54 protein-coding genes, 2 tRNA genes and 1 other RNA gene (2 of these 57 only partly in view) are annotated in these 56,590 nt (G+C 67.4%); 37 read left to right on the top strand and 20 right to left on the bottom strand.

What is annotated here, in order from left to right:
* Window positions 1-466, top strand: the 3' portion of a protein-coding gene (locus PTQ19_RS08550) for an ABC transporter ATP-binding protein (RefSeq protein ID WP_274367027.1). The gene continues 320 nt to the left of window position 1, outside the view; 466 of the gene's 786 nt are visible here — the last part of the coding sequence; its start codon lies beyond the left edge, outside the window; its stop codon occupies window positions 464-466.
* A gap of 111 nt (window positions 467-577) precedes the next feature.
* Window positions 578-832: a type B 50S ribosomal protein L31 gene (locus PTQ19_RS08545; RefSeq protein ID WP_179410678.1), complete on the top strand. Its 255-nt coding sequence runs from the start codon at window positions 578-580 to the stop codon at window positions 830-832.
* 52 nt (window positions 833-884) lie between these two features.
* Here the strand turns inward: PTQ19_RS08545 and PTQ19_RS08540 are convergent, their stop codons facing one another.
* Complete coding sequence (locus PTQ19_RS08540) at window positions 885-1,595, bottom strand: exonuclease domain-containing protein (protein WP_274367026.1); 711 nt, start codon at window positions 1,593-1,595, stop codon at window positions 885-887.
* A 74-nt stretch (window positions 1,596-1,669) separates the two neighbouring features.
* Between PTQ19_RS08540 and PTQ19_RS08535 the strand changes: the two genes are divergently transcribed.
* From PTQ19_RS08535 to PTQ19_RS08510, 6 genes are all read left to right on the top strand, one after another.
* Window positions 1,670-2,293, top strand: a complete 624-nt coding sequence (locus tag PTQ19_RS08535; protein WP_274367025.1) for a LysE family translocator — start codon at window positions 1,670-1,672, stop codon at window positions 2,291-2,293.
* A gap of 51 nt (window positions 2,294-2,344) precedes the next feature.
* Entirely contained in the window at window positions 2,345-2,866 is a 522-nt protein-coding gene (gene msrA / locus PTQ19_RS08530; protein WP_274367024.1) for a peptide-methionine (S)-S-oxide reductase MsrA, read from the top strand.
* A 152-nt stretch (window positions 2,867-3,018) separates the two neighbouring features.
* Window positions 3,019-3,573 (top strand): single-stranded DNA-binding protein, encoded by a 555-nt coding sequence (locus tag PTQ19_RS08525; RefSeq protein ID WP_274367023.1) that lies wholly within the window; start codon window positions 3,019-3,021, stop codon window positions 3,571-3,573.
* Window positions 3,574-3,665: 92 nt separating this feature from the next.
* Window positions 3,666-4,196: a DUF6993 domain-containing protein gene (locus tag PTQ19_RS08520; RefSeq protein ID WP_274367022.1), complete on the top strand. Its 531-nt coding sequence runs from the start codon at window positions 3,666-3,668 to the stop codon at window positions 4,194-4,196.
* Between the two features lie 108 nt (window positions 4,197-4,304).
* Window positions 4,305-5,984, top strand: a complete 1,680-nt coding sequence (gene ettA, locus PTQ19_RS08515) for an energy-dependent translational throttle protein EttA (RefSeq protein ID WP_179410684.1) — start codon at window positions 4,305-4,307, stop codon at window positions 5,982-5,984.
* A 93-nt stretch (window positions 5,985-6,077) separates the two neighbouring features.
* Window positions 6,078-6,545 (top strand): acyl-CoA thioesterase, encoded by a 468-nt coding sequence (locus PTQ19_RS08510; RefSeq protein ID WP_206549699.1) that lies wholly within the window; start codon window positions 6,078-6,080, stop codon window positions 6,543-6,545.
* A gap of 35 nt (window positions 6,546-6,580) precedes the next feature.
* On the opposite strand, the gene PTQ19_RS08505 is transcribed toward PTQ19_RS08510, so the two are convergent.
* The gene (locus tag PTQ19_RS08505) at window positions 6,581-7,453 is read right to left on the bottom strand and encodes an acyl-CoA thioesterase (protein WP_274367021.1); all 873 of its coding nucleotides are present in this window, start codon (window positions 7,451-7,453) and stop codon (window positions 6,581-6,583) included.
* A gap of 18 nt (window positions 7,454-7,471) precedes the next feature.
* Here PTQ19_RS08505 and PTQ19_RS08500 point away from each other — a divergent pair, with 18 nt between their 5' ends.
* The gene (locus tag PTQ19_RS08500) at window positions 7,472-8,173 is read left to right on the top strand and encodes a hypothetical protein (RefSeq protein ID WP_274367020.1); all 702 of its coding nucleotides are present in this window, start codon (window positions 7,472-7,474) and stop codon (window positions 8,171-8,173) included.
* Here the strand turns inward: PTQ19_RS08500 and PTQ19_RS08495 are convergent.
* From PTQ19_RS08495 to pepN, 4 genes are all read right to left on the bottom strand, one after another.
* The gene (locus PTQ19_RS08495) at window positions 8,170-9,831 is read right to left on the bottom strand and encodes an FAD-binding dehydrogenase (RefSeq protein ID WP_274367019.1); all 1,662 of its coding nucleotides are present in this window, start codon (window positions 9,829-9,831) and stop codon (window positions 8,170-8,172) included. The genes PTQ19_RS08500 and PTQ19_RS08495 overlap by 4 nt on opposite strands.
* A 2-nt stretch (window positions 9,832-9,833) precedes the next feature.
* Window positions 9,834-10,280, bottom strand: a complete 447-nt coding sequence (locus PTQ19_RS08490) for a globin (protein WP_274367018.1) — start codon at window positions 10,278-10,280, stop codon at window positions 9,834-9,836.
* Window positions 10,277-11,359 carry a mechanosensitive ion channel family protein gene (locus PTQ19_RS08485; protein ID WP_274367017.1) on the bottom strand — a complete coding sequence of 361 codons (1,083 nt, stop codon included), beginning with the start codon at window positions 11,357-11,359 and terminating at the stop codon, window positions 10,277-10,279. The genes PTQ19_RS08490 and PTQ19_RS08485 overlap by 4 nt, the downstream gene beginning before the upstream one ends.
* A gap of 66 nt (window positions 11,360-11,425) precedes the next feature.
* The gene (pepN, locus tag PTQ19_RS08480; RefSeq protein WP_274367016.1) at window positions 11,426-13,978 is read right to left on the bottom strand and encodes an aminopeptidase N; all 2,553 of its coding nucleotides are present in this window, start codon (window positions 13,976-13,978) and stop codon (window positions 11,426-11,428) included.
* 156 nt (window positions 13,979-14,134) lie between these two features.
* On the opposite strand from pepN, the gene PTQ19_RS08475 reads away from it, so the two are divergent.
* From PTQ19_RS08475 to PTQ19_RS08450, 6 genes are all read left to right on the top strand, one after another.
* Window positions 14,135-15,328 (top strand): ferrochelatase, encoded by a 1,194-nt coding sequence (locus PTQ19_RS08475; RefSeq protein ID WP_274367015.1) that lies wholly within the window; start codon window positions 14,135-14,137, stop codon window positions 15,326-15,328.
* A 36-nt stretch (window positions 15,329-15,364) separates the two neighbouring features.
* Complete coding sequence (locus PTQ19_RS08470) at window positions 15,365-15,883, top strand: ribose-5-phosphate isomerase (protein WP_224817909.1); 519 nt, start codon at window positions 15,365-15,367, stop codon at window positions 15,881-15,883.
* A gap of 1 nt (window position 15,884) precedes the next feature.
* Complete coding sequence (locus tag PTQ19_RS08465; RefSeq protein ID WP_274367014.1) at window positions 15,885-16,898, top strand: Fpg/Nei family DNA glycosylase; 1,014 nt, start codon at window positions 15,885-15,887, stop codon at window positions 16,896-16,898.
* Between the two features lie 91 nt (window positions 16,899-16,989).
* Window positions 16,990-18,468: an alanine/glycine:cation symporter family protein gene (locus PTQ19_RS08460; protein ID WP_274367013.1), complete on the top strand. Its 1,479-nt coding sequence runs from the start codon at window positions 16,990-16,992 to the stop codon at window positions 18,466-18,468.
* A gap of 39 nt (window positions 18,469-18,507) precedes the next feature.
* Complete coding sequence (locus PTQ19_RS08455; protein ID WP_274367012.1) at window positions 18,508-19,149, top strand: FMN-binding negative transcriptional regulator; 642 nt, start codon at window positions 18,508-18,510, stop codon at window positions 19,147-19,149.
* Window positions 19,146-20,633: an amidohydrolase gene (locus tag PTQ19_RS08450; protein WP_274367011.1), complete on the top strand. Its 1,488-nt coding sequence runs from the start codon at window positions 19,146-19,148 to the stop codon at window positions 20,631-20,633. Before PTQ19_RS08455 ends, PTQ19_RS08450 begins: the two co-directional genes overlap by 4 nt.
* A gap of 68 nt (window positions 20,634-20,701) precedes the next feature.
* Here the strand turns inward: PTQ19_RS08450 and PTQ19_RS08445 are convergent, their stop codons facing one another.
* Window positions 20,702-21,187: a Dps family protein gene (locus PTQ19_RS08445; protein ID WP_274367010.1), complete on the bottom strand. Its 486-nt coding sequence runs from the start codon at window positions 21,185-21,187 to the stop codon at window positions 20,702-20,704.
* A gap of 140 nt (window positions 21,188-21,327) precedes the next feature.
* Between PTQ19_RS08445 and PTQ19_RS08440 the strand changes: the two genes are divergently transcribed.
* Window positions 21,328-21,867, top strand: a complete 540-nt coding sequence (locus PTQ19_RS08440; protein WP_206549710.1) for a gamma carbonic anhydrase family protein — start codon at window positions 21,328-21,330, stop codon at window positions 21,865-21,867.
* Between the two features lie 29 nt (window positions 21,868-21,896).
* Window positions 21,897-21,970, top strand: a tRNA-Ile gene (locus PTQ19_RS08435).
* Window positions 21,971-22,079: 109 nt separating this feature from the next.
* Here the strand turns inward: PTQ19_RS08435 and glpK are convergent.
* Complete coding sequence (gene glpK / locus PTQ19_RS08430) at window positions 22,080-23,594, bottom strand: glycerol kinase GlpK (RefSeq protein ID WP_179410699.1); 1,515 nt, start codon at window positions 23,592-23,594, stop codon at window positions 22,080-22,082.
* 152 nt (window positions 23,595-23,746) lie between these two features.
* Window positions 23,747-24,505 carry an MIP/aquaporin family protein gene (locus PTQ19_RS08425; RefSeq protein WP_274367009.1) on the bottom strand — a complete coding sequence of 253 codons (759 nt, stop codon included), beginning with the start codon at window positions 24,503-24,505 and terminating at the stop codon, window positions 23,747-23,749.
* 498 nt (window positions 24,506-25,003) lie between these two features.
* Between PTQ19_RS08425 and PTQ19_RS08420 the strand changes: the two genes are divergently transcribed.
* The gene (locus tag PTQ19_RS08420) at window positions 25,004-26,017 is read left to right on the top strand and encodes a YihY/virulence factor BrkB family protein (protein ID WP_274367008.1); all 1,014 of its coding nucleotides are present in this window, start codon (window positions 25,004-25,006) and stop codon (window positions 26,015-26,017) included.
* A 13-nt stretch (window positions 26,018-26,030) separates the two neighbouring features.
* On the opposite strand, the gene PTQ19_RS08415 is transcribed toward PTQ19_RS08420, so the two are convergent.
* A complete protein-coding gene (locus PTQ19_RS08415) occupies window positions 26,031-27,287 on the bottom strand; it encodes an alpha/beta fold hydrolase (protein ID WP_274367007.1) in 1,257 nt (418 codons plus the stop codon).
* Window positions 27,287-29,284, bottom strand: coding sequence for a DUF262 domain-containing protein (locus tag PTQ19_RS08410; protein WP_274367006.1), 1,998 nt, complete (start codon window positions 29,282-29,284; stop codon window positions 27,287-27,289). The genes PTQ19_RS08415 and PTQ19_RS08410 overlap by 1 nt, the downstream gene beginning before the upstream one ends.
* A 173-nt stretch (window positions 29,285-29,457) precedes the next feature.
* Between PTQ19_RS08410 and PTQ19_RS08405 the strand changes: the two genes are divergently transcribed.
* The gene (locus PTQ19_RS08405; protein WP_179411835.1) at window positions 29,458-30,231 is read left to right on the top strand and encodes a hypothetical protein; all 774 of its coding nucleotides are present in this window, start codon (window positions 29,458-29,460) and stop codon (window positions 30,229-30,231) included.
* Between the two features lie 143 nt (window positions 30,232-30,374).
* Window positions 30,375-30,878 (top strand): DUF3145 domain-containing protein, encoded by a 504-nt coding sequence (locus PTQ19_RS08400; RefSeq protein WP_179410705.1) that lies wholly within the window; start codon window positions 30,375-30,377, stop codon window positions 30,876-30,878.
* 159 nt (window positions 30,879-31,037) lie between these two features.
* On the opposite strand, the gene PTQ19_RS08395 is transcribed toward PTQ19_RS08400, so the two are convergent.
* The 6 genes from PTQ19_RS08395 to aceE form a co-directional block, all read right to left on the bottom strand.
* The gene (locus PTQ19_RS08395) at window positions 31,038-32,276 is read right to left on the bottom strand and encodes a beta-ketoacyl-[acyl-carrier-protein] synthase family protein (protein ID WP_179410706.1); all 1,239 of its coding nucleotides are present in this window, start codon (window positions 32,274-32,276) and stop codon (window positions 31,038-31,040) included.
* Window positions 32,277-32,358: 82 nt separating this feature from the next.
* Entirely contained in the window at window positions 32,359-32,607 is a 249-nt protein-coding gene (locus PTQ19_RS08390) for an acyl carrier protein (protein ID WP_087130211.1), read from the bottom strand.
* Between the two features lie 65 nt (window positions 32,608-32,672).
* Entirely contained in the window at window positions 32,673-33,674 is a 1,002-nt protein-coding gene (locus PTQ19_RS08385; RefSeq protein WP_274367005.1) for a beta-ketoacyl-ACP synthase III, read from the bottom strand.
* Complete coding sequence (locus PTQ19_RS08380) at window positions 33,671-34,591, bottom strand: ACP S-malonyltransferase (protein ID WP_274367004.1); 921 nt, start codon at window positions 34,589-34,591, stop codon at window positions 33,671-33,673. The genes PTQ19_RS08385 and PTQ19_RS08380 overlap by 4 nt, the downstream gene beginning before the upstream one ends.
* A gap of 115 nt (window positions 34,592-34,706) precedes the next feature.
* Window positions 34,707-35,897 carry a PucR family transcriptional regulator gene (locus PTQ19_RS08375; protein WP_274369062.1) on the bottom strand — a complete coding sequence of 397 codons (1,191 nt, stop codon included), beginning with the start codon at window positions 35,895-35,897 and terminating at the stop codon, window positions 34,707-34,709.
* Window positions 35,898-35,924: 27 nt separating this feature from the next.
* Window positions 35,925-38,651, bottom strand: coding sequence for a pyruvate dehydrogenase (acetyl-transferring), homodimeric type (gene aceE, locus PTQ19_RS08370; RefSeq protein ID WP_274367003.1), 2,727 nt, complete (start codon window positions 38,649-38,651; stop codon window positions 35,925-35,927).
* A 154-nt stretch (window positions 38,652-38,805) separates the two neighbouring features.
* Between aceE and PTQ19_RS08365 the strand changes: the two genes are divergently transcribed.
* Window positions 38,806-38,878, top strand: a tRNA-Val gene (locus PTQ19_RS08365).
* Here the strand turns inward: PTQ19_RS08365 and PTQ19_RS08360 are convergent.
* On the bottom strand, window positions 38,838-39,968 hold the full coding sequence (locus PTQ19_RS08360; protein WP_274369061.1) for an AI-2E family transporter: 1,131 nt from the start codon (window positions 39,966-39,968) through the stop codon (window positions 38,838-38,840). The two genes, PTQ19_RS08365 and PTQ19_RS08360, sit on opposite strands and share 41 nt — an antisense overlap.
* A 123-nt stretch (window positions 39,969-40,091) precedes the next feature.
* Here PTQ19_RS08360 and PTQ19_RS08355 point away from each other — a divergent pair, with 123 nt between their 5' ends.
* Window positions 40,092-41,201 (top strand): DUF998 domain-containing protein, encoded by a 1,110-nt coding sequence (locus PTQ19_RS08355; protein WP_274367002.1) that lies wholly within the window; start codon window positions 40,092-40,094, stop codon window positions 41,199-41,201.
* Window positions 41,202-41,257: 56 nt separating this feature from the next.
* On the top strand, window positions 41,258-43,807 hold the full coding sequence (locus PTQ19_RS08350) for a LuxR C-terminal-related transcriptional regulator (protein WP_274367001.1): 2,550 nt from the start codon (window positions 41,258-41,260) through the stop codon (window positions 43,805-43,807).
* Window positions 43,808-43,835: 28 nt separating this feature from the next.
* On the opposite strand, the gene PTQ19_RS08345 is transcribed toward PTQ19_RS08350, so the two are convergent.
* Window positions 43,836-44,309 carry a DUF6325 family protein gene (locus PTQ19_RS08345; RefSeq protein WP_274367000.1) on the bottom strand — a complete coding sequence of 158 codons (474 nt, stop codon included), beginning with the start codon at window positions 44,307-44,309 and terminating at the stop codon, window positions 43,836-43,838.
* A gap of 145 nt (window positions 44,310-44,454) precedes the next feature.
* Here PTQ19_RS08345 and PTQ19_RS08340 point away from each other — a divergent pair, with 145 nt between their 5' ends.
* The 7 genes from PTQ19_RS08340 (at window position 44,455) to PTQ19_RS08310 (ending at window position 50,360) form a co-directional block, all read left to right on the top strand.
* Window positions 44,455-45,576, top strand: coding sequence for an AI-2E family transporter (locus PTQ19_RS08340; protein WP_274366999.1), 1,122 nt, complete (start codon window positions 44,455-44,457; stop codon window positions 45,574-45,576).
* A gap of 160 nt (window positions 45,577-45,736) precedes the next feature.
* A complete protein-coding gene (locus PTQ19_RS08335) occupies window positions 45,737-46,075 on the top strand; it encodes a SulP family inorganic anion transporter (protein WP_274369060.1) in 339 nt (112 codons plus the stop codon).
* On the top strand, window positions 45,976-47,367 hold the full coding sequence (locus PTQ19_RS08330; protein ID WP_274366998.1) for a SulP family inorganic anion transporter: 1,392 nt from the start codon (window positions 45,976-45,978) through the stop codon (window positions 47,365-47,367). Before PTQ19_RS08335 ends, PTQ19_RS08330 begins: the two co-directional genes overlap by 100 nt.
* Window positions 47,368-47,381: 14 nt before the next feature.
* On the top strand, window positions 47,382-47,813 hold the full coding sequence (locus PTQ19_RS08325) for a DUF6325 family protein (protein ID WP_274366997.1): 432 nt from the start codon (window positions 47,382-47,384) through the stop codon (window positions 47,811-47,813).
* 1 nt (window position 47,814) lies between these two features.
* A complete protein-coding gene (locus PTQ19_RS08320; RefSeq protein ID WP_206820443.1) occupies window positions 47,815-48,162 on the top strand; it encodes an SHOCT domain-containing protein in 348 nt (115 codons plus the stop codon).
* Window positions 48,163-48,250: 88 nt separating this feature from the next.
* Window positions 48,251-49,630: a hypothetical protein gene (locus tag PTQ19_RS08315; protein ID WP_206820444.1), complete on the top strand. Its 1,380-nt coding sequence runs from the start codon at window positions 48,251-48,253 to the stop codon at window positions 49,628-49,630.
* A gap of 16 nt (window positions 49,631-49,646) precedes the next feature.
* Window positions 49,647-50,360 (top strand): GAP family protein, encoded by a 714-nt coding sequence (locus tag PTQ19_RS08310; protein WP_274366996.1) that lies wholly within the window; start codon window positions 49,647-49,649, stop codon window positions 50,358-50,360.
* 13 nt (window positions 50,361-50,373) lie between these two features.
* Here the strand turns inward: PTQ19_RS08310 and PTQ19_RS08305 are convergent, their stop codons facing one another.
* Window positions 50,374-51,213 carry an aldo/keto reductase gene (locus PTQ19_RS08305; protein ID WP_274366995.1) on the bottom strand — a complete coding sequence of 280 codons (840 nt, stop codon included), beginning with the start codon at window positions 51,211-51,213 and terminating at the stop codon, window positions 50,374-50,376.
* Between the two features lie 69 nt (window positions 51,214-51,282).
* Here PTQ19_RS08305 and PTQ19_RS08300 point away from each other — a divergent pair, with 69 nt between their 5' ends.
* The 7 genes from PTQ19_RS08300 to PTQ19_RS08270 all read left to right on the top strand — a co-directional run.
* Entirely contained in the window at window positions 51,283-51,690 is a 408-nt protein-coding gene (locus tag PTQ19_RS08300; protein ID WP_274366994.1) for a YchJ family protein, read from the top strand.
* A gap of 10 nt (window positions 51,691-51,700) precedes the next feature.
* Entirely contained in the window at window positions 51,701-52,432 is a 732-nt protein-coding gene (locus PTQ19_RS08295) for a zinc ribbon domain-containing protein (protein WP_179410720.1), read from the top strand.
* A 39-nt stretch (window positions 52,433-52,471) separates the two neighbouring features.
* Complete coding sequence (locus PTQ19_RS08290) at window positions 52,472-54,205, top strand: bifunctional 3'-5' exonuclease/DNA polymerase (RefSeq protein WP_274369059.1); 1,734 nt, start codon at window positions 52,472-52,474, stop codon at window positions 54,203-54,205.
* 27 nt (window positions 54,206-54,232) lie between these two features.
* An RNA gene (gene rnpB, locus PTQ19_RS08285) (RNase P RNA component class A) lies at window positions 54,233-54,602 on the top strand.
* A 433-nt stretch (window positions 54,603-55,035) separates the two neighbouring features.
* Window positions 55,036-55,356 carry a PadR family transcriptional regulator gene (locus PTQ19_RS08280; protein ID WP_274366993.1) on the top strand — a complete coding sequence of 107 codons (321 nt, stop codon included), beginning with the start codon at window positions 55,036-55,038 and terminating at the stop codon, window positions 55,354-55,356.
* A complete protein-coding gene (locus tag PTQ19_RS08275) occupies window positions 55,353-56,036 on the top strand; it encodes a hypothetical protein (protein WP_274366992.1) in 684 nt (227 codons plus the stop codon). The genes PTQ19_RS08280 and PTQ19_RS08275 overlap by 4 nt, the downstream gene beginning before the upstream one ends.
* Before the next feature lie 499 nt (window positions 56,037-56,535).
* Window positions 56,536-56,590, top strand: partial view of an RES family NAD+ phosphorylase gene (locus PTQ19_RS08270; protein ID WP_274366991.1) — the beginning only. It continues 455 nt past the right edge of the window; only the first 55 of its 510 coding nucleotides appear in the window; its start codon is at window positions 56,536-56,538; the stop codon falls past the right edge of the window.

Here is a 56,590-nt window from a genome sequence, read left to right as displayed (position 1 = left end):
GGTCATGGGCCGCTGGAACGAGGCCTACGAGGGGATCGATGAGCGTCGGGCACGTCGCGTGCTCGCCGAGTGGCACCTCGAGCACCTCGCTGAGCGTCTCTTCGGTACGCTCAGCGACGGCGAGCAGAAGCGTGTGCAGATCGCCCGTGCGGTGATGACCGATCCTGAGCTGCTGCTGCTCGATGAGCCGACCGCGAGTCTCGATCTCGGGGCCCGTGAAGAGCTGTTGCACCTGCTCAGCGGGTACGCGGCATCGCCCATAACGCCGGCCATGGTCATGGTCACCCACCACGTCGAGGAGATCCCGGTCGGGTTCACCCACGTGCTGTTGCTGCGCGATGGCGCGGTCGTCGCGCAGGGGCCGATCGCCGAGACGCTCACGGCCGAGGCGCTGACCGAGGCGTTCGGCATGCCGATCGTGTTGACGGCAGATGGCGGACGCTACTCGGCTCGCGCGGCATCCTGAGTCGATGGTTCATCACCGGGGCCAAGGACTGCTAAAATAGCTCCTTGGTGCAATCGCGCCACAGACTTCCCTCGTTCCTGGCAGAATCCAGGACACCAAGTAAGGAATCCCATGAAGACTGACATCCACCCCGAATACAAGGCCGTCGTGTTCCGCGATCTCGGCTCGGGCGACACCTTCCTCACTCGTTCGACCGTCACCAGTGACAAGACGATCGAGCTGGACGGCGTGGAGTACCCCGTCATCGACGTCGAGATCTCCTCGGCCTCGCACCCGTTCTACACGGGCAAGCAGCGCATCATGGACTCGGCCGGTCGTGTCGAGAAGTTCAACCAGCGCTTCAAGGGCTTCGGCGGCTCCAAGTAAGCCGTACCCTCGAAAGCCCCGCTTCGGCGGGGCTTTCGTCGTTTTCGACGGGTCAGCTTTCTCGCAGGGGCCAGCTGCCGTCCAGCTCTTCACTCGGGTCCAGGCGGCCGACCTTGATGAAGTACTCGGTCAGGCTCGCAGCCTGGTCGCGCGCCCAACCGATCTGCTGGGCGTGCAGCTCTGCCGCGGTTCCGGGCAGCGTGAACTCCCTGGCCAGCGCCAACGCGACGCGGCCCGCAGCCACAGCATCCGCCGCTGCCTCGTGGGCGTCGTCCAGCGGTACCGCATAGTGCTCGGCGACCACCGACGGTGTGCGCTTGCCGCGCCGGTAGCGGTCGTGGGCCTTGTCGATGACGAGCGGATCGATGACCGGCTGCGGTGCGGTCAGTTCGGGTAGACCGTGACGCCGGGCTTCATGCGCCAGCAGCGAGAAATCGTACGACGCGTTGTATGCCACGATCGGCATACCCTGCGCGAACAGCATCGCCAGCGCTTCGGTGACCTCGGCGACGACCTCGCGCGCGGGACGCCCGTGCGCCCGCGCGTGCTCGGTCGTCACCCCGTGCACGGCGGCGGCGCCGTCGGGGATCGGGATGCCAGGATCGGCCAACCAGTCGCGTGCGGCGATCGGCGTGCCGTGGCGGTCGAGCACGCCGACGTGCGCCGTGACGATCCGATCGTGGGTGACATCGACGCCGGTCGTCTCGAGGTCGAACACGCCCACGCGGGTGAGCCAGGTCGGCAGAGGCGTCGTGGTGGTCATTCCTTCACGGTAGGGGAGGGCGCCGACAGTCCCGCGATTCCACGCCGAGCGCCCGCGATCCCTACACTGTGCTGGTGACGTGGACCGTTTGGCTGTCGCTGCTGGCGGCGTGCGTGGTGATCAGCTTCACTCCGGGTGCCGGGGCGATCAACACGATGAGTAATGCGCTCAATCAGGGATGGCGCCGTTCGATGTGGGGCGTGCTGGGTCAGCAGGCGGCGCTGGTCGTGCACGTCGCGATCGTCGCGGCGGGTGTCGGTCTTCTTGTCTCGCGTTCTCCGCTCCTGTTCGAGGCGATCCGCTACGCCGGTGTCGCGTACCTGGTCTATCTCGGCATCCGACTCATGATCGCGCGACCCGAGCCCGCGCCGGACCCCGACCGTCCGATCCCGAGGGAGCACGCCTGGTCGATCTTCCGCCGCGGGTTCTGGGTGAACCTGCTCAACCCGAAGGCGATCGTGTTCTTTCTCGCGTTCGTGCCGCAGTTCATCGATCTCGATCGCGATCCGCTGCTGCAGTACGTGATCCTGATCGGCACGGTCATCGTCGTCGACATCCTGGTGATGTGGTTCTTCTTCGCCGCGGCGGCCCGTCCGTTTCGGCGCTATACCCGTCAGCCGCGCGGACAGCGGGTGCTGAATGTGGTGTTCGGGGTGCTCTTCATCGTGGTCGCGGGTCTGCTGCTGATGGTGCACTGACGAGTCGGTCCGCTCGGTGCCGGGGGAGCGTGAGGGGCGTAGCTTAGAAGCATGGAAACTTACGTGCTTGCCGGCGGATGCTTCTGGTGCCTCGACGCCGCCTATCGTCCGCTCCGCGGCGTCCGTTCGGTCGTCTCGGGATACGTCGGCGGTGTCACGCCCTCTCCCTCCTACGAGCAGGTCTGCACCGGCACCACCGGCCACGCTGAGGCCGTCAAGGTGACGTTCGACCCGGAGGAGATTCCGGGCGAAGTCATCCTCGACGCGTTCTTCACGATGCATGACCCACGTCAGCTCAACCGCCAGGGAAACGACATCGGAACGCAGTACCGCAGCGCGATGTTCCCCGCCGATGACGCGCAGCGCGCATTGTTCGAGGCGGCCCGAGAGCGCGCGGCGACGATGTGGGACGCCGACCCGGTCACGACGATCGAGCCGCTCGGCGACTTCTACGACGCCGAGGAGTACCACCAGGACTTCTTCGCGAAGAATCCGACCCAGGGGTATTGCGTGGCCGTCGCCGTCCCGAAGGTGAACAAGGTGCGTGCGCGGTTCGCGCAGTACCTGCGCTGAACCAGCAGAACGGCGTTGTTCGCTTGTCCTCCACAGGCGTCTGACCCACGCGAGTTCTCCACGGCCCGTGGGAATCCCACGTGGAGCGTCGGATGCCACCGTGCACGCTGTCATCAGCCGGGCCACGTCCCGGGAAGACAGAGGAGCAGGACATGGCGATGAGAAACGACGTCGTGACGATCACCGGGAACATCGGTAGCGAGCCGACGTACAACACCACGCGCAACGGTGACGCGGTGGTGAACTTCCGTGTGGGATCGAGCACGGGGTACTGGAACCGCGCGACAGGAGCGTGGGTGGACGAGGGGACGAGTTGGTACGCCGTGTCGGCGTTCCGCAGTCTCGCCGAGCACGCCCGGGCGTCGCTGCATCGGGGCGATCCGGTCGTCGTGACGGGTGCGCTGAAGATCCGCGAGTGGGAGAACGACACGCGCAAGGGCATCAGCGCCGACATCGTCGCCGAGGCGATCGGACACGACCTCAACCAGGGCACCAGTGCGTTCGCCCGTCGGGCGCGGCCTGCCGCGAACACCGATCGACCGCAGCGCGAGGAGGAGGAGGCTTCGCAGGAGGTCGATTCTCACGCCGATGTGGTGTCCGACGAGCACCTGGCGGCATGGGGCGAGCATGGTCTGCATGCGCCGGATGCCGGCGGCGTAGACGCTGACGCCGCCCGCTCCGATCACTCGGAACCGGCGATGGCCTGAATGCGGCGACGCGGGTGCGCCGGCCCGTGTGCAGTGCGAGTCGGCGCATCGCGGAAGCGGTCGGTCACGTGAACGCGCCTAGACTTCAGAGCGTGCTCCGAGGGTCAACTGCTTCCGCCGCCCGTCCGCGACGTTCGGTCGTGTCGTTCGTGGTGAGCATCGTCGCGCTCAGCGGTCTTCTCGTCGGGTGCGGCGCTCTGCCCTGGCTGACCGCTTCCGAACCGGCACCGGTGGCGACTTCCGAGCCGAGCCCGCCCGTTGAGGGCGACGAGTCGGACGCTCAGGCGTCGCAGCCGATTCCGGACGGGACCGCCGCCGATAACCTGCCGCTGTTCGCGCAGGTCACGGCCCAGGTGTGGGCCAGCGACCAGCGTTCGTCGGGGCGAGCGTACATCGACGCACTGGTGGCAGTCGGGTTCCTGCGCGAGCACATGCAGGTGACCGCTGACATGAGCACGGTCGGCAACCCCGCGGAGAGCCTGCAGTTCTCAGTCGCGTGGGGTGAGAGCGAGTGCCTCATCGGCCAGGTCGGGCCGTCCACAGGTGAACCGGTGACCGCGGTCATGCCGCAACTCGCCGAGGGGCGCTGCCTCATCGGGCAGACGCGGCCGATCGACTGGTGATCGCGTACCTCGTCTCTGCCTCGAGCGTCCGCGAAGACCGGTAGGCTGGAGAGTCGATCCTCCCGGGGGTCTTTTCCGCGTGCCTGCTGACAGAAGGAGAGCTGCTTCGTGGCCGAGTACATCTATTCCATGGTGCGAGCCCGCAAGGCTGTGGGCGACAAGCTCATCCTGGACGACGTGACCATGGCGTTCCTGCCCGGAGCGAAGATCGGCATGGTGGGCCCGAACGGTGCCGGTAAGTCGACGATCCTCAAGATCATGGCGGGCCTCGACACGCCCTCCAACGGTGAGGCCAAGCTCACCCCCGGCTTCAGCGTCGGTATCCTGATGCAGGAGCCCGAGCTCGACGAGACCAAGACCGTGATCGAGAACATTCAGGACGGCGTGGCCATCAAGGCCAAGGTCGACCGGTTCAACGAGATCTCGGCGCTGATGGCCGACCCCGACGCCGACTTCGACTCGCTGCTGGCCGAGATGGGTGTGCTGCAGGAAGAGATCGACGCCGCCGACGGCTGGGACCTCGACTCGCAGCTCGAGCAGGCGATGGATGCCCTGCGCACCCCGCCGGCGGACGCGCCGATCGGTCCGCTCTCGGGCGGCGAGAAGCGCCGCGTGGCGCTGGCGAAGCTGCTGTTGCAGAAGCCCGACCTGCTGCTGCTCGATGAGCCCACCAACCACCTCGACGCCGAGAGCGTGCTGTGGCTCGAGCAGCACCTCAAGGACTACAAGGGTGCCGTGATCGCGATCACCCACGACCGGTACTTCCTCGACAACGTGGCCGAATGGATCGCCGAGGTCGACCGCGGCCGCCTGATCGGCTACGAGGGTAACTACTCGACGTACCTGGAGAAGAAGGCCGAGCGCCTCGACATCCAGGGCAAGAAGGACGCCAAGCTCGCCAAGCGCCTCAAGGACGAGCTGGAGTGGGTCCGCTCCAGCGCGAAGGGCCGTCAGACGAAGTCGAAGGCACGTCTGGCCCGCTACGAAGAGATGGCGGCCGAGGCCGAGCGCACCCGCAAGCTTGATTTCGAAGAGATCCAGATCCCGGCAGGGCCGCGACTGGGCAACGTCGTCATCGAGGCGAAGAACCTGCAGAAGGGCTTCGGCGACCGCAAGCTGATCGACGGTTTGGGCTTCAGCCTGCCCCCGAACGGCATCGTCGGCGTCATCGGTCCCAACGGTGTCGGAAAGACGACCCTGTTCAAGACCATCGTCGGACTGGAGCCGCTCGACGGCGGCGACCTGAAGATCGGTGAGACGGTCAAGATCAGCTACGTCGACCAGTCGCGCGGCAACATCGACCCCAACAAGACGCTGTGGGAGGTCGTCTCGGACGGACTCGACTTCATCACCGTCGGCAAGACTGAGATCCCCTCGCGCGCCTACGTGTCGAAGTTCGGCTTCAAGGGACCGGACCAGCAGAAGAAGGCCGGCGTGCTCTCGGGTGGAGAGCGCAACCGACTGAACCTCGCGCTGACCCTCAAGGAGGGTGGCAACCTGCTGCTGCTCGACGAGCCGACCAACGACCTCGACGTCGAGACCCTCAGCTCGCTGGAGAACGCGTTGCTGGAGTTCCCCGGTTGCGCCGTGGTGATCACCCACGACCGGTGGTTCCTCGACCGCATTGCCACGCACATCCTCGCCTACGAGGGCACCGACGAGAACCCTGCTCAGTGGCACTGGTTCGAGGGCAACTTCGAGGCCTACGAGGCGAACAAGATCGAGCGCATGGGCCCCGAGGCTGCGCGCCCGCACCGCACGACCCACCGCAAGCTCACGCGCGACTGATCCCTCGCCCCACTCCGGGCATCGCTTCGCGCTCCCCGGAGCCTCGGGGGCGTGGGGCCCGCCGCCGACTGACGTTCTGAGAAAGCGAACCCCATGCGCCTGCACATTCCCATCCACCTGCGGTGGGGAGATCTCGACGCGTTCAACCACGTCAACAACACCTCCATGCTCAAGCTGCTCGAAGAGGCGCGCGTGCGCGCCTTCTGGCAGCCCGAGCCGGGGGAGCAGGCCCCCGACACGGCCGTACTCTCCACCGGGGTCGATCAGGGTGTGCTCACCCTGATCGCCCGGCAGGAGATCGAGTATCTCGCGCCGGTGCCGTACCAGCGGCGTCCGTTGGATGTCGAGATGTGGTTCGGCAAGCTCGGCGGGTCGAGCCTGCAGGTCTGCTATGACGTGTTCAGTCACGCCGAGAGCGACGAGCGCGTGCTGTACGCCCGGTCGACTGCGGTGATCGTGCTCGTGGATGCCATCACCGGCCGTCCGGTGCGGCTGAGTCCCGAGATGCGCGCCGCGTGGGAGCCGTACGTCGGCGAGCCCATCGCGTACCAGCACCGCTGACACCGCCTGCACGGACATGTGCTGGCGGCGGCGACTCAGTCGCCCTGCGGCACCCGCACCATGATCTCTTGCGCGACCGTCGCCACCAGTACGCCGTCACGGCTGTAGATGCGTCCCTGGGCGAGTCCGCGTCCGCCGCGCGCGTTGGGGGATGACTGCACGTAGAGCAGCCAATCGTCGGCTCGGCCGGGGCGGTGCCACCACATTGCGTGGTCGAGGCTCGCGACCTTCAGCCCCTTCAGATTCCAGCTGACGCCATGACGCCGCAGGATCGACTCCTGGATCGTCAAGTCGCTGAGGTAGGCGAGCGCTGCCCGGTGCACACGTGGGTCATCGGGCAGCGGCGCGCGCATACGCACCCAGACCGCCTGCTGCGCCACGTGCGCCTGCGCCGCCTGCTGGTAGATGGGGCCCTCGACATGCCGGATGTCGACGGGGCGCACTCCGAGCAGTGCGCCGGCGTCGAGGATGGCATCGCTCGACTCGACGTACTCGGGTGCCGGGATGCCGGTGGGCATGGGCTCGGCGTGCTCGATGCCGGGACCGGCGTCCTGGAACGAGGCGATCATCGAGAAGATCGGCAGACCGCCCTGGAACGCCTGCGCCCGCCGTGTCGAGAATGAGCGGCCGTCGTGAATGCGATCGACCGAGAACGTGATGCCCTGGGTGGCGTCGCCGGGGCGCAGGAAGTAGCCGTGCATCGAGTGGACCGCGCGCTCCTCGGGGAGCGTCCGTTCAGTCGCGATGAGTGATTGTGCCAGCACCTGACCGCCATACACGCGACCGGTCGGCATCGGCTGCGAGCTGCCGGTGAAGATGTCTTCCGTGGTGCGGGCACCGGACGAGGTCAGGTCGAGCACCGACAACAGCGCGTCGACGGATCTGCGGGCGGGCTCGTCGGCGGTCATCCGACTAGTTTAGAAGGAGTGACCAGACCTCTCGTTCTCTCCGATGCCGACACGGCACGTGATGTGCTGACCTTCGCCGGGCGCGCCGCCACGGCATCCGCGGAAGGAGTGCGCCTTCAGGCCGCCGACGGCATCCTCGTGGTGACGGCCGCCGCGCTGGCACCGCAGGGATTCCTCGATCAGACGCCGACGGTTCTGGCGATGCGCATTGTGCGCGCCGACCCCGAGCTGCGCTGCGACATCGTCGTCGACGAACTCTCACCGGGAGCGTCGCCCGCCGAGCTCGCATTGCCCGAGACCGGCAGGGCGCCGGCTTGGGCGGGCGTCTCACCCCCGCGCGACGGCTGGGAGCTGATCGGAGAGCTGTCCGACCGCATCATCGGCGACCGTGCGCAGTGGGGCATTTCGGCCGTCGCTCGCGGCACCACACCGGGCGCCGGGGAGGACGCCGTGCGCGCGCTGCGTTCGCGGGTATGGGGAGAGCCCGATGAGGACCTCCTGGGCCTGCCGCGTGGGGTGGCCTTCGCCGCCCACGCGTTCGGGTTCATCGCCTCCGACCGCACGGGCACGGCAGTCACACCGGTCGGTGAGCAGGTGCGCATCACGCGCTCGGGCCGCTGGACACGCCTCGCCTTCGCGCGCGGGCACATTCTCAGCCGCGGGCCGGCCGTGACGGGCCTGACCGCTGTCCGGGGGACCGGTACTGCGGTGGGCGCCTAACGCGAGGCCGCACGCCCCGCCTGCCGACCCGAGAACAAGCATCCGCCCAGGAACGTTCCTTCCAGCGCGCGATAGCCGTGCACGCCTCCGCCACCGAAACCGGCGGCCTCGCCCGCCGCGTACAGGCCGGGGACCGGCACGCCATCGGCGCCGAGGGCGCGTCCCTCCAGGTCGGTCTCGATCCCGCCGAGCGATTTACGGGTCAGCACATGCAGGCGCACGGCGACCATCGGCCCGGCCGCGGGATCTTGCAGACGGTGCGGTGCCGCGGTGCGGATCAGCCGGTCGCCGCGATATCCGCGCATGGAGCGCAGCATGGCGATCTGCGCGTCTTTGGTGAAGTCGTTGTCGATCTCGCGGTCACGTGCCGTGACCTCGTCGCGCGCACGATCCACATCGAGGACGTCGCCACCGGGCGCTGATCGCATGCGAGCGAGCAACGCCTCGAGGTCGTCCTCGACGATGAAATCGGCGCCCTCGTCGAGGAACGCCCGCACCGGGCCGGTGGGCCCCTTCGCCAGCCGGGACTTCACCAGCAGCTTCAGATCCCGGCCGGTGAGGTCGGGGTTCTGTTCACTGCCCGAGAGCGCGAACTCCTTCTCGATCACCTTCAACGACGTGACGAACCAGGAGTGGTCGTGCCCGGTCGTGCGCAGGTGCGCGAGCGTGCCCAGCGTGTCGAAGCCCGGGTACAGCGGGACGGGCAGTCTGCGGCCGGTGGCATCGAGCCACAGCGAGGACGGACCGGGCAGGATGCGGATGCCATGGTCCGGCCACACCGGATCCCAGTTCTCGATCCCCTCGACGTAGTGCCACATCCGGTCACCATTGATCAGCCGTGCGCCCGCCGCGGACGATACCGCGTGCATCGAGCCGTCGACGTACGCCGGCACCCCGGTGAGCATGTGGGCGGGCGGCGTGCCCAGACGCGCGGGCCACGCGGCGCGCACCAGATCGTGATCGCCGCCGATACCACCGGATGCCACGATGGTGGCATCCGCTCGGATCACGAACTCACCCACCGGCTCGCGCGACGATGCGACCCCGCGCGGGGTGTCGCTCGGCGCGAGCACTGCCCCGCGTGCGCCGACGATCGCGCCGTCGTCGACGAGCAACTCGGTGACGCGGTGGCGGGGGAGAACCGTCACCCTTCCAGCAGCCTCGCCCGCTTCGACAGCCGCCGCGAAGGGCGCGACGATGCCGGGGCCGGTTCCCCACGTGATGTGGAACCGCGGCACGGAGTTGCCGGGACCGATCGCTCCGCTCCCGCCGCGTTCGGCCCAGCCGACCACGGGGAAGAACCCCACTCCGCGCTCGCGCAACCAGCTGCGTTTCTCGCCCGCGGCGAACTGCAGATAGGCCTCTGCCCAGCGCCGCGGCCATGCGTCCTCGGGGCGGTCGAACCCGGCGTTGCCGAACCAGTCCTGCCGTGCCAGATCCAGGGAATCCTTGATGCCCATGCGACGCTGCTCGGGTGAGTCGACCAGGAACAGCCCACCGAACGACCACCAGGCCTGCCCACCCAGGTCGCCGCGCGCCTCCTGATCGATGATCGTCACGCGTCTGCCCGCGGCGATCGCCTCGCTGGCCGCGGTGAGGCCTGCCAGCCCCCATCCGATCACGAGTACATCGGTGGCTGGGGAACTGGCTGCAGTCATCTTCAGGTCTCCGTCGACTCCGTGGGGATGCGGTGCTCAAGCGTGGTCCGGCCCGCCGGGCCGCGTCCGATGCCGGACGGCTCGAACGTGTTCACCATGGCATACGCCGCCCGCTCCAGGTAGTCCCACAGCGTCGCTTCGTGTAGAGGCGACAACTTCACCTCGTCCAGAGCCGTGCGCATATGTGCGAGCCATCGATCACGGGCATTCGGGTCGACGTGGAACGCAGCGTGCCGCATCCGCAACCGAGGATGCCCGCGTCGCTCGCCGTACGTCGTCGGCCCACCCCAGTACTGCTCCAGGAACATCGTGAGTCGTTCGGCGGCGGGGCCGAGGTCCTCTTCGGGGTACATCGGTTTGACTACCGGATCGAGAGCGATCTCGCGGTAGAACACATCGACGATGCGTCGGAACGTGTCGTGGCCGCCGACTTCGTCGTAGAACGTCATTGCGTTTCGCCTTCCTGCGGAGTGGACTTCTTGCGACGCCAGATGCCGCGTTCGGCGACCGGCGGTACGCCGGTGATGGCGTTGGGGCGTGTCATCGGCGGGTTCGCTCCCCGCACGCGGCGGGCACTGTCGGGCCCCGTGACGGTGACCGCGGCCATGCTCGGTACAGCGACCTCCTGCGCCAGTAGCGCGGTGCGCAACCGTCGGCGGAGTTCCTGCGAGACGTCGTCGCGGGCGTTGGCCCTGGTTTTCAGCACGACGCGCACCACCAGTGCGTCCCCGTCGATCGACTCCAGCCCCCAGACCTCGGGCGCCTCGATCACGCGGGTGCGCCACTTCGGGTCCTTCGCGAGCTCTTCGGCGGTGTGCAGCAGTGTCTGCTCGACCTGATCGAGATCGGCATCGGCGGAGACACCCAGGTCGACGATCGCGCGTGCCCAGCCCTGCGACATGTTGCCGATGCGGGTGACCTCGCCGTTGCGCACGTACCAGAGCGTGCCATTGACGTCGCGCACCTGGGTGATGCGCACGCTGACGTACTCGACGACGCCCGAGGCCAGGCCGAGATCGACGACGTCGCCGATGCCGATCTGATCCTCGGCGACGATGAACATGCCGTTGAGGACATCCTTGACGATGTTCTGGGCGCCGAAGCCGAGACCGGCACCGATAGCGGCCGTGATCAGCGTCAGCGAACCGAGGATGTCCTGATCGATGGCCCTGACGATCAGGATCAGGGCGACGATCACCAGAATCACGTTGACCATGTTCTGCAGGATCGTGCCGAGGGTGCGGGTGCGCTGCACCAGACGCATATCTGCCAGCGGTGAGCGTTCCAGCGCCACGGTGTCGGCGACGTCGGCTTTTGACTTGGCGTTGCTGACGATCCGATGAACGATGCGTCTGATCACCAGGCGCAGCACGAACGACAACGCGACGCAGATGGCGATGATGATCGCGATCTGCGCGAGCTTTCCGCCGATCGTGCTCAGCGCGGCAACGGACGACTCCCACAGATCGTTCCAGAAGCCCAGGTCGACGGGCGCCTCGGGGTCCGTCGTGAAGGGGAAGGGCAGCATGTCCCTGAGTCTAGTGAGGGGCTCTTTCCGCGCGCTGGACGCGGAAAGAGCCCCTCAGAGTCGATGTCAGCTGTCGGCGTCGCGCTTCTGCGCGGCGAGAGCACGCTCGACGTCGGCGAGGTTCTCGTGCACCAGTCGACGCAGCGCGGGCGCGGCGTCCTGGTTGTCGGACAACCAAGCGCGCGTGGCGTCACGCAGCTCGACACTGGCGAGCGAGCGCGGGTACAGACCCACGACCAGGTAATCGGCGATCTGGTAGGTGCGGCCCTCCCAGATCGGCAGCAGCATGTCGAAGTACGGCTGGATGAAATCGCCGAGCACGTCGACACCCGAGGGGTGCACGAAGCCGAATGCCGTGGAGCGCACGATCGTGTTGGGCTGGTCGGCGTTGTCGATCAGCGACGCCCAGGCGGCCTTCTTGTCTGCCGTCGTCGGCAGGGTCGCGCGAGCCTGTGCGGCGAGTTCGGCGCCCTTGGACGTGTTGTCGGCGGCGAGGGCCGCATCGATCGTCGTGGCGTCGGTGGCGCCCGCCGCGGCCAGACCGATGAGCAGCTGCCATGAGAGGTCTGCGTCGACGTCGAGCCCCGGCAGGGTGTCCTCACCCGAGCGCAGGCGTCCGATGATGCCAGCGTGCTCGGCAGTGGTGGCGGAGTTCGCGAAGGCCATCACCAGCTGCAGCTGGCTGTCGCTGCCGGACTCTGCCTGCTGAGCAAGCGCCCACAGTCCGTCGGCCACCTTCTCACGGGCCGCCGAACGCGTGGCCGGGTCGACGTACGATCCAGCGGCGAGCTGCAACTGGGCGAGCGTGGTGCGCACCGTGGTCGACTCGCTCTCGCGGCCGATGTTGCCCAGCACGAGGTCGATGTAGTCGCGTGCCGCGGTCTCGGCGTCGCGGGTCTGATCCCAGGCGGCGCCCCACACGAGCGAGCGCGCGAGCGGGTCGCTGATGTCGGCGAGGTGCTCGATCGCCGTGGCCAGCGACTGCTCGTCGAGGCGGATCTTCGCGTAGGCGAGGTCCTTGTCGTTCAGCAGCACCATCGCCGGGCGCTTGAGTCCCTGCAGCTCGGGGATCTCGGTGCGGTCACCGTCGATGTCGACCTCGACGTAGTGGCTGCGCACGAGCGCGCCGCCGTCGAGGTCGTAGAAGCCGATGCCGAGGCGGTGCGGTCGGATCGTCGGGTAGTCGGCCGGTGCCGTCTGGGTGACGGCGAAGCGCGTGATCGTGCCCGAGGCGTCCTCGGCGATGACCGGGCTGAGCGTGTTCACACCGGCGGTCTCGAGCCACTTCTCGGCCCAGCCGGTCAGCTCGCGGCCGCTGGTCTGCTCGAGTTCGACGAGCAGGTCGCTGAGCTCGGTGTTGCCCCAGGAGTGCTTCTGGAAGTACTGCGACACACCGGCGAAGAACGCCTCGATGCCCACCCAGGCGGTGAGCTGCTTGAGTACGGAGCCGCCTTTGGCGTAGGTGATGCCGTCGAAGTTGACCTGCACGTCCTGCAGATCATTGATCTCGGCGACGATCGGGTGCGTGGAGGGCAGCTGGTCCTGACGGTAGGCCCAGGTCTTCTCCATGGCGTTGAAGGTGGTCCACGCCTCAGTCCACTCGGTGGCCTCGGCCGTGGCGATGGTCGACGCCCACTCGGCGAACGACTCGTTCAGCCAGAGGTCGTTCCACCACTTCATCGTGACCAGGTCACCGAACCACATGTGTGCCAGTTCGTGCAGGATCGTCACGACGCGACGCTCCTTGACGGCGTCGGTCACCTTGCTGCGGAAGACGTAGGTCTCGGTGAAGGTGACGGCGCCGGCGTTCTCCATCGCACCGGCGTTGAACTCCGGTACGAACAGCTGGTCGTACTTCTCGAACGGGTAGGCGACGCCGAACTTCTCTTCGAAGTAGGCGAAGCCCTGGCGGGTCTTTTCGAAGATGTAGTCGGCGTCGAGGTGCTCCCACAGGCTCTTGCGGCCGTATACGCCGAGCGGGATGACCTTGCCCGACGAGCTGGTCAGCTCGGAGAACGTGGACTCGTAGGGGCCCGCGACCAGCGCGGTGATGTACGACGAGATGCGCGGCGTCGGCTCGAAGCCCCACGTCGCGGTCGCCGGGTCGTCATGCACGATCGGCTCGGGGGTGGGCGAGTTCGACACGACCTTCCACGCCGACGGCGCGGTGACGGTGAACTGGAACGTCGCCTTGAGGTCGGGCTGCTCGAACACGGCGAAGACGCGGCGTGAGTCGGGCACCTCGAACTGCGAGTACAGGTAGACCTCGCCGTCGACCGGGTCGACGAAGCGGTGCAGACCCTCACCGGTGTTGGTGTAGAGGCAGTCGGCGTCGACGATCAGCACGTTCTCGGCCTGCAGGTCGCCGAGGGCGATGCGCGAGTCGGCGAAGGCCTGGCCGGGGTCGATCTGCTCGCCGTTGAGCGTGATCTCGCGCACGTCCTTCGCGATCAGGTCGATGAAGGTGTAGCTTCCGGGGGTCGCGGTGAAGCGCACGACGCTGCGGGAGCCGAACACCTCGGCGCCCTTCGTGAGGTCGAGCGAGACCTCGTAAGACTGCGTGTCGATGACGGAACGGCGCTCCTGCGCCTCGCTACGAGTGAGGTTTTCTCCAGGCACTGCTGTTATCTCCCATGGGTGGAGGGGTGTCGGCGTGCGTCGGCACTGCTGGCGCCGACGGCAACCATGACAGCCTACGCCAGCGGCGTGGTTGCGCCAGTAGGGACGCTCGCGCGTGCCGGTGTTCCGCGCTGTTTCATAGGAGCGAGTGCCATCATGGCGCCCGTGAACTCCCCAGAATTGGATGCCGTTTCCCATGCGTCCCCGGCTGCGGCCGCGGGCGCTCCGCACATCGAGACCCCTGTCGCCTACGACGCGATCCTGCTCGCGGGCTTCGGCGGGCCGGAGGGTCAAGAGGATGTCATTCCCTTCCTGCGCAATGTGACGCGGGGGAGAGGCATTCCCGATGAGCGGTTGGAAGAGGTCGCGCACCACTACCGCGCATTTGGCGGGATCAGCCCGATCAATGCGCAGAACCGATCGCTGAAGGCAGCGTTGGAAGCCGAGCTCGCGGCCCGTGCCATCGACCTTCCGGTGTACTGGGGCAACCGCAACTGGGCACCCTACCTGGAGGACGCTGTCGCCGAGGCTGCAGGCAACGGGCACACCTCACTGATCGCGTTCGCGACGAGTGCCTACAGCTCGTTCTCGAGTTGCCGGCAGTACCGCGAGGACTTCTCGCGTGTGCTCGATGGCACCGAGTACGACGGTGTGGTCACGATCGACAAGATCCGTCCGTTCTTCGATCACCCCGGGTTCGTGCAGGCGTTCGTTGAGGGGGTCGACGATGCCGTCCGCGCGCGTCTGGATGAAGGCATCGCGGCCGACGCGATTCACGTGCTGTTCTCGACGCACAGCATCCCCACCGCGGATGCCCAGCGCTCGGGTCCGCGCGATGTGGACTGGGGTGAGGGCGGCGCTTACGCCGCGCAGCACGAGGCGGTCGCCGCCTGGGTGATGGAGCAGGTGGCTCGGCTCACACCGGCCGCGGCGGATGTGCCGTGGGAGCTCGTCTACCAGTCGCGTTCCGGCCCGCCGACCCAGCCGTGGCTCGAACCGGATGTGTGCGATGTGATCTCCGAGCTCCCGCAGCGCGGTCGCAGTGCGGTCGTGGTCGTGCCGGTCGGGTTCATGAGCGACCACATGGAGGTGCTGTGGGATCTCGACACCGAGGCGAAGGAGGCCGCTGACGAGGCGGGACTGCTGTTCGCCCGTACGCCGACGCCCGGCGTCTCGCCGGCGTTCGTCGCGGGCATCGTCGACCTGGTGCAGGAGCGCCTGGAAGGCCGGCCGGCCGGCGAGCGCGCCCATGTCACGGGTCTTGGACCCTGGTACGACGTGTGTCGCCCTGGATGCTGTGAGAACATTCGGGCGGGCTTCAAGCCGGCTGCCGCCGGGCTCGCCCCGTAGGCGGTGGGAGAGTCCGGCGTACGTAGGATGGACGGTATGCGCATCCATATCGCCACCGACCACGCCGGACTCGACTTCTCGACCCGCCTGCAGCAGCACCTGAGCGCCGCTGGGCACGATGTGATCGACCACGGCCCGGTGGAGTACGACGCGCTCGATGACTATCCCTCATTCTGCATTCGTGCGGCGCAGGCCGTCATCGCCGATCAGTCGGCGGGTGTCGAGGCGCTCGGCGTGGTGTTCGGCGGATCCGGCAACGGTGAGCAGATCGCGGCGAACAAGGTGCAGGGTATCCGCGCCGCCCTGGTGTGGAACGAATCCACGGCGCAGCTGGCACGTGAGCACAATGACGCCAATGTCATCTCGATCGGCGCGCGCCAGCACACGTTCGACGAGGTGACGTCGTTCATCGATCTGTTCATCGCGACCCCGTTCACGGGTGATGAGCGCCATGTGCGACGCATCGGCCAGATCGCCGACTTCGAGAAGGACGGGTCGCTGCTGCCCGATCCTCGTCGAGGAGAGGCCGGCGCCGCCGACGGGCCGCGCGCCTGACATGCCTGAGGGGCATTCCGTCCATCGCATCGCTCGGCAGTTCAGCCGCAACTTCGTGAACCTGCCGGTGGGTGCGTCCAGCCCCCAGGGGCGATTCGCCGAGGGAGCGAGTGTGCTCGACGGTCGCGAGATGCTGCAGGCGATGGCCGTCGGCAAGCAGATGTTTCTCGAGTTCGAGGATGCCGTGTGGTTGCGGGTGCACCTGGGACTGTACGGAGCGTGGGACTTCGCCGGCGAGATCGTTGCGGATGCCACCATTGCATCGGCGAACGGCCGCATGGGTCAGACCAACCAGCGTGGCACCGAACTCGACGCGGAGCCGGCTGAGGACGCGATCTTCGACGACGCCGGTGAGAACTCGTTGCGATCCATCGGGGCTCCGCGCAAGGCCCGTGTGCATGTTCGCATGTCGGAGCAGACGCGTGGGCTCGCCGACGACGGCGACGAGTGGCCGCCGCCCGTGGTGGGACAAGTGCGGTTGCGCTTGCTGACGAAGAGCACCTGTGCCGACCTGCGCGGGCCGACGGCGTGCGTACTGCAGACCCCGGATGAGATGCTGGCGACGGTGGCCAAGCTCGGTCCCGACCCGCTGGTCGGTGACCCGGCCGAGGGAGAAGAGCGTTTCGTGCGCGTGGTGCGACGCAAGCCCACACCGATCGCCCTCCTGCTGATGGATCAGGCGGTGGTGAGCGGGATCGGCAACGTGTACCGCGCCGAGATGCTCTTCCGCGCGCGCCTGAACCCGCACACACCCGGGCGGGACGTGCCCGAGGAGGTCGTGCGTGAACTGTGGTGCGATTGGGTGAGGCTGCTGGCAATCGGCGTCGAGACCGGCCAGATGATGACCATGGATGGCCTGACGGGCGATGACTACCGCGCCGCGATGGCGAGTCGTGACGACCGTCACTGGGTTTATCATCGGGCGGGCCTGCCCTGCCGGGTCTGCGGTACCGAGATCGCGCTGGAAGAGATCGGAGCGCGCAAGCTCTACTGGTGCCCGTCCTGTCAGCGGTGACGGGAACCTGATCGTCGTCTGTGAGTAGGCCTGGGCGTCGGCTGTGAATAGGATGGCGTCATCCACTCGCAACGACGCGTCAGGAGAATACATGGACCTGTCAGAAATCGAGGGTTTCCTCGGATGGCTCAGCGGTGTCATCTGGGGACCCTGGGTGCTCATCCCGCTGCTGCTCGGCACCGGGCTCTACCTCACCATCCGCCTGGGTGGCATTCAATTCCTGCGACTCGGCGCAGCACTGCGGCTGGGGCTCTTCACACGCCGCGACCCCGGAGCCGACGGCGACATCTCGCAGTTCCAGGCTCTGACGACCGCGCTGGCAGCGACGGTCGGCACCGGCAACATTGTCGGCGTGGCGACCGCGATCGGCATCGGTGGCCCCGGTGCGCTGTTCTGGATGTGGATCACTGGGCTCGTCGGTATGGCGTCGAAGTACTCCGAGTCGTTCTTGGGCGTGCGGTTCCGCACCACCGACTCGGCCGGCGAGAAGAACGGTGGTCCGCAGTACTACCTTGAGCGGGGCATCCCGAACGGCTTCGGAAAGTTCCTCGCGATCTTCTTCGCCGTCGCCGCCGTGATCGCAAGTTTCGGTATCGGCAACATGACGCAGGGCAACTCGATCTCGGCGAACCTCGAGAACAGCTTCAGCGTTCCCACCTGGGTGACCGGTCTGGCGTTGACGATCTTCGCGCTGCTGGTGCTGGTCGGCGGCATCAAGTCGATCGGCCGCGTGACCGCCGGACTCGTGCCCGTGATGATCATCTTCTATGTACTCGGCGCCCTGTACATCCTGATCGCCAACATCGGCGGTGTGCCCGCGGCGTTCGCGCAGATCTTCACCGATGCCTTCACCGGCACCAGTGCGGTCGGCGGCTTCGCCGGTTCGGCGATCATCATCGCGGTGCAGTTCGGTGTCGCGCGCGGTATCTTCTCGAACGAGTCGGGCATGGGATCGGCGGCCATCGCGGCTGCTGCGGCGAAGACCAGCCACCCGGTGCGTCAGGGCCTCGTGTCGATGACGCAGACCTTCATCGACACGATCATCGTCGTCACCTTCACCGGCCTGGTCATCATCACCACCGGCGTGTGGAACATGACCGATCCTGAGACAGGTGAGCAGATGAGCCCCGCTCTGATGACGGGTGAGGCGTTCTCGAACGGTCTGCCGGGCGAGTGGGGGCACTACGTCGTGACGGTCGGTCTCGTGCTGTTCGCGAGCTCGACGATCCTCGGATGGTCGTACTACGGCGAGCGCAGCATCGAGCGTCTGCTCGGGCGTCGCGCGGTGATCCCGTTCCGCATCATCTTCTCGCTCGTTGTGTTCATCGGCTGCACCGTGCAGCTCGGCGTCGTGTGGGCGTTCTCGGACGTGATGAACGGCCTGATGGCGCTGCCGAACCTCATCGGCTTGCTGGTGCTGTCTGGGCTGGTGGCACGCGAGACGAAGAAGTATCTCGACAACGACCCGAAGCTGACGGCCACGCCCGAGGAGGTCGCGGCTTTCATGCAGGGCGATCCTTCGTACGAGAACTGGAAGACGCAGGCGATCCGGGTCGTCGGCGGCAAGTAGTCGGATCCCGATCGGTCGGGTCGGTCATAGGCTGGGACGGTGCGCCAGAATCCCAGTTTCGCTATGACCGACCCGACCGAGATCCGTCGGGTGATCCAGCGCCACCCGTGGGCGACGATCGTCAGTGACGGCGATGACGGGCTCGTCGCCTCGCATTACGCGATCCTTCTCGATGAGGACCGCGACGACCTGACGATCGTCGGTCATGTCGGGCGCCCGGACGACCTGATTCATGGGCTGGGTTCCCGCGAGCTGCTGGTGACGTTCCAGGGCCCGCACGGCTACATCTCGCCGGGCTGGTACGGCGATGTTGCGGGCGTGCCTACGTGGAACTTCGTCTCGGTGCATCTGAGTGGGGTCCCCGAGATCCTCTCGGACGAAGAGAACTTGCGGGTGCTGGAGCGCATGACCGCCCTGTTCGAGAGCCGCCTGGCCGATCCGCGCGGTATGTGGACGCCGCCCAACGATGAAGCGTACGTGCAGCGGCTGGCTGCGGGGACGGTGGGCTTCCGGCTCACACCCACGAAGGTTGTCGCCAAGCGAAAGCTCAGTCAGAACCGTCTGCCTGAGACGGTCGAGCGGGTGCTGGAGCAATTGGAGGGCGACGGGCCCTACGCAGACGCCGCGTTGGCAGCTGAGATGCGTCGGGCGCACATCGCGCGCGTGGAGCACCGTTCGTGACGGCGCGTGGCGACCGGATCGACGTCGTGCGTGCTGTGCGGCTGACCGGCCCCGCGGCGCTCGCGTTCGGCGACGAGCCCGTCGACCTGATGATCGAGCGCGGGCGCATCGCCGATATCGCCCCGACCGGTGACCTGGCGGCCCATGGCGTCGTGCTGGACGGCCACGGGAGCCGGGTGCTGCCCGGCTTGTGGGACCACCATGTGCACACGGTGCAGTGGGCGCTCGATGCGGAACGGGTGCAGCTCGGCGAGGTGCGAAGCGCTGCGGAGGCCGCCCGTCTGATGGGCGCGGCCGCGCCGCTGTCGGATGGTCGGGTCGTCGGAGCCGGCATGCGTGATGCGCTGTGGCTCGATGCGCCCTCGTTGGCGGTGATCGACGCGGCATGCGGCGACCGGCCGACGTATCTCATCAACATGGACGTGCACAGCGTCTGGCTCAACTCCGCCGCATTCCGCCGGGAGGGCTTCGCCCCGACACCCGACGGAATGCTGCGTGAAGAGGACGCGTTCGAGATCTCGCGCCGATTGAACACGGCAGATGACGCGATGGCGGATGCCGCCGTGCGCCGCGCCGGAGAGCGCGCCGCGAGCCGCGGAGTCACCGGCATCGTCGACTTCGACATGGCGTGGAACGCCGACGCGTGGCAGCGGCGGGCGGATGCCGGATTCGATGCACACCGGGTGGAGTTCGCCTTCTACGCGGCCAACCTGCAGCGCGCGATCGACGCCGGGCTGCGCACGGGGAACATCCTCGGCGGTACCGATGATCTGGTGCACGTCGGGCCGCTCAAGCTCATCACGGACGGGTCGCTCGGCACCCGCACCGCGGCCTGCTCACATGCGTACGGTGACGACCCGCAGAACTTCGGGGAGTTCACGATCGACCCCGAGCAACTGCGCGACTATCTGACGACGGCGACCGGCGCCGGTATCGAGGTGGCCGTGCACGCCATCGGCGACCGTGCGGTGGCATCCGCCCTCGACGCGTTCACCTACACGCAGGCGCGCGGCACGATCGAGCATGCGCAGCTCGTGCGTCACGCCGATCTGGCGCGCTTCGCGCGACTGGGCGTCGTGGCGAGCGTGCAGCCCACGCACGCGGTCGATGACCGCGACCTCGTCGGCTCGCTGTGGCAGCACCAGAGCGCGATCAGCCATCCGGTCGCCTCGCTGATGAGTGCGGATGTCGCGGTGCGATTCGGGTCGGATGCCCCCGTGGCACCGCTGGACCCGTGGGTCACGATCGCCGCCGCCGTGCACCGCACGGGGGACGAGCGCGCTCCGTGGCATCCCGAGGAGCAGGTACCGATCGGGACGGCGTTGCGCGCCAGTAGTCGCCATGGCATGACGGACCTCGAGATCGGCGGCACCGCGGATCTCGTCATCTGCTCCGAGGACCCGCTCACGGCCGACCGGGAGAGCCTGCGTCGGATGCCCGTCGCAGCCACGCTGCTGGGCGGACGCCTGACGCACCTGGGCTGAGGGGCGGCCCCAGAGACGCGGACGCCCGCCTCGTGGAACCACGAGGCGGGCGTCGGCGTCTGTGCGTGTCAGGCGGCGATGTGCGAGATGAGGAACCAGCGGTCCTTCTCCAGACCGCGCTGGATCTCGATCGCGACGTCCTGGCTGGTCAGATCGACCTCGTCGAGGCCCTCGACAGCGGCCTTGATCTCGATCAGGGCGGCATCGATGTCGGCGATCACCGCGCGGACGAGCTCGTCCGAGCCAGCGAATCCGGCCGAGACCTGCGTCGGCGCTGCCTTGGCGGCGACCGTCGCGACGCGGGCGTCGATGGGCAGGCCGAGGGCGACGATGCGCTCCGCGGCCGTGTCGGCGAAGTCCATCGCGTGCGCGACGAGCGTGTCGAGGAACTCGTGCACGCCGACGAAGTTCGCACCGCGCACGTGCCAGTGCGCCTGCTTGCCGTTGACCACGAGAGCCTGCATGCTGTGCACGATCGGCGACAGGAACTGGGCTGCTGCCGCTGCGACGGTGGGGTCGACGGCGGTGGCGGGGATGGTCTTCGAATCGGTCATCGTGTTCCTCCTGCGTGGGTTTCCGGTGTCCACTGAAGACAACGCTACTCACCCTGGACCATTCCGCAAGCAAGCCTAGGCAAGGCTTACACGCCTGTTCAGCCGCGGAATTCCGCGGTTCTGAGGGTAGTCTCACCTACATGACCATCTCAGCCGCAGCCTCCGTCATCGCTCTCGCCGACCGCACACCCGCTCTCGCCGACGATGCCTTCGTCGCCGACGGTGCGCGTATCGTCGGCGCGGTCACCCTGGGGCCGCGCGCCAGCGTCTGGTACAACGCCGTCCTGCGCGCCGACTCGGCACCGATCACGGTCGGCGCCGACAGCAACGTACAAGACAACGTCTCTGTGCACGTCGACTCCGGGCATCCGGCCGTCATCGGCGACAACGTCTCCATCGGCCACAACGCCGTCGTGCACGGTTGCACGATCGGCGACGGATCACTGATCGGTATGGGAGCCGTCGTACTCAGCGGCGCCGTGATCGGCAAAGGGTGCCTGATCGCCGGGGGAGCGGTCGTGCTCGGCGGCACGGAAGTGCCAGACGGTTCTCTGGTCGCCGGCGTGCCCGCAAAGGTGCGTCGTGCCCTGACTGACGACGAGCGCGCCGGGCTGATCCGCAACGCCGAGATCTATCTCACGCACACCACGACTCACGCCACCGCCGTCGCACCGCACTGACCGTCGGCACCGCTAGGCTGGAAGATCTCGGGGCGGTGGCCAAGCTGGTGAAGGCAGTGGGCTCATAACCCAACGACCGCGGGTTCAAGTCCCGCCCGCCCCACATAACTCGTCTCACCCGGGTGCCTTCTGCCCGCGCAGAGACCTTCCGCACAGAAGAACGGAGCCCCGCGGCATGGTGTCCGCGGGGCTCCGTTCCTCTGAGGTCGGGGTTACTTGCTGTCTTCGTCGACCCAGTCCATCGACTTCGTGACGGCCTTGCGCCAGTTGCGCAGTTGCCGGTCGCGTTCGTCGGTGTCCATGGCGGGTTCCCATCGACGGTCTTCCTGCCAGTTGGCGGAGAGGTCGTCGAGGCCCTTCCAGAAGCCGACCGCGAGGCCAGCCGCGTAGGCTGCGCCGAGTGCGGTGGTCTCAGCGACGACCGGGCGAACCACCGGAACGCCGAGCACGTCTGCCTGGAACTGCATCAGGGCGTTGTTGGCGACCATTCCGCCGTCGACCTTCAGCTCGGTGAGGTCAACGCCGGCGTCGGCGTTGACCGCGTCGAGGACGTCCCGGGTCTGGAAGGCGACCGCTTCGAGCGCCGCACGGGCGATGTGATTCTTGTTGACGTAGCGCGTCAGTCCGACGATGGCGCCGCGCGCATCGGGGCGCCAGTAGGGGGCGAACAGGCCCGAGAACGCCGGAACGATGTACACGCCACCGTTGTCGGGAACGCTGGCGGCCAGCTCTTCCACCTGAGGTGCTTCGTCGATGATGCCGAGCTGGTCGCGGAGCCACTGGATCAGAGACCCGGTGACAGCGATCGACCCTTCGAGCGCGTAGTGCGCCGGGGCGTCGCCGAGCTTGTAGCCGACCGTGGTGAGGAGTCCGTTCTTGGAGTGAACGATCTCTTCTCCGGTGTTGAAGATCAGGAAGCAGCCGGTGCCGTAGGTGTTCTTGGACTCACCGGCCTGGAAGGCGGCCTGTCCGAAGGTGGCTGCCTGCTGATCGCCGAGGATGCCCGAGATCGGCGTCTCACGCAGCAGGGACGAGTCTTCGGCGTAGCCATAGACCTCGGACGACGACTTGATCTCGGGCAGCATCGAGCGCGGAACCCCGAACACCTCGAGGATGTCGTCGCGCCACTGCAGCGTCTCGAGGTCCATGAAGAGCGTGCGCGAGGCGTTGGTCACATCGGTCGCGTGAACGCCGCCGTCGACGCCACCGGTGAGGTTCCACAGCACCCAGCAGTCCGTGGTGCCGAAGAGAAGGTCTCCGGCCTCGGCAGCCTCGCGGGCTCCTTCGACGTTCTCGAGGATCCAGGCGATCTTCGTGCCCGAGAAGTACGTCGCCAACGGAAGTCCGACTACGTCCTTGAACCGGTCGGTTCCACCGTCAGCGGCAAGGCGGTCGACGATGTCCTGGGTGCGGGTGTCCTGCCAGACAATGGCGTTGTAGACCGGTACGCCGGTCTTCTTGTTCCACACCACTGCGGTCTCACGCTGGTTGGTGATGCCGACCGTGGCGATGTCGTGACGCGTGAGATCAGCCCGTGCGAGGGCGACCCCGATCACCTCCTGGACGTTGTGCCAGATCTCTGCCGCGTCGTGCTCGACCCAGCCCGCCTGGGGCATGATCTGCTCGTGTTCCTTCTGGCCGACCGAGATGATCGAGCCGGCGCGATCGAAGATGATCGCACGACTGGACGTTGTGCCCTGGTCGATTGCGATGACGTACTTGGACATGGAGTTCCTTTCGATGTGGCGGAGCTTCTCTGCGTCGCCGTGTGGAGAGTTGAATCGGACTCGGCACGTGTCGGCCGAGCAACTGTCTCTGCCCCACGCGGGGGCGTGAGGTTGGCTGGAGCACGGGTGTCGTCCTCCAGTCAACCTGAGGATTACAGGGAGAGTAGCGCGGGAGCGGCGAACGCGGCGATCGCACCACCGACGAGCGGCCCGACCACGGGGACCCATGCGTAGCCCCAGTCGCTTCCGCCCTTGCCCTTGATCGGCAGGATTGCGTGGGCGATGCGCGGACCGAGGTCGCGAGCGGGGTTGATGGCGTATCCGGTCGGTCCACCGAGGGAAGCGCCGATACCGACGACGAGAAGCGCCACGGGCAGAGCGGTCAGCGGGCCGAGGCCGCCGGGCACGCCGACGTTGACGTCGCCGTAGTCCGCGAACGCGAGGATGACGAATACCAGTACGAAGGTCGCGATCACCTCGGTGACCAAGTTGGCGCCGTAAGAGCGGATCGCCGGTCCAGTCGAGAAGACTCCGAGCTTGTTCGCCGCCTCCGGTTCCTCGTCGAAGTGCTGCTTGTAAGCCGCCCAGCACAGGATCGCGCCGATGATCGCGCCGACCATCTCAGCGGCGAAGGCGACGAAGAACATCGTCGTGTCGATCGTGCCGGCGATGAGCAGACCGATCCCGACGGCGGGGTTGAGGATTGCGCCGGAGTACGCCGAGACGAGAACACCCGCGAACACGGCGAGGCCCCAGCCCCAGTTCACCATCAAGAAGCCGCCGGCGTTGCCCTTCGTCTTGGCGAGGGCGACGTTTGCCACAACACCACAACCGAGCAGCACGAGCATGCCCGTGCCCACCATTTCGGATAGGAAGTACAGTCCGAGATTGACGTCCATAGCTGTCGTCATTGACCTTTCGAGTTTGACCTCCGCGATGCCGTCAGGGCACGTCGAAGAGGCAGAAGAATGAGTAGTGAAGGAGCCCGCACGACGAGGCTCCGGTGTGAGCAACCGCTCACGCGGAGATGACCGCACCTCCCTTCGCTGGGGCGGCGCGATGCGCTTCGCCGCGGAGGGTGACCGTGCGGTCGCGGAACTGCTGTACGGCGGAGCGTGTCGTCGTTGAATGCTCGTTCATTCCGGACCTTTCGAGACTGTTCTCGAAACCATGCCGCGCCGCTGCACAGAACCGCAATTCGGATGCACGAACGTGCACGACACGCACGGAAGCGATGGTGCGGCGCGCGTTCGTCGCTGAACGCGCCGTCATTTCGGCGCGGAACGGGCACATTCGTGCACCAGCCATCGCCACGCTCGCGGGCTTCGTCCGCGGTCCGCGGAGGGAGACCGCGGACTGTGTGGGAGGCACTGCTTTGCGAGGCGCGATCCTGACGTCACACTGATGAGATGAGTCGTGAGCAGAAGGCGGGACGAGCGACCGGATCAGCCCATGCAGGTCGCCGTGACGCGGCCGGTCTCATCCTGAGACGCGTCGCGCGCGGCTTCTTCCGCACGGCCGCGCCGGATGCCGCAGCCGGGCAGACTTTCTACGCGCTGCTCAGCATCGTGCCGACGCTCATCGCGGTGTTCTCACTGATCAGCCTGGCGGGCGACAAGGATGACGGTATGCGCGCGGCGCTGGATGCCGCACGCGAGATGTTGCCCCCGGATGTGTACGCCGGTATCGATGGCCCGCTGCAGGAGGCGGCGACCGCCGCGGGGTCGGGGTGGGTGCTCGTCTCGGCACTGGTGATCGCGTTGTGGTCGGTGGCACGCTACGTCACAGCGCTCGGACGGGCGATCAATCGCATCTACGGTGTGCCGGAAGGGCGGATGCCCTGGAAGGCCAAGCCCGTGCACCTGCTGGTGACGGCGGCGGTATTCGCGCTGGTGTCGGCCGCGGCCGGTGTCGCGGCGCTCAGCTGGCCCCTCGTGCAAACGCTCGGCCGCACCTTCGGTGTCGGTGACCTGGCCCTCCAGACCTGGCGTCTCGCGCGGTGGCCCGTTCTCGTCCTGCTGGTGGTACTGATCATCGCGATTCTGTACTATTTCGCGCCCAACATCGCCCACGCGCACTTCCGGCTGGTGAGCGTGGGCGCGATCATCGCGGTGGCCGTGTTCGCTGTAGCATCCGCCGGTCTCGGGTTCTACGTCAGCAACTTCGCCGACTACGACCGCATCTACGGGTCGTTCGCCGGTGTGATCGTCTTTCTGCTGTGGCTCTGGATCGGAAACATGGCGCTCCTGCTCGGAGCGCTGTTCGACGCCGAACTGGAGCGCGTACGCGAACTGCGCGCGGGGATTCCCGCGGAGCGCGACCTGCAGGTCGCGCTCCGCGATACCGAGCGGATCGAACGAGCCGCCGCCCGCGACGTCGAGGAGGAACAGGCCGCCCGCCGTCTGCGACGCTCGCGCCGCTGACGGCCGCGCGGCGTCAGCGCACCGCGCTACCGTCGGCGATGTCGATCAGCCGTTGCAGCACGGGTCCCGAACGCAGCCCGTTGTGCTCGTGCTCGTTGGTCACCCACGGGTGCACACCGGGCAGCAGTCGGGCGGTCTCCATCGAGAACTCGTACGGCACGTAGACGTCATTCAGATACACGGCGGCAGCCCCGGTCACGCCCGACGCCGCGATCGCCTCCGCGTCGTAGATCTTCGGCCACTCGTGTTCAGCCAGGCGCATGGCGACACCGCGCCAGGGCCGGAACGCCGGAACCGTCTCGGTCCACGAGCTCTGAATGTGCTCGCCGGTGAACAGGGTGGGGTCCTCATCGAAGGCGACGGGCGTCATGCGCTCGGCCGACCACCGCGTCGCCTGCCCCGAGGCGTAGCTGGACTCGTGGAACACGTAGTACAGCGGATTGCGGCCGCCGTAGGGCATCGCCGCGGCGAGGTCGTAGCGGAACGCGTTCGTGCGCGGGTCGAGCTCGAGCAGTGACCACAGCGTCTGCCAGCCATCGTTGGTGCCCAGTGCGGAACCGACCGAGCGCAGCCGCGAGACCGAGACGATCTCGCCGTCGGGCAGCACGAGTTCGCCTGCGGCGGCGAGATCGACCAGCGCGCGCATCCGCTCGCGATGCTCGGGAAAGCGTCGGTAGTACTGCTCGGATGCTGTCTGCATCTTCTCGTAGCAGAGCGCGTACACCTCATCGGGGTGGCGGTCGATGGTGCTGAGCCCGCCGGTGATGAACACGCTCTGCAACGAGGACGCATCGGTGGAGAGATACGCCAGCGTTGTGAAGCCGCCGAACGACTGGCCGAGCAGGCTCCACCGCTCGATGCCCAGAGCCTCGTGCAGCGCCTCGGCGTCGCGCACGATCGAGTCCGCGCGCAGGTGGGTCAGGTATTCGGCCGCGCGCTCATCGCCGAGCGACAGCAGGTCGTCACTGACCGGTGTGGACCGTCCGGTGCCGCGCTGATCGAGCATGACGACCCGAAAGTGCTGCAGCGCCGTGTCCAACCAGGCCGGCGATGACGGTGCGTGAAACGGGCGAGGAGCCTCGTGCCCCGGACCACCCTGCAGGAACACGAGGTGCGGCAGGTTCTCTCCGCCGGGGCGCGAGATCACCGCGGCGAACACCTCAAGAGTGCGCTCGTCGTCGGCATCCGCCCATACCAGCGGAACCGTCAACCGATGCTCGGCGACGGTGAGATCCTGCATCCGGCGGACAGTTGTCTGAGCAGTGCGCATCACATCACGTTCCCTACGTAGGAGTACTTCACGAACACCTCGGCGGCGATACCGGACTCCTCCAGCACCCCCTGGAGTGCGGTCATCATGTAGTGGGAATCCCACCCCATGTACAAGTGGTGCGCGGCATCGAGCGAGTCCCACTGACCCTTCCACGCCATCTCGTCGTAGATCGGCCCGCCGTGTTTCGCGCTGTAGGCGAGCGCCGCGGACGGATCATCGGTCCATGCGCGTCGGAAGACACGGTTGAACAGGGCGCGCACATCCTTGATCTCCCAGTGCTCGCCCCGGTACTCGCAGTAGTCGAACTCGCGCTCCCACCCCATCGGCCACCCGCGCCGCCGCACGGCATCGAGCACCGGGGTGAGTCCGTCGTCGTCGATCTCGGGCAGCGCCGGGCGTGCCCAGATCGTCACGAACTCGTCGATCAGGCGGACGGTGCGCGCCGTGATCGCCGCGGTATTCCAGCTCTTCACCGCGGCCAGCTCCCGGGTGGCGGGCACCGCACTGCGCGCGTAGGCATCGTCGCGTTTGGTGGGGAAGGAGGCCCCGAACACGCGCTCGGTCAGCGCGGACTCCAGCAGCGTCAGGTTTCCCAGCGTCGGTGCGAGCGCGCGATGACTGTTCTGCTCGTCGTCGCTGTAGTCCTTCCATACCCGGGAACCGTCTCCGCTCCAGCCGTCGGCGGGGACCGCCGGCACGATGCTCTCGATGTCGTAGGCGTCGAGGTCATCGACCTGCTCGAGTCGGCCGAGCACGTACGCGGGGTGGGGGAGCTCCCCATAGTTGAGCACGGCGCTCACGCGCTCATCCGACGGCGTGATGCGCGCGACGGCGCGCATCAGCTCATCGCGTCCCGTCTGACGGGCGCGGCACAACCGTGCGATGAGCCGGTCGGTCGGCAGGCCGACGATCGCGCGACGCAGGAACATCGCCTGCGTCCACTCCAGCACCTCGATCAGTTCGTCGCGCGTGATCGCGCCGCGACGGTGGTCGCCGTACGCGCTCATCACGAGGGGGTACGTCGCCCGCCCGAAGGTGTTCAGATGGTGCAGATGACGGCGGATGCCGGCATCCGATTCGCCTTGCGGGTCCAGGAGGATGCCGTAGATCTCGGCGTACTCGCGCCAGACGGTGGCATCCGCACGAAGCCGCGCGGCGTCGAGCCGGGGGAACGAGCCGCGGAACGCGGCGTACACGCCGTGCTCGCCCGAGACGTCGATCTCGCGGCCGAGTGTCATCACCAGTAAGTGACGCCAGAACGCGCCGATGCTCTCACCGGTGGCCTGCTCGATGGGCAGCCAGAACTCCTGCTCGATGCTCAGCTGCTCGGCGTGGGAGAGGCCCATCAGGATGTAGTTGTGGATGAGCTCGTGGTCGCGCAGCGGCTGCCCGGTCGAGTTCAGGCTCTCGAAGATCTGCTGGGCGCTGGCGCTGGCGCCGAGCGTGATCGAGACGTGTTCGAGCTTCTGCAGACCGCGCCAGATCACAGCGGCCTCATCGGCATGCACCTGACTGCGGAAGAAGGCATAGTTATCGTCGAAGCGCGACTCGCGGTCGGCATCATCGCGCCGGTCGAGCACGACCGACTCGTACAACTCGGCCCAGGCGTGGTGCGGGCGCAACTTGGTGCGGGACGCGTCATCGGCGCGGACGAGGACGCGTTCGAGCTCGGCGGCCATCGCCGGATCACTGCCCTGCACCGCGTGGTGCAGCGCGGCGATCAGCAGCATGACCGTGGTGATGCGCTGCTGCCCGTCGATCAGGATCAGGTCGCCGCCCGAGGCGTCGCGGCCCGACAGGATGGAGCCGATGAAGTGCCGGTGCTCGTCATCTTGCGCGGCGACCGCACGGATGTCCGAGAGCAACTTCTCGCATCCGCCGATGTCCCAGCGGTACTGACGCTGATACACCGGGACGACGATGTTGGTCGTGGGAGCGGCGAGCCACTCGATGGTGCCGGTTGCGGTCGCTTCGACATTCGTCGCCGTTGCCATGACTGGGTGATTCCTCCGAGCGGCGGTGTGACGGAACCCGCCGCATCGAGTCTAGCCGTGGCCAGATTTTTCCTGGCCGGGCTCTGGGGAGTGTCCAGGGTGCGCAGGTAGGCTTGCCTAAGTAGGGCCTGTTAAAACGTGCTGGCCCGCTACGAAAGGACATGACTCAGATCATGGGATACATCAAGTCCGCAGCCCTTGAAGACAAGGGGTTCGTGATCCTCGACAGCTACGGCGCCGAGATGGACCCCAAGGAATGGCTCGACATCGAGTACGTCGACTGGAAGTCTTCCGGTGACACCCGCTTCGCCCCGCTCGCCAGCGCCAAGGGCGAGATCGAGTGCAACGGCTTCTGGAACCACAAGCCGCCGCGCACCGACAAGGACGGCGTCTGGATCGACTCGCAGACCGCGATCGCTCCGACCCTCACCGCACGCGCCCAGGAGCCCGGTGCGAACGTCGGCCGCTGCCGCATCATCGAGCTGCAGCCGACCCCGTACGGCGAGTGCCTGTACAACCTGCACCAGGATGACAACAACCGTCTGAACCCGGATGGCACCGGATGGGTCGTCCGCGGCTTCTTCAACCTCACCGACGACAAGGACAGCTACTTCGTCCTGCGTGAGAACCGCACCGACCCGAGCATCGAGTACCGGATCGCCCTGCCCGCCGGCGCCCAGCTGATCGTCGACACGCAGCGCCTGTGGCACGCCGCGACACACAACGGTACCGAGCCGCGCTACTGCCTGATCACCTCGTGGGAGTCGGGCCCCGAGCTCGACGCCTACATCGAGAAGTACAACGGCACCGACCAGCACACCCAGGTCGAGGTCGCGCAGGACGTGCTCGAGGCGGGCTACGCCGAGCAGGCTCGCAAGGATGCTGCGCGCGCGGCCTATTACGCCGCGAAGGGCCAGCAGGTCAAGCTCGCGATGAGCGAGGCCTGAGCCTCTGAATGCCTGAGGATCCGGGCGGATCACATGCTTGTGATTCGCCCGGATCTGGGTGATAATCGCCGTACAACCACATAGTTCGCCGGATTCTCGGTTCAGGTCGTAGGGGAAGACGTACCTGATGAAACGGAGAGATCATGGCGACGGGATACGCACGCGGGGTGGTGTTCATCCACTCCGCACCACGCGCGCTCTGCCCGCACCTCGAATGGGCGGTCGGAGGCGCCATCGGGCGCGCCGTCAGCTTCGACTGGAGCGATCAGCCCGTGCAACAGGGTACGCGCCGCGCCGAGTTCCACTGGGACGGCCCGGTCGGTACGGGGGCTGCTCTCGCGACAGCCATCCGCGGGTGGGAGCATCTGCGGTTCGAGGTCTCAGAGGACCCCACGCCCGCCAATGACGGCGGACGTTGGCTGCACACGCCCGATCTGGGCATCCACTACGCGCAGACCGATGCGTCCGGCAACATCGTCATCGGCGAGGACCGCATCCGCTATGCGATGGAGATCGCCGCCGGCAGCGCGATCGAACTGCAACGTGAACTCGACGTCGCGCTGGGCTCGGCGTGGGACCAGGAACTGGAACCGTTCCGGCATGCCGGCGACGATGCACGCGTCGTCTGGCTGCACAAGGTCGGTTGAGTTCAGGACCGGGTTGAGTTCGGATGATGGAGACCTGCGGAGGAGGCGCGAGTACCGGGGTCCGGTGAGTCGCTCCCGGAAGCCGAGAAAACGAATCCTCCGTGAGACGACTGAAGCCCCCTGCGGGGAAGCAGGGGGCTTCAGTCATGCGTGGCCGACTCAGTCGGCGCTGCGGAACGCGACCACGGCGTTATGCCCGCCGAAGCCGAACGAGTTGCTGATCGCCAGCAGATCGCCGTCGCCGAGCGGCTGCGGTTCACCCGACAGCTTGAACGGCACGGCCGGGTCGGGCTCAGACATGTTGATGGTGGGCGGAGCGACCCGGTCACGCAGGGCGAGCACCGTGTAGACGGCCTCCAGCGCGCCGGTGCCACCCAGCAGATGGCCGGTCGATGCCTTGGTCGCCGAGACCGGGATCTCATCGATGCGGTCTCCGAAGACGCGCTTGAGAGCCTCGTACTCGTTGGGGTCGCCGACCGGGGTGGAGGTGGCGTGGGCGTTGATGTGCGCCACATCGTCGGCGGTCGCGCCGGCCTGAGCGAGCGCCTGCTCAACGGCGCGGGCAGCGCCGGCGCCCTCCGGGTCGTTGCCGGTGATGTGATACGAGTCGGCCGTGACGCCGCCACCGACCAGGTAGGCGTAGATCTTCGCGCCGCGGGCCTTGGCGTGCTCCTCGGTCTCGAGGACCATGGCTGCACCGCCCTCGCCCATCACGAAGCCGTCGCGGTCAATCGCGCCAGGACGTGAGGCACCGGCAGGGTCGTCGTTGCGGCGCGAGAGCGCCTGGGCTGAAGCAAACGACGCCATCGTGATCGGGTGGATCGCCGACTCGGCGCCTCCGGCGATCACGACATCGGCCAAGCCGTCCTGCAGGTGCTCGTACGCGTTCACCAGCGACTCGGTGCTCGACGCGCAGGCGCTGACGACGGTGCGGGCGTACGCCTTCGCTCCGAAGTGCAGCGAGAGGTTTCCGGCGCCCGCATTGGGCATCAGCATCGGCACCGTCAGCGGCATGACACGCCGCGGGCCGCGCTCGCGGAGCGTGTCCCACGCATCCAGCAGCGTCCACACGCCGCCGATGCCGGTCGCCCAGTCGATGCCGAGACGCTCGGGGGCCACGTCGGGCTCTCCGGCATCCGCCCATGCCTCACGCGCCGCGATCAGTGCGAACTGCGTGGACGGGTCGAGACGCTTGGCCTCGTGGCGCGGCAGGACCTCCTCGGGGCGCACGATGGCCTCAGCTGCGAACTTCACCGGGATCTCGTACTGGTCGACCCACTCGTGGGTCAGCGTCCGGGCACCGGGCTTTCCTGCGAGCAGGTTGGTCCAGTTCTCGGGGGCGGTGCCGCCCAACGCGGACGTGGCGCCGATACCGGTGACGACGATGCGCTTGGTCATGGGGGTCCTTCGTGAGGAGGGGAGGGATCAGGGAAGGAGGATGCCACGCCCCGCGGTCCGCGGGGGTGGCATCCGCAGGGTCTTACTCCTGGCCGGCGACGATGAAGTTGACGGCGTCGGCGACGGTCTTGAGGTTCTTGACCTCGTCGTCCGGGATGGTGACGCCGAACTTCTCCTCGGCGTTGACGACGATCGTCATCATCGAGATCGAGTCGATGTCGAGGTCGTCGGTGAACGACTTCTCCATCGCGACCTCGGATGCGTCGATGCCGGTCTCGTCGGTGACGAGCTCTGCAAGGCCAGCGAGGACCTCGTCGTTGGTGAGAGCCATGTTTCTTCCTCTTTCTCGGAGTGGTTTCGGAACCGGTGAACAGTCTAGGGAAAAGGGGCGCCCGGTCAGGGCAGCACGACGACCTGTGCGCCGAAGACGAGACCTGCGCCGAAGCCGATCTGCAGTGCCAACCCGCCGCTGAGCTCAGGGTGCTCCTCGAGCAGGCGGTGCGTCGCGAGCGGGATGGACGCGGCCGACGTGTTGCCCGTCGTCTCGATATCGCGGGCGATGACGGTCGTCTCGGGGAGCTTCAGCTGCTTGGCGAACTCCTCGATGATCCGCAGATTCGCCTGGTGCGGGATGAACGCGGCGAGGTCGGATGCCTCGATACCGGCCTTCTCGAGCGCTTCGCGCGCGACCTTCGCCATCTCCCAGACGGCCCAGCGGAACACGCGCGGGCCCTCCTGGCGCAGCGTCGGCCATGGCGCGGTGCCATCACGGAACTCCACGAGGGTGTGGTTCATGCCCACCAGGTCGGCCTTGGAGCCGTCCGACCCCCAGACGGTCGCCGAGATGCCAGGCGTCTCGCTGGGGCCGATCACGACAGCACCCGCGCCGTCGCCGAGCAGGAACGAGATGCTGCGGTCGGTGGGGTCGACGATGTCGGAGAGCTTCTCGGCACCGATGACGACCGCGTGGCGGGCCGTCCCGGTGCGGATCAGAGCATCGGCCTGGGCAACGGCGTACGCGTAACCGGCGCAGGCAGCGTTGATGTCGTAGGCGGCAGCCGGGGTGGCGCCGATCCGGTCTGCGACGATCGCCGCCACGGACGGCGTCTGCTTCGGGTTGCTGATAGTCGCCACGATCACGAGGTCGATCTCGGCGGGGTCGACGCCGGAGCGCTCGACCGCTTCGGCGGCGGCCGCCGCCGACAGGTCGACGGCCGATGTCTCGGTGATCGCGCGGGTGCGGGTGATGATGCCGGTGCGCTGGCGGATCCACTCGTCGCTGGAGTCGATCGGGCCGACCAAGTCGTCGTTGGGCACGGCGTTCTCGCCCCGGGCCGCGCCGACCGAGTAGATGCGGGTGTATGCGGGGCCCGATGGCTGGGCGGTGATGCCGGTCATGCTGCTGCTCCGTTCAGCAGCTCTGCAGCCGCATCGAGGTCTTCGGGGGTCTTGACCGCGACGTTCGGAACGCCGCGCAGTCCACGCTTTGCGAGCCCCACGAGCGCCCCGGCGGGTGCCAGCTCGATGAAGCCCGTGATGCCGGCCGCAGTGAACGACTCCATGCACAGGTCCCAGCGCACCGGGGACGAGACCTGGGCGACGAGCCGGTCGAGGGCGTCCTGGCCGGACGAGACGGCGGCGCCATCTCGGTTGGACCAGAGCGTGTGCGTCGGGTTCTGGGGCGTGACATCGTCAACCGCGGCGCGCAGGGTGGCTACGGCCGGAGCCATGTACGAGGTGTGGAATGCGCCGGCGACCTGCAGTGGCATGACTCGGACGCCGCGCGGTGCCCGCTCAGCCAGCTCGGCCAGCGCGGGAAGCTCGCCGGCAGCGACGATCTGGCCCGCCACGTTGTAGTTCGCGGGAGTCAGACCGAGCTCGGACAGCAGGGCGAGCACGACATCGGCGTCACCGCCGAGCACAGCGCTCATGCCTGTCGGCGTCTGCGCAGCAGCATCCGCCATCGCCCGACCCCGGATGCCCACCAGGCGCATTGCGCTGTCTGCATCGATCACACCTGCCGCGTTCAGCGCCGCGATCTCGCCGACCGAGTGCCCCGCCAGACCATCGGCCGTGCGGCCCGCGCGCTGTACGAGCTGCGTCATGGCGACGATCGAGGCGGCGACGATCAGCGGTTGGGCGATGCGCGTGTCGCGGATCGTATCGGCATCCGACTCGGTGCCGTGCGCGATCAGGTCGACCTCAGCCGCCTCCGAGAAGGCAGCCAGCTGTGCGGGCACGCCATCGAGCTCCAACCACGGAGCGAGAAAACCGGGGGTCTGTGAGCCCTGTCCAGGGCAGGCGGCGACAATCACCCATCCAGTTTGCCAACGAATCGCGCGAGACGGTGGATGAACCATCACAAGAATCGACGCATCGATTGTGCGTGGCGCACAGATCGTTCGTGCGATCAGCGCCTCGTTCGTGTGATCAGCGCCGACGTGTCGTCGAGCGCCGTCGCGCGGGGTCGACGGCGCCGATGGATCCGAGGATCAGCGCTGTCTGCAGAATCAACGCCTCGCGCGGACCTGTGGCATCCCAGCCGATCACCTCGGTGACCCGCTTGAGCCGGTAGCGCACGGTGTTCGGATGCACGAACAGCTCGCGCGCCGTCGCCTCCAGCGACCGGCCGTTGTCGAGGTAGCTCCACAACGTCGTCACGAGATCGGGGGAGTGCGCCTCAAGCGGGCGGAAGATCCGTTCGATCAGGGTCTGCTTGGCCAGCGTGTCTCCGGCCAGCGCGCGTTCGGGCAGCAGATCGTCGGCCTCGACGGGTCTGGGGGCACCGCGCCACGCTCGCGCAACGGCGAAGCCGGCCAATGCCGCGCGAGCGCTCTGCCCGGCATCGACCAGAGCGGTGACGGGAGGGCCGAGCACGACGTACCCCGGACCGAACGACGGCTCCAGGCGCTGCGCGATCTCGCTGAACGGCAGCTCGACCTCGTCAACCTCCTTGCCCGGCACACGGGCGCGACCGATCACGAGCACCAATCGGGAGCCCTGAACCCCGATCAACACATCGACAGAGAGCCGGCGCGCCGTGCGGCGCACCAGATCGACGTCGAACTGCGGGGGCGTCGTGCCGACGAGCACACATACCTCGCCATGACCGTGCCAACCGAGCGCGGCGATGCGGCTGGGCAACTCCTCATCGGCCTCGCCGGTGAGGATCGAGTCCACGACCAGCGCTTCGAGTCGGGCATCCCACAGGCCGCGGGCTTCGGCGGCGCGGGCGTACACGTCGGCCGAGGCAAAGGCGACATCGCGGGAGTACAGCAGGATCGCCTCGCGCAGATCCTCGCCGCGCCCGGCGACGCGCTCCTCAGTGACCTCGACGGTGACGCGAATCAACTGCAGGGTCTGCTGCAGGCTCACACTGCGCAGCAGCTCACGGGGAGCGGCGGCGAAGATATCGGCCGCGATCCACGGCGTCGACGTCGGGTCCTCGTACCACTGGATGAACGAGGTGATACCGGCCTGGGCCACCAGCCCGACCGCAGAGCGGCGGGCCGGTGGCATGTCGGCGTACCAGGGAAGGGTGTCCTCGAGCCGCTTGATGGTGACCGTGGCGATATCGCCCGAGATCTTGCGCAACCAGGCGAGTGTGGCGGCCTTATCCATGGCCGGGTTCGAGGATCCGGTCACGTGTCAGCTCTCGCCGCCCGCGTTCCCGCTCGATCCGGCGTTCACATCGAACAGGCGGTACTTCGCGATCGCCTCGCCGACCCGGGCGCGATCGATCTTGCCCTCGTCGGCGAGCGCCTGCAGAGCGCGCACGACCATCGAGGGCCCGTCGATCTTGAAGTAGCGACGAGCCGCGGCGCGCGTGTCCGAGAACCCGAAGTCGTCGGCGCCCAGGGTGTAGTAGCTGCTGGGCACCCACGGACGGATCTGGTCCTGCACGGCGTGCATGTAGTCGCTGACGGCGATGACCGGGCCCTCGGAACCCTGCAGCTTCTGCGTCACATACGCGGTGCGGGGCTCTTCGTCGGGGTGCAGGAAGTTGTGCTCGTCGACGGCGAGACCGTCACGGCGCAGCTCGTTCCACGAGGTCACTGACCACACGTCCGAGACGACGCCCCAGTCCTGCTTGAGCAGCTGCTGGGCCTCGAAGGCCCACGGCAGGCCGACGCCCGAGGCGAGCAGTTGCGTGCGCGGACCCTCGCCCTCGCCGACGGAGACGCGGTGGATGCCGCGGATGATGCCGTCGACATCGACATCCTCGGGTTCGGCAGGCTGCACGAGCGGCTCGTTGTACACGGTGATGTAGTACATCACGTTCGGGTCGGGGTGGCTGCCCCCGTACATGCGCTCCAGGCCCGAGCGCATGATGTGGGCGATCTCGTAGCCGTATGCCGGATCGTACGACACCGTCGCCGGGTTGGACGACGCCAGCAACGGCGAGTGGCCGTCGGCGTGCTGCAGGCCCTCGCCGGTGAGCGTGGTACGCCCGGCGGTGGCGCCGATGATGAAGCCGCGAGCCATCTGGTCGCCAGCGGCCCACTGGGCATCGCCGGTGCGCTGGAAGCCGAACATCGAGTAGAAGATGTAGATCGGGATCAGCGGTTCGCCGTGCGTCGCGTACGAGGTTCCCGCCGCGGTGAACGCCGCGAGGGCCCCCGCCTCGTTGATGCCGACGTGCACGATCTGGCCCTGCGGGCTCTCCTTGTACGCCAGCAGCAGCTCGCGGTCGACCGAGGTGTACTGCTGGCCGTTCGGGTTGTAGATCTTCGCCGTCGGGAAGTATGCGTCCAGACCGAAGGTGCGGGCCTCGTCGGGGATGATCGGCACGATGCGGTGACCGAAGTCCTTCGACCGCAGCAGGTCCTTGAGCAGTCGGACGAACGCCATCGTCGTGGCGATCTCCTGCGTACCGGAGCCCTTCTTTGGCAGCGCGTAGGAGTTGTCTCCGGGCAGCGACAGCGGCACGTGCGTGGCGCGACGCTCGGGCAGGAAGCCACCGAGGTTCTTGCGGCGCTCGAGCATGTACTGGATCGTGTCGTCCTGCGCACCCGGGTGGTAGTACGGGGGCAGGTAGGGGTTCTCTTCGAGCTGCGCATCCGTGATCGGGATGTGCATGGTGTCGCGGAAGGTCTTGAGGTTCTCCAGCGTCATCTTCTTCATCTGGTGGGTCGCGTTGCGACCCTCGAAGTGCGGTCCGAGCCCGTAACCCTTGACGGTCTTGGCGAGGATGACGGTGGGCTGACCCTTGTGAGCCAGAGCGGCCTGGTACGCGGCGTACACCTTGCGGTAGTCGTGACCGCCGCGGCGCAGCTGCCACACCTGGTCGTCGCTGAGGTCCTTGACCAGGTTGAGCGCGCGCTCGTCCTTGCCGAAGAAGTGCTCACGCACGTAGGCACCCGACTCGGCCTTGTAGGTCTGGTAGTCGCCATCGGGCGTGGAGTTCATGATGTTCAGCAGCGCGCCCTCGGTGTCGCGGGCGAGCAGGTCGTCCCACTCCCGGCCCCAGACGACCTTGATGACGTTCCAGCCGGCACCGCGGAAGAACGACTCCAGCTCCTGGACGATCTTGCCGTTTCCGCGCACCGGGCCGTCGAGGCGCTGCAGGTTGCAGTTGACGACGAACGTCAGGTTGTCGAGGCCCTCGTTGGCGGCGACCTGAAGCTGGCCGCGGCTCTCGATCTCGTCCATCTCGCCATCGCCGAGGAAGGCCCAGACGTGTGAGGCCGAGGTGTCCTTGATACCGCGGTTCTCGAGGTACTTGTTCGACATCGCCTGATAGATGGCGTTGATCGGGCCCAGGCCCATCGACACCGTCGGGAACTGCCAGTACTCCGGCATCAGACGCGGGTGCGGGTACGACGACAGTGCGTGCGGCGCGCGCGACTTCTCCTGCCGGAACCCGTCGAGCTGCTGCTCGTCGAGGCGCCCCTCCAGGAACGACCGGGCGTAGATGCCGGGTGAGGCGTGGCCCTGGATGAAGATCTGGTCTCCGCCGCCCTCAGCGTCGGCACCGCGGAAGAAGTGGTTGAAGCCCACCTCGTACAGCGAGGCGGACGACGCATAGGTCGAGATGTGCCCACCCACACCGATGCCGGGGCGCTGCGCACGGTGCACGGTGACCGCCGCGTTCCAGCGGATCCAGCTGCGGTAACGACGCTCGACCTCTTCGTCACCGGGGAAGGTCGGCTCGTTCTCGGGGGCGATCGTGTTGATGTAGTCGGTGGTCGGAACCATCGGCACGCCGAGGTGCAGCTCCTTCGAGCGCTTCAGCAGGCTGAGCATGATCTCGCGGCCGCGGCCGTGCCCCTTGGCATCCACCAGCTCATCGAGCGACTGCTGCCACTCGCCGGTCTCCTCCGGGTCGCTGTCCAGTGGTGCCTGGGAGTACGGGTCCTGATCGTGAACAGTCACGGTGGAGCCTTTCGTCGATCTGGCAGGTCGTGCCAAGGAAACGGGGGAGCGACACGGGGAGCCTTGTCGGCTCGGCACAACGCGCGCTGTCCTCAGCCTATATCCGTTCGGGCGTACGACGACGCAACCGATCACCGATACACTGAACGGGTCAGGGCCTTTAGCTCAGCTGGTAGAGCGCCACGTTTACACCGTGGATGTCGTCGGTTCGATCCCGGCAGGGCCCACATCATCACCGGACTCCGCGTCGTCGTCGGAGGCCCCGCCATCGCCGGAAGCCGTGCCTGTGGCATCCGACGTCTTCGCGGTGGGGATCGCGTCACGATCCCCGGAGAGCCAGCGCGACCACGTTGCGCGTGGGTCGGACTCGAGCAGCAGCATCCGGCTGAACAGGGTCAGCGGGATCGACAGGATCGCACCCAGCGGGCCGATCACGAACGTCCAGAACACCACCGAGAAGAACGTGATCGTCAGGCTCAGCCCCACCGCGTCACTGACGAACTTCGGCTGGATCAGTACCTGCAGCGTGACGTTGACGATGCAGTAGATCGCGACCACACCGAGCATAAGCGGCCAGCCGCCGACCAGGAACGCGAGAATAGCCGGCGGCACGAGCCCGACGATGAAGCCGATGTTGGGGATGAAGTTCGTCACGAACGCGAGAACCGCCCAGACCACGGGCGCGGGCACTCCGAGCCACCACAGGGCGAGACCGTCGATGATCGCCACGATCGCTCCGAAGACGGCGTTGACGACGTAGTAGCGGCGGATGCCCGAGGTGAGGTTCGAGATGCGCGCCATGGTCGGCCCCTTGGCCGCACCGAACAGACGCGGGGCGTCGCGGTACCGCGATCCGTCGACGGCCATCATGATCACGTACGCGCAGACGAAGAACAGCGCCGTCGCGGTACCGAGCGTCGCGCTCCACGCGCTGCGGGCGATGCCCAGCAGCAGCGAGGGGTCCAGCAGTCCGGATGCGGCCTCCGCGAGACCCGCGCCGAGACCGGCCGCCTGCAGCAGGGCGATCAGCTCGTCGAGCGGCTGGGGCATCCCGGCGCTCGCGAGATCCTCGATCATGCGCACGAACTGCGCCCCGGCGATCCACAACAACAGGCCCATCAGCGCCAGAACGAGATAGGCGAGGGCAATGACGGTGGTCGATGCCGCCCAACGCGGCCACCCGCGCCGCTCCAGCGGGCCCCGCACCGGCTCGCAGATGATCACGATGACCAGAGCGAGCGCAAGGGGCGTGATCAGATCCTGCGCCAGGTGCACGCCCACGAGCGTGACGGTCGCGGCTGCCAGCAGCAGAAGCACCCGCGTCGCGGGCGAGAGAATCGGTGCGGGGGTGGTCGTCACCTCGTCAGGGTAACGCCCTGCACTCGCCCGGGTGGGATGACGCGTCTCGCACGGCGATCGGATGCCCGCGAGAATGTGGGTATGCCGACTCGCTCCGTACGCCCCGACCTGCTGACTGTTGCGCGTTCGAGCGCCAATGAGGGCACGAGGGAGCGCGCACGAGAGGCCATCGGCCTGCAGATCTCGATCTTCGCCTTCGTGCTCGTGGCGCTGATCGCCCTACCGGTCTTCGGCTTTCGGCCCGCACCCATCGCCGGAGCGGGATCGCTCGGCCAGTTCGCCGCTGTCTCGGCGGCGGCCACCGCCGCCGTGGTGTTCGTGCTCGGACGGATCGTGGTGGCGGAACCGCAGAGACGCGAACGCCTCGCGGCGCTGGATCTCGTCGACGTCGCCGCGCTGGCCTTCGCACACGCGGTGATCGCGCTGCTGGGCTGGACGCTGGTGGCGGTGATTCTGGAGGCCGGACTCATCGGAGCGGTGGTCTTCCCCTTGCCGGTGCTGCTGCTCTCGGGTGCAGCGGCAGCGCTCACCGCCTACGTCGTCTTCGTCTCGGCCACCCACCTGGACCTCCAGCTGCTCGCCGTCGTGCTCGCCCTGTTCCTCGTGGTGGGAGTGCTCGCAAGCATGCTCACCGCGAGCGACCCGACGTGGTGGAAGGACAACCTCAGCGCCCTGGGTATGACCGATGACCTCTCGGCGCGCACGTTCAACCTGACGCTGATCATCGCGGGCATTCTGGTGACGACTCTCGCCCGCTACGCGACGAATGCGATTCCCGGCCCATCCGGGCGCGGAGTCGTCGCGGTGCGCACCTGCCTCATCATCGTGGGTGTTTTCCTCGGCATGGTGGGACTGTTCCCGGTGGATCAGTACTTTGCGCTGCACACGGGGGTGGCCTCGGGCATGGCCGTGGCCTTCGGTGTGCTGGTGATCGGACTGAAATGGTGGCTACCCGGTGTGTCTCGCACGTTCCTGTCGATCGGCTACCTGTTCATCGCGGTGATCGTGCTGCACGCGGTGCTGTTCGCGACCGGCTACTACACGTTGACCGCCGTCGAGCTCGTCGCCGGTGTTGTCGTGTTCGCGTGGATCATCCTGCTGATCCGCACCGTGGCGGCTCTCGCACAGGACGCGAGCGCCGCCGATGCCGTGTCGGACGCGAGCGAAGCCGCGGAGCGAACCGCTTCGTGAGAGCCACCGGGCGTCGTGCTCTGGGCAGGACACGCGCTTCTGGGTAGGTTGTTCGCATGGCGCCTGCGCGGGGGAGTGTTCCGGTGGGATCGAACGTGCGGTTCCGCGCCCCGATGCCTCGGCCTGAGAACGTGCGCCGCCCACGCGTCACCGCCACGATCGACGCGGCGCTCGCCCGCTACTCGTTCTGCATCGTGAGTGCGCCGAGCGGCTACGGCAAGACCACCGCAGTCGCTGAGTGGGGCGCGAACGCTGACCGGCTCGCCTGGCTCACGCTGAACGCGCTCGACGCGGATCCACGTCGCCTGGCGCGCGGCGTGCTCGACGCGCTGGCGGTCGCCACGGATGGTCGGGGCGGCGCGCCTTCGCATACGACCAGGTTCGATCCGCGCCGCGCCTACGCTGCCATCATCGACAGTCTGGAATCTGCCGAGGGTGTCGTGCAGCTGGTGGTCGATGACGCGCATCGTGCCGGGGAAGCGTGGCGCGAGGGGCTGCTCGGGATGCTGTTGGAGCAGATGCCCGAGAAGCTGCGTATCGTGCTGGTCGGCACCACACTGCTCGAAGTCACCTCCGCTCGCGAACGGCTCACAGCGCCCGACCTGTTCCTGTGCGCGGATGTGCTGCGGTTCACGGCGGACGAGATTGCGGAGCTGCACGCTGCCGGATCGCATACGCTCACCCCCGTCGCGATCCTGGAGGAGACGCAGGGATGGCCGATCGCCGTGTCGATGGTGATGATCGCCGGAGCGCGGCCGGACTCGGACGCCACGTCGGCATCGGCCTTCCTCGCCGACTACGTGCGCGACTACGTGCTGGCTTCGTTGCCCCCTGCGCTGGCTCGGTTCATGCTCGATGCCAGCGTCTGCGCTGTTCTCGACGCAGACCTCGCGGCCAAGGTCACGGGCGAGGTGCATGCCGCGCGGTTGGTGGAGGAATGCGCGCGTCTCGGACTGTTCCTCGACAGGTTCGCGGTCCCTGAGGGCACGCGCTATCGGTGGCATGCGACCTTTGCGAAGACATGTTTATCGCTCCTCGCCGCCGAGGACCCCGCTCGGTTGGTCGAGCTCCACCGTCGAGCAGCCGCGCACCTGAGCCGCTCCGAGCCGATCACCGCGATATCGCACTCGCTGCGCGCCACTGATATCGGCGCCGCACGCAGCACGCTTCTGGGGTGCTGGCTCGGCTTGAGCATGAACGGAAATGCAGCCGAGGTTGAGACCGCCGCGACGCGGATCATGATGCATCTGCCCGAGGATGCTGAACTGCTCCTGATCCGCGCATGCGCCACCGACATGCTCGGCGACCACCATTTGGCACACGACCTCTTCGTGCGCGGGCAGGCGCAGATCGCGACGTCCGGCACGGCAGACGACGACGTCGTGCTCGACATCGCACGTCTCGTCGTCTCGGATGAGCCCGAACGCGTGTCCGCTGCGCACGAACGCGTGCGCGAGAGGATGCTCGCCGGTGCGGCCGCCCCCGAACTCGCAGATCAGGTCGCTGTGAACACCCTCCTCGCATGGGCGGAGATCCGCCACCCCACCAACCCGGTGCTCCCGGCCGAGCACTTCGCGGCCGTGGCGAGGGAGATACGCGGGCAGGAGCCGGATCTCTGGCCGCATGCGCTCGGTGGAGTCGCCTTCGGACATGTGTGGGCAGGACACCTGCGCCGGGCACGACATGCGCTTGACGAGATCAACGCCACGTCGGACTCGATCGGTGCCAGTTCAGCGCGCGGCGGTCTCGATGTGAGCTCGATCATGGCGGAAGGACTCGTGGCCCACCTCGCCGGTGATCCCACGACGACCTCGCGGCTGTTCGCCGCGTTGACGGCGGGGGATGCCGACCCGTCGGTGGCATCCGTGGCGCGATTGATGCTCGCGTGCGCCGCAGCGGACGGCGGCGACGTCGCGGCCTGCCGACGCGCCGCGATCGGAGCGCAGGAGATCCCGGTCGAGACCCTGCACGGTGTGCCGTGGGGCGTGATCCGGGAGACGGCCATCGCAGTGCTCGAAGAGGCGATCGGCAACCGCGATCGTGCGCTGCGCATCGCGCGTCGACACGTGCGTCGCACGGACCTCCCTCTGGTCGCGCTCGCACTGTCCGGCGTGCTCCGTCGTGCGGAGGAGTACAGTGAGGCGCTCATCCAACTGCGCTCGCTGCGCACGTTCGCCGAGGTCTCGTACATCAAGGTCAGCACGCTCATCACAGCGGCGGTGATGAGAAGACACAACGGCGATCACGAGGCCGCGCACGATGTCTGTGAAGCTGCGCTCGCCGCGGCCGCATCCGAGGGCATCCGACTGCCGTTCGGAGCGCGGGAGACCGCCGTGCGCCGACTGCTCGGCGAGCATGTGCATCACGGAACCCAGTACGAGGACTTCATCAGCGAGTGCCTCGCGGACGACGCGGCCGGATCCGTTGCCGGCGTCTTGTCTGATCGGGAGCGCGAGGTGTACCGGCAATTGCAGACCTCGCGCACTCTGCCGGAGATCGCGCGGGAGCTCGGAGTCTCGGTCAACACCATCAAGACCCATCAACGCTCGATCTACCGCAAACTCGACGTGTCGTCGCGTCGCGACGCCGTGCGCGTCGGTCTCTGATCAGTTGCGGTGCGCCCCACCGTTGCGTTCACGCCACCGGCCGGAGTGATCGGAACGCACGCCGGCGGAACACAGCGCCGGACACCGCCCGGGCCCGCGCTGCCTCCAGCACAAGGTCTGCGGCAGATGCCGGGACCGGCCAGACACCGATGAGCCGAGCACGCAGCGCGGTCGGCGGCCAATCCGCAGGCTGTGCAACGGCGGGATATCCGACAAGGATGAGCGCCGCGGCAGCACCGATGCTCACATGCGCGCACAGCGTGGCAGCATCATCGACACCGATCATGCCCGGCACCGCGAGCGGGAGCCCCATCAGCGCGAGGTCGTCGTGGTCGACCTCGTAGAGGACGCCGCTGCTGATGGTGCGACGCCGCACGATGACCAAGTCCAGCAAGCGGATCTCGCCGCTGACCGCGCCACTCACGAGCGCGCGCAACAGAGCCGCATCGGGCCGTTCATCATCGACTCCGGCGAGCATCAGCGTGTTCTGTCCCAACGGCATGTCTCGGGTCCCCCTCCGCATCACAGGGCTCGCATCACAGGATTCTGCGATGGTGACATCCCGTCCGAACCAGACACGACTGCTGCTCACCCTGATCGGGCGACGCGACGATCCACGGTCTCACCCGCTGAGTAGCGTGAGGCGCGTGAGGCAGAAGAAGACCGCCGTCCCATCGCAACGCGCGCACGAGCGCTCCCGTGCATTGCGCTTCCTGCCCGCGCACCCTCTGCTGTCGGGGTTCACCGTCGCCGTGGGCGTCCTCCTGGCGATCGCGCTCGCCGCGACGATCGCCGGCATCTCGACGGTGCTGATCTCGATCTTTCTCGGACTGTTCCTCGCGCTCGGGCTGGATCCTGCCGTGCGCGCGCTGGAACGTCTTGGACTAAGCAGACCGGTCGGGGTGACGATCGTCGCCGTGCTCTTCCTCGGGATCGTCGCGATCGTCGTCTTCCTCGTCGTTCCCGCGACCGTGCGGCAGATCTCCGCAGCCGTCAACGCGGCACCGCAGACGATCGCCGCCATGCAGCAGGCGGACTGGTACCTGAATCTTGAACGCAGCCTGGGGGTCGACCTGGAGGCAGTCATCGCCGACGCGCTGCAGTCGATCGCCTCGCTGAGTTCATTCCTCGCCATCTCGGGTGGCGTGCTGCGGGTCGGGTTCGGCGTCGTCGGCGCCGTCTCCAGCTTCATGATGGTGGTCGTCCTCACGCTTTACTTCGTCTCGTCGCTGCAGTCCATCAAGAACGCGCTCGCCGCTCTCGTCCCCTTCTACCGTCGAGACAGGTTCTCGCACCTGCTCGACGAGATCACCCGTTCGGTGGGAGGCGTCGTCGCCGGTGCCATCACGCTCTCGTCGCTCAACGCCGTCGTCGTACTGGTGCTGCAACTTGCGCTCGGTTCGTCGGCCCCCGTCGTGCTGGCGCTCGCCGCGTTCTTCATCACGCTCGTGCCGATGATCGGATCTGTGCTCTTCCTCGTGATCGGGAGCATCGCGACGCTGTTCGTCAGCCCCGTCGCCGCGGTGGTCTTCGCGATCGCCTACCTCGCGTACATCCAAGTCGAGGCGTACGTGATCACCCCGCGCGTGATGGGCAGGGCGGTTGCCGTGCCCGGGGTGCTCGTGATCATCGGAGCGATGATCGGGGCGACGCTGATGGGTCTGCTCGGCGCTCTGGTGGCGATTCCGATCACGGCATCGGTGCTCATCATCATCCGCCAGGTCTGGATCCCGAGGCAGAACAGTCAGGTCACCGCTCCCGAGGACTGAGATCACCCGGCCAGGGTGATGCACGCCGTCCGTGTGGGCGAGCGCGGTGCCAGCATGGCACCACGCACGTGATCGAGTCGGCGCACGAGGGCCGCGGTAGAGAGGTGACGGGGTGCACAGACCACTGACCGGACTGACCTCGAAGAACCTCGTGCGCGAGATGCTCGCCGGCGTCACCCTGCTCGCGATCGCAATCCCGTTGAACATCGGCTATGCACAGATCGCGGGGCTACCGGCGACGGCGGGGCTGTATGCGCTGGTCGTGCCGACCATCGTGTACGCGCTGGTGGTCTCGTCGCGGCAACTGGTGGCGTCGCCCGACGCGGCGGCCGCAGCCCTGGTGGCGTCGTCGATCGGCGGTCTTGCCGCACCGCAGCGGGCTCCGAGGACTACCTGGCGATGGCGATGGCACAGGCGATCATCTGCGGCATCCTGTTCGTGCTGCTCGCAGTGTTCAAGCTGGGGTTCCTCGCGAACTTCCTGTCGAAGCCGATCCTGATCGGGTTCGTCGGAGGACTTGCGCTCGACATCCTCGTCTCGCAGGTGGCGAAGATGCTCGGCATCTCGATCGACTCGGGCGGGGAGTTCGTCGACAAGGTGGCCGGCGTGATCGGTGGCCTCGGCAGTACGAATCTCTACGCCCTCGCCATCTCGGTGTTCGCCGTGGTCGTGCTGCTCGCGGGCAAGAGATTCCTGAAGATGGTGCCGTGGGCCCTCGTCGTGATGATCGTGGCGACCGTCGTGGTCCTGGTCGCCGACCTCGGCGACCGAGGCGTCGCCGTGCTCGGTGAGGTGCCCGCCGGAGCACCGCAGCTCACCTGGCCCATGCTCGACTGGCAGACCTGGCTGCTGCTGATCCCATCCGCGCTGGCGCTGACGATGGTCACCACGGCAGAAGGACTGCTCGTGTCGCGCTCGTACGGAGAGAAGCGGCACTATCGGACCTCGCCCAATCGCGATCTGCTCGCCTTCGGCGTCGCGAACGTGGCAGCGGGCGCACAGGGCAGCTTCGCGGTCGGCTCGTCGACAAGTCGCACCGCCGCTATGGACCAGGCGGGATCGCGCACGCAGTTGCCCTCGCTGGTGCTCGCGGTCGGCACGCTGCTGCTGTTGCTCTTCGGTACCGGGCTACTGGAAGACATCCCGTCGCCGGCGATCGGCGCCATCGTCGGCGTGGCAATCCTGCCGCTGCTGGGATTCCGTGAGTTCCGCGCACTCTGGCACCAGGATCGTTTCGAGTTCAGCATCGGCGCGGTGTGCTTCCTGACCACGCTGTTCGTCGGTTCGATCGCCGGCATCCTCGTCGCCTTCGTGCTCGCCCGCGTCAACATCGCCAAGCGGGCGTCGAACCCCGCAATCGATGTGCTCGCCGCCGATGGTTCGCCCACGGCATCCCTTCTCGATCCCGCCGCAACCGGCGCGATGACGGCCCCGGGGGTCGTCGTGATCAGGATGGCCGCGCCGATGTTCTTCGCCAACGGCGACGCGTTCGCGGGAGCCGTACGCCGCGCCGTGCGCGCCCCCGGCGCGGGCGTCGTGCAGCACGTCGTGATCGATATGGAAGCGGTGACCGATGCGGACGTCACTGCCGCGGAGTCCTTTGAGGGGCTGACGGATTGGCTCCGATCAGAGGGCGTGACGCTGTCGTTCAGCCGGCTCCGGGCGGCCGCGCGCCCGCGCTTGGAGCGGCTCGGCATCCTCGCCGGCCAACACATCTTCGAGACCAACCGCGCGGCACTGGACGCCTTGCGCACCGATGACGCGCGAGATCAGCTCCGCGAACAGCAGTGAGACAGGAGAACCACATGAACGATTTCCGCTACGGACCCGTCGAGTTCTATCTGGTCGGGTTCGAAGGCGAAGGCCCCGACCCCGAGACGTTCCAGGCGCTACGAGATCTGCTCGCGTCGGGTGCCGTGCGCCTGCTCGACTTCGTCCTGTTGACGAAGACCGCCGGTGGTGACGTCGAGACGCGCGATCTCGACGTCGACCAGGCAGACCTGCTCGGTGAAGCACACCCGCTCGCCGACGGACTGGCCGGTGAAGAGGACATCATGACGCTGGCCGAGCACGTGCCTGCCGGCACCTCGGCAGCCGTGGTCGTACTCGAGCTCGCCTTCGTCCGCACCTTGGCGGCGAAGCTGCAGGCATCGGGCGGTGAGGTGCTGCGCACCGAGCGGGTCCCCGCCCCGGTCGTGAACGCGATGATCGACATTCTCGAACAGGAAGGTGAGTGAGATGCCATTGAGAAGAGTAGGCAGGCCCGGTCTGATCGGTCTGGCGGCTCGAACAGCCGTCGTCGCCGGTACCGCCAGCGCTGTGCAGGGCAGCGCCGCACGCAGACAGCAGGAGCGCGCCCAGCAGGAGCAGTATCAGGCTGCCGCGCAGCAGGCACAGATCGATGCCGCGGCGCAGCAGGCCGCGGCACAGTACGCGCCGGCACCGGTGGCCCCCGCCCCGCAGGCCCCGGCCGCTGACGCGGGTGGCGATATGATCGCCAAGCTGCAGCAGCTGAGCGGGCTCCACGATGCGGGAGTGCTCTCAGATGACGAGTTCGCCGCAGCCAAGCAGAAGTTGCTGAGCTGACACGTCGCTAGGCGTCCGACCGGTCGTTCGCCTGGTCGGCGCCTTCGTGGATGCCGTCGCGCGGTCCGCACCGGAAAGAGGAGATCAGATGGGCGAGCTGGAAGATCTGAGAGCCAGGGTTGAACAACTCGAAAAGGAGAACGCGGGACTGCGGCGCCCGCGTCGGCGCCCTGCGGCGACGAGCATCGTCGCCGTCATCGCGCTGGTCCTGGGTGTGCTGCTCGCGCCCGTTGCCGCGGTCGGCACCTGGGCACGCGTGCAGCTGGTGGACACGGATCGTTTCGTGGCCACGTTCGCGCCGCTGGCATCGGACCCTGACGTGCAGGACTTTGTCGCCGACCAGGTGAACGCAGCGATCCTCGACAACATCGACGTCGATGCCGTCGTCGAGGACGTCTTCGACGGCCTTCGGGGACTCGACCTGCCGCCGCGCGCGGAGTCGGCTCTGACGTTGCTACAGGCCCCCGCAGCCCGTGGAGTTGTTTCGCTTATCGACGGGGTCGTCCACGACCTGGTGGCTTCTGAACAGTTCGCCGTGATCTGGACGCAGTCGCTGCGGCTCGCCCATGAGCGGGCGGTCGCGATCATGCAGGACCAGCCCGGCACCGCGCTGCAGCTGACCGACGACGGCGTGCTGGCCATCGACCTCGGCGTTCTCGTGGCTCAGGTCAAGCAGACGCTCACCGATCGTGGGGTCGGTATCGCAGGGCTGATCCCGGTGATCGACCGCACCGTGCCTATTGCGCAGGCGGATGCCCTCGTGCTGGTGCGCACGGTGTATCAGATCGCCGTGTCGGTCGGGTTCTGGCTGCCATGGATCGTGTTCGGGCTGCTCGTGCTCGGCGTCGCACTCGCGAAGGACCGTACGCGTGCGCTGATGTGGACGTCGGCGTCGTTCGCGGCGATGTTCCTGCTGCTCGCGGCCGGGGTAGGAATCGGGCGGGGCTTCTTCGCCCGAGCCGTCGCACCGTCGACGATGACCTTCGACGCGGCCGATGCGCTGTTCGACGGCCTCACGGTGCTGTTGCGGTCGACGATCATGGCGCTCGCGTTCTTCGGTGTCGTGGTCGCGATCTGGGCCTGGTTCGCCGGGACGAGCCGCCCGGCCGTCGCTGTGCGCGGGTTGCTCGGCAGTGGATTCACCGCCGTGCGCTCGGCTGCCGAGCACCGAGGTCTCTCTACCGGCAGGTTCGGTGCGGCGGTGGAACGCTATCGCGGCGCGATCCTGGTGGCGGGACTGGTGATCGCACTGGTCGTGCTGATGATGGCGCGTCCGATCTCGTTTGCGACCGTGCTGTGGACGGCAACTGGATTCGGTGTGCTGCTGATCATCGTGGAACTGGTGCGCAGCGGAACACCGGAAGAGGACGGACCGGAAGGCGACGCGGCGGCTGACGGCGACGACGTCGCGCACGCTGACGAGGACGAAACGGAATCGGAGCCCGTGCCCGGCGCGAAGATGGGCTGATCGATCGGAGTCGCGCATGATCGGCGCGGTGTGGCAGTTGATCCCGGTGGCGCTCGGGGTGATGGCGAGTCCGCTGGCCGTGCTGGGGCTGATCGGCATCCTGCTCTCGCGGCGTCCTCGTCGCAACGGCATCGCCTACCTGGCGGGGTGGGTGCTGAGCACCGCCTTCCTGCTGACGACGGGCATCCTGATGCTGGTGGCGGCCGGCGACATGGGGCCGTATCGCCAACCGGGTTGGGTGGCTGTGCTGCACTTCGTGATCGGCGCGATCTGCCTCGGCGGTGCGGGCTGGATCTATCTGCGCGCGCGACGGGTGATCGAGCTCGTCGCCGCGGCCCGCACTCCGGACGAGCTCGCGGCCGCGGCGCCGCAGCTTCCTCGTCTTGTTCGTAGCGTCGCCCGGTACACGCCACCACGGTCCTTCGGTCTGGGCGCGGCGATCTTCTTGAACCCGATGAACATCTCGCTGGTCGCCGCGGCGGCACTGGCGATCATTCACACCACACCCGGTGGCGGCGAACGAGTGATGCTCGGTCTGGGGTTCGTGGTCGCCGCGGCGGCGCCGGTCGCGGTTCCGGTGCTGATCGTGCTGATTCGGCGCCAGCGCGCCGAACCGATGCTGCGCGGGCTGCGTCGGTGGATGCTGAAGCACAACGGCTATCTGAGCGCGGGGGTGCTCTCGATCGTGGGCGTGCTGCAGATCGTCAAGGCCGTGCAGGTCTGGGTATGAGTGACGGGACCCGTCACAGCTCCTGGTGATGCGCGGGATCCGCGTCGAAGAGTCGCCCGTCGGGTCGCCCCAGTCCGGTGATGGCCTCGACTTCGCCGGGTGAGAGCACCACTGCGGCAGCGGCAAGGTTCGCCCGCTGATGGGCGGCTGACGAGGCCTTGGGGATCGAGACCGTGCCTCTCGCCGCATGCCACGCGAGCACGGTCTGTGCCGGCGTGATGCCATGCGCGGATGCGATGTCGACGATGACCGGTTCTGCCAGTAGTTCTCCGGCCCGCCCGAGAGGGCTCCAGGCGACCGTGAGTATGCCGCGCTCGGCATGAAGTCGCACGGCCTCTTCCTGCGGGAAGTGCGGGTGCACCTCGATCTGGTTCGTCACCGGCCGCACGCCGGACTCGCGCTCGATGCGATCCAGGTGCTCGGGGAGGAAGTTCGACACGCCGATCTGGCGGACGGTGCCGCGCTGTTGCGCGTCCACGAGCGCTTGCCACGCCTGCGCATACAGATCGCGCGCGGGGTTGGGCCAGTGGATCAGGTGCAGGTCGGTGGCGTCGAGACCGAGCCGGTATCGGCTCTCTTCGATGCTCACGCGAGCTCGGGCGCTCTCGTGGTGGCGGCCGGGCAGCTTGGTCGTGACGATGAGATCAGAGCGATCCACATCGGATGCTGCGATGCCGGCGCCGACGGCGCCTTCGTTCTCGTAGTTGAACGCCGAATCGATCAAGCGGTATCCGAGTGCGATCGCGGCGGTGACGGCTTCGGCACCCGCATCTCCGTTGAGGCGGTACGTGCCCAGGCCGATCGCCGGCATCCGGAAGCCGTTGTGGGCGGTGAAGAACGGGACCTCGGTCATGGGTGCTCCTTTCGGCGGGTTCGGTCAGCCTACGCGCCGAGCGGGAGAGCAGGATGCGACGATGGTCACATGTCGAAATCCTCGCTGCCCACCGATGAACAGCGTTGCCCGTGCACGAGCGGGAACCTCTTCGGTGCGTGTTGCGGCCCGGTGCTGAAGTCGGGTGAGGCTCCTGGTGCGCTGCGGTTGATGCGCTCTCGTTTTACGGCGTTCGCGATCGGCGATGCTGGTCATCTGCTGCGCACCTGGCATACGAGCACGCGCCCCGATGACCTCGAGCTGGATGACGACGTGCGCTGGTACCGTCTCGACATCCTCGATCAGCAGCGCGGCGGACCGTTCGACGATGAAGGCGTGGTTGAGTTCGAGGCGTTTTATCGTCAGGGCGCCGAACGCGGGTCGATGCGTGAGCGCAGCCGGTTCGTGCGTGAGGACGGCTCGTGGTTCTACGTCGACGGCGTCGTCGCCAGCAGATAGGTTTGACACTGTGAAGGCCACCCCTGAGAACCAGCGCACCCTGCTCGACATCGCCGACCTGGATCGTAAGATCGGCCAGGCGGAGCGGGCGAGCAAGACACCGGCGCAGGGCGCTCGCATCAATGAGCTCGCGGCGGTCCGCAAGCAGCAACTGGGCGAACTCACGGCGCTGACCGGAACCCTCGACGACGCCCGTGCCGATCTGCGTCGGCTCGAGTCGGACGTCGCGTTGGCCGCACAGCGCCGCGACCGTGACGCCGAGCGTCTGGCGGCGGCGACCGACCCCAAGCAGGCGCAGGCGCTTGAGAACGAGATCGAGAGCCTCGGGCGCCGGATCAGTTCGCTCGAGGATGACGAGCTCGACGTGATGGGGCGAGTCGAAGAGGCACAGGCCGCCGTTGACGCACAGCAGGCGCTGATCGACCAGACGCAGTCCGAGGGTGCCCAGTTGACCGCCGCGGCCAAGGCCGAGATGGCGGCGGCCGCGACCGAGTGCGAGCATCTGTCGCGCGATCGTGCGGCTTTGGCTGCGTCGGTTGCACCGGAGCTGCTCGCCGATTACGAACGGCGCGCATCTCGCGGCGTGGGTGTCGGTCTGCTGCGCCGGGGCGTCTGCGAGGGATGTCAGATGATGCTGGCCGGAACTGATCTGAACGAGGTTCGCCGCGCGGCTTCCGACGACGTCGTCTCGTGCCCCGAGTGCGGTGGCATCCTCGTGCGTACGGACGAGTCGGGGCTGTGATTCGACGCGACGCACGCGCCGTTCGACCGTGACGCGGTGATGTCGGATGCCCGGCAGACGCACCTGAGCCCCGATCCGGTGCATGCGGTGGTGGGGCGCGCACCGGACGGTGGATGGCAGATCGCGTTGTGCACTGAACAGAACCCGGATGCGCAACCCGAGCACGTCGCGGACACCGAACTTGTTGCGCGCGTCCGGCAGATCGAAGCGGAGCTCGTGCCGCGCTGGACGGTGCGCAGTCTGCGCTCCTTCGCGCCACGGCTCCTGGCCGCGGGTGTGCGCCCGCGACGAGCTCATGATCTGGTGCTGTGTCATGCGATCCTCCGTGACACGGCCGCGCTGAACGCGCCGGTGACGCCTTCGCCGCTGTGGATGCGTACCGACGAGGCGGAGAGCGAGACCGGCCAACCCGGCCTGTTCGACGTCGATCTCGGCGCACCCGCGCCGGCCGATCAATTCGATGCGGTGCACGCCCAATGGGTCGCCCAGCTCACGGCTCTGCGCACAAGTGCCGATGGCCGGTTGCGCCTGTTGTGCGCGGCGGAGTCCGCCGGTGCGCTGGTGGCAGAGGAGATGACCGCCGCCGGCCTGCCCTGGAGCGTCGACGTGCACGAGGGCATCCTGCACCAGCAGTTGGGGCCGCGGCCGATGCGCGGGGCGAGGCCCGCGCACATGGCGCGCCTCGCAACGGCGATCGGCGATCTTCTGGATGACCCGACACTCAACCCCGATAGTCCGCCTCGGCTGCTGCGCGCCCTGCATCGCGCCGGCGTGTTCGTCGAATCGACGTCGAAGTGGGAGCTGTCACAGATCGAGCACCCCGTGGTGGAACCGTTGCTGGAGTACAAGCGGCTGTCGCGGCTGTTCACTGCGAACGGGTGGGCGTGGTTGGACGAGTGGGTGCGTGATGGGCGCTTCCGACCCGTGTATCTCACCGGTGGCGTCGTCACGGGGCGGTGGGCTTCGGTGGGCGGGGGAGCGTTACAGATCCCGCGCCTGCTGCGCCAGGCGGTGTCGGCCGACCCCGGATGGACATTGGTGGCGGCGGACGTGGCGCAGCTGGAGCCCCGCGTTCTGGCGGCGATGTCACGCGATACGGCCATGGCAGAGGCGGCCCGCGGCCGAGACCTGTACGAGGGTGTGGTGCGGTCCGGCGCCGTGGCCACGCGTGAGGAGGCCAAGTACGCCGTGCTGGGTGCGATGTACGGCGCCACGACGGGGGAGAGTGGCCGGCTGGTGCCCCGGCTGCGAAAGGTGTATCCGCGGGCGATGGGCCTTGTCGACGCGGCGGCTCGCAGCGGCGAACAGGGCGGCGTGGTCAGCACGCTGCTGGGGCGCAGTTCGCCCCGCCCCGACGAGGGATGGCGCAGCGAGCAATCGCGCGCGAGCGCCCCTGACGCGGCCGGAGGGGATGAGTCCCGGGCGCGCAGTCGAGCGCGCGAGCGCGGCCGCTTCACCCGCAACTTCGTCGTGCAGGGCACCGCGGCCGAGTGGGCGCTGCTCTGGTTGGCAGAGATTCGGCATCGCCTCACCGCCCTGCCGACGGCATCCGCTCCCGCGCCCGACTCGGGCCCGGTGTTCGGCTCGCACGCGCATCTGGCGTTCTTCCTGCACGATGAGGTGATCGTGCACGCCCCGCTTGACCAGGCCGATGCCGTCGCAGGGGTATTGCGCGCCGCGGCCGACGCAGCGACGCGGCGGTTGTTCCCCGGATTCGACATCGACATCCCGTTGGACGTGCACATCGGCGCCGATGCGGCGAAGCACGCATAGCGCAGGCACGTAGAATCAGAGGGTGAGTGGGTCGGCCGGACGGTCGCGTGGCGCGAGAGCGCACCGAGGAACGTCCGGGCTCCACAGGGCAGGGCGGTGGGTAACACCCACCCGGAGCGATCCGCGAGACAGTGCCACAGAGAGAAGACCGCCCGTCGTGCCTCACGGCTGACGGGTAAGGGTGAAAGGGTGGTGTAAGAGACCACCGGGGGACGTGGTGACACATCCCGCCAGGTAAACCTCGCCCGGAGCAAGACCAGACAGAGGACGTTGACGCGGCCCGCCGAGTCCTCGGGTAGGTTGCTGGAACGGCACGGCAACGTGTCGTCGAGAGAGATGGCCGTCAAGGGAGCGAAGAACTCCTGAACAGAACCCGGCGTACAGGCCGGCCCACTCGCATTAACCCTTCTGACCTGGGATTCCTTGGTCAGGAGGGTTTCTTGGTCCGCACAGAGTCCGCAGAATCCCCGAGAACGCTATCGATCGCGTCCCGCGTGCGGTCGTCGGAGTCTGCCGGGTCTCCGTGGATGCTCTTGCCCAGCACGTCCACGCTGATAGTGCCATTGCTTTCCCCCTGGTTGCAGACCCGTGGGTGGGTGTCGACCTGGTCGATGGGTTCACCTGGCTCGCAGCGTGGTTGCATGACCGCACAGGGAAGGGTCGGTACATCTGCCGCAGGGGCTTCGCTGGATTTGACCCCCAGTGGAACCCGCGATGTGGAAGAGTGTCAAGACTGCGGCTGGCTGGATCGCCAGCAAGTGCAACTGATCAACCGATAGAACAGGCATATTCTTCTTGCGAAGAATATGCCTGTTCTGTAGCTTGTAGGCATGGCGGAGATGACCAGACTGCAGTTCGACATCTTGACGGCTCTAGCGCCGGCTCGACGGCACGGATATGCGCTCATCGAGGAAGTCGAACGAATGACCAAGCGGAGGCCTGGTGTCGCCACTCTGTACGCGGCATTGAACAAGCTGGAGAACGCTGGGTTTGTCATCCCGGCTGGCGACGAGATCGTGGACGGGCGCGTGCGGCGCTATTTCGTGCTCAGCCCTTCTGGCGTCGACGCTCTCGCCACGGAAGCGACGCAGATGGCCACCAGATCACAGATCGCGATGGCATCGCTGGGCTTGAGAGGGGCGACTGCATGAGTCTTTCCCCGCGCACCGTGGAGATCCCCGACGATCGTGTCCTGCGGGACATGCTCGCCGATGCAAAGCGCAATCACCCAGAGCGGGCGTGGAAGGAGTCGATCATGGCCGCAGCATTCAAGGTCCGCTGGGCGGTACCCGTTGTCTTATCGGTGCTGAGCGCTGTTGTAGCGATCGCAGCTGTCGCCTTCATCGCAAGCCCCGCCTTCCGGGATGGTCCAGACGCATACGCGCGCATCGCTCTTGTGGGGGTCGCGCCCGCTCTCGCCATTCTTGCGGTGGCGTGCGCCGCGCAGGCATCGTCGCGCGTGCTGCATGTCCGATGGGTGGCAGTGCTTCTGGGCGTCCTCGGGGCGGTCGCCACCAGCGTCGCGTATGAACTCTGGTACGCCGGAGTCGACGGTACGTGGATTTCGAACCCAGCACTGCTGATCTCGGTGGGTGTGTCGGTGCTGCTGTACGGCGGTGCATTGGCTGCGTTGACCAACCCTGCCCTCAGGGAGATGCCTTCCTTCCTCGCCGTCGTTGTTTTTGGACTGGTCGTCCTCGCGGGTGGTAGCTTCGCCGTGTTCTTCGCATTTCCGATGTTCTCCACCGTGCTCGTTGCAGCGGCGGCCATCGTCACGGTGCTTCTGATGCGTCGCGGCGAGCAGCGAAAGGTGGTCGTGGCGCCGGCCTGAACACTAATTGGCCTGTCCCTCGGCGCTGAGCTCTCGCCCTGTGTGTGAGAGTGAGCCCTGGCCGCCACCGACCATCGCATGATGCCCCCACGTCCAAGGCGCAGACTGTCGTACTGAGTACTTTGCGAATCCAGGGGAGGCGCCGAGGGAGGGATTCGTTGGATGCGAGCATCAGATCTTGGCGACCAACGCCCCGGCGAGCGACGCAACCTCACGCTCTGAAGGCTGATACCTCAACGTCGGCGAGGGAGGCCACCGGGGGAGTGTCCGGTGTCCCGTTGACGGTTCCTCGATACGCTCGGTGAGGTTCGGGTAGTTGACAAGGGCATACGTGTAGGCGGCCGTCCGTTCGCCGACATTCTTGATCCATAGATTGACCCGCTCTTCTCGTATGCGCGATAGCCCACGCGCGAGACCGCGTGCGACAACGCGCCTACGGCGTGCTGATCAAGTTCCGTCTCCGGATCGCGGCGTTCGCGTGCGGTGAGATGCTGTCATCGTGACTAGCATCGACTCGATCTTCGCTCCCGCGATCCGTGGCAGATTCTATCGAG

This window comes from Microbacterium esteraromaticum (assembly GCF_028747645.1).
GTDB lineage: Bacteria > Actinomycetota > Actinomycetes > Actinomycetales > Microbacteriaceae > Microbacterium > Microbacterium esteraromaticum_C.
This window is presented reverse-complemented; position numbering and strand designations above follow the sequence as displayed.

Bases quoted from the DNA above. Each gene is read 5' to 3' on its own strand.
- PTQ19_RS08545 (WP_179410678.1), top strand. From the start codon at position 578: ATGAAGACTGACATCCACCCCGAATACAAGGCCGTCGTGTTCCGCGAT.
- PTQ19_RS08540 (WP_274367026.1), bottom strand. From the start codon at position 1,595: ATGACCACCACGACGCCTCTGCCGACCTGGCTCACCCGCGTGGGCGTG.
- msrA (WP_274367024.1), top strand. From the start codon at position 2,345: ATGGAAACTTACGTGCTTGCCGGCGGATGCTTCTGGTGCCTCGACGCC.
- PTQ19_RS08525 (WP_274367023.1), top strand. From the start codon at position 3,019: ATGGCGATGAGAAACGACGTCGTGACGATCACCGGGAACATCGGTAGC.
- PTQ19_RS08510 (WP_206549699.1), top strand. From the start codon at position 6,078: ATGCGCCTGCACATTCCCATCCACCTGCGGTGGGGAGATCTCGACGCG.
- PTQ19_RS08505 (WP_274367021.1), bottom strand. From the start codon at position 7,453: ATGACCGCCGACGAGCCCGCCCGCAGATCCGTCGACGCGCTGTTGTCG.
- PTQ19_RS08495 (WP_274367019.1), bottom strand. From the start codon at position 9,831: ATGACTGCAGCCAGTTCCCCAGCCACCGATGTACTCGTGATCGGATGG.
- PTQ19_RS08490 (WP_274367018.1), bottom strand. From the start codon at position 10,280: ATGACGTTCTACGACGAAGTCGGCGGCCACGACACGTTCCGACGCATC.
- PTQ19_RS08485 (WP_274367017.1), bottom strand. From the start codon at position 11,359: ATGCTGCCCTTCCCCTTCACGACGGACCCCGAGGCGCCCGTCGACCTG.
- PTQ19_RS08475 (WP_274367015.1), top strand. From the start codon at position 14,135: ATGGCGCCCGTGAACTCCCCAGAATTGGATGCCGTTTCCCATGCGTCC.
- PTQ19_RS08470 (WP_224817909.1), top strand. From the start codon at position 15,365: ATGCGCATCCATATCGCCACCGACCACGCCGGACTCGACTTCTCGACC.
- PTQ19_RS08465 (WP_274367014.1), top strand. From the start codon at position 15,885: ATGCCTGAGGGGCATTCCGTCCATCGCATCGCTCGGCAGTTCAGCCGC.
- PTQ19_RS08460 (WP_274367013.1), top strand. From the start codon at position 16,990: ATGGACCTGTCAGAAATCGAGGGTTTCCTCGGATGGCTCAGCGGTGTC.
- PTQ19_RS08445 (WP_274367010.1), bottom strand. From the start codon at position 21,187: ATGACCGATTCGAAGACCATCCCCGCCACCGCCGTCGACCCCACCGTC.
- PTQ19_RS08440 (WP_206549710.1), top strand. From the start codon at position 21,328: ATGACCATCTCAGCCGCAGCCTCCGTCATCGCTCTCGCCGACCGCACA.
- glpK (WP_179410699.1), bottom strand. From the start codon at position 23,594: ATGTCCAAGTACGTCATCGCAATCGACCAGGGCACAACGTCCAGTCGT.
- PTQ19_RS08425 (WP_274367009.1), bottom strand. From the start codon at position 24,505: ATGACGACAGCTATGGACGTCAATCTCGGACTGTACTTCCTATCCGAA.
- PTQ19_RS08420 (WP_274367008.1), top strand. From the start codon at position 25,004: ATGAGTCGTGAGCAGAAGGCGGGACGAGCGACCGGATCAGCCCATGCA.
- PTQ19_RS08415 (WP_274367007.1), bottom strand. From the start codon at position 27,287: ATGCGCACTGCTCAGACAACTGTCCGCCGGATGCAGGATCTCACCGTC.
- PTQ19_RS08410 (WP_274367006.1), bottom strand. From the start codon at position 29,284: ATGGCAACGGCGACGAATGTCGAAGCGACCGCAACCGGCACCATCGAG.
- PTQ19_RS08405 (WP_179411835.1), top strand. From the start codon at position 29,458: ATGGGATACATCAAGTCCGCAGCCCTTGAAGACAAGGGGTTCGTGATC.
- PTQ19_RS08400 (WP_179410705.1), top strand. From the start codon at position 30,375: ATGGCGACGGGATACGCACGCGGGGTGGTGTTCATCCACTCCGCACCA.
- PTQ19_RS08395 (WP_179410706.1), bottom strand. From the start codon at position 32,276: ATGACCAAGCGCATCGTCGTCACCGGTATCGGCGCCACGTCCGCGTTG.
- PTQ19_RS08390 (WP_087130211.1), bottom strand. From the start codon at position 32,607: ATGGCTCTCACCAACGACGAGGTCCTCGCTGGCCTTGCAGAGCTCGTC.
- PTQ19_RS08385 (WP_274367005.1), bottom strand. From the start codon at position 33,674: ATGACCGGCATCACCGCCCAGCCATCGGGCCCCGCATACACCCGCATC.
- PTQ19_RS08375 (WP_274369062.1), bottom strand. From the start codon at position 35,897: ATGGATAAGGCCGCCACACTCGCCTGGTTGCGCAAGATCTCGGGCGAT.
- PTQ19_RS08355 (WP_274367002.1), top strand. From the start codon at position 40,092: ATGCCGACTCGCTCCGTACGCCCCGACCTGCTGACTGTTGCGCGTTCG.
- PTQ19_RS08350 (WP_274367001.1), top strand. From the start codon at position 41,258: ATGGCGCCTGCGCGGGGGAGTGTTCCGGTGGGATCGAACGTGCGGTTC.
- PTQ19_RS08345 (WP_274367000.1), bottom strand. From the start codon at position 44,309: ATGCCGTTGGGACAGAACACGCTGATGCTCGCCGGAGTCGATGATGAA.
- PTQ19_RS08335 (WP_274369060.1), top strand. From the start codon at position 45,737: ATGCTCGCCGGCGTCACCCTGCTCGCGATCGCAATCCCGTTGAACATC.
- PTQ19_RS08330 (WP_274366998.1), top strand. From the start codon at position 45,976: ATGGCGATGGCACAGGCGATCATCTGCGGCATCCTGTTCGTGCTGCTC.
- PTQ19_RS08325 (WP_274366997.1), top strand. From the start codon at position 47,382: ATGAACGATTTCCGCTACGGACCCGTCGAGTTCTATCTGGTCGGGTTC.
- PTQ19_RS08320 (WP_206820443.1), top strand. From the start codon at position 47,815: ATGCCATTGAGAAGAGTAGGCAGGCCCGGTCTGATCGGTCTGGCGGCT.
- PTQ19_RS08315 (WP_206820444.1), top strand. From the start codon at position 48,251: ATGGGCGAGCTGGAAGATCTGAGAGCCAGGGTTGAACAACTCGAAAAG.
- PTQ19_RS08310 (WP_274366996.1), top strand. From the start codon at position 49,647: ATGATCGGCGCGGTGTGGCAGTTGATCCCGGTGGCGCTCGGGGTGATG.
- PTQ19_RS08305 (WP_274366995.1), bottom strand. From the start codon at position 51,213: ATGACCGAGGTCCCGTTCTTCACCGCCCACAACGGCTTCCGGATGCCG.
- PTQ19_RS08300 (WP_274366994.1), top strand. From the start codon at position 51,283: ATGTCGAAATCCTCGCTGCCCACCGATGAACAGCGTTGCCCGTGCACG.
- PTQ19_RS08290 (WP_274369059.1), top strand. From the start codon at position 52,472: ATGTCGGATGCCCGGCAGACGCACCTGAGCCCCGATCCGGTGCATGCG.
- PTQ19_RS08280 (WP_274366993.1), top strand. From the start codon at position 55,036: ATGGCGGAGATGACCAGACTGCAGTTCGACATCTTGACGGCTCTAGCG.
- PTQ19_RS08275 (WP_274366992.1), top strand. From the start codon at position 55,353: ATGAGTCTTTCCCCGCGCACCGTGGAGATCCCCGACGATCGTGTCCTG.